This is a genomic window from Hymenobacter siberiensis (genome assembly GCF_018967865.2).
Taxonomy (GTDB): Bacteria; Bacteroidota; Bacteroidia; order Cytophagales; family Hymenobacteraceae; genus Hymenobacter; species Hymenobacter siberiensis.
This window is the reverse complement of the sequence record NZ_JAHLZY020000003.1, coordinates 1-57,671: the sequence shown is the minus strand read 5'-3', so window position 1 is coordinate 57,671 and position 57,671 is coordinate 1. Positions and strand designations below refer to the sequence as shown.

The 57,671-nt window shown below is 61.5% G+C and carries 51 protein-coding genes and 3 pseudogenes (1 of these 54 running past the window's edge); 29 read left to right on the top strand and 25 right to left on the bottom strand.

Annotated elements, in window-relative coordinates; all coding sequences use genetic code 11:
* Together KQ659_RS20915 and KQ659_RS20910 are read right to left on the bottom strand one after the other, a co-directional pair.
* Positions 1-282, bottom strand: the start of a protein-coding gene (locus KQ659_RS20915) for an MBL fold metallo-hydrolase RNA specificity domain-containing protein (RefSeq protein ID WP_216690899.1). Its footprint begins 1,122 nt before the window's first position; the window shows 282 of its 1,404 coding nt (coding positions 1-282); its start codon is at positions 280-282; the stop codon falls past the left edge of the window.
* A 289-nt stretch (positions 283-571) separates the two neighbouring features.
* A complete protein-coding gene (locus KQ659_RS20910; protein WP_216690898.1) occupies positions 572-913 on the bottom strand; it encodes a thioredoxin family protein in 342 nt (113 codons plus the stop codon).
* Between the two features lie 399 nt (positions 914-1,312).
* Between KQ659_RS20910 and KQ659_RS20905 the strand changes: the two genes are divergently transcribed.
* The 4 genes from KQ659_RS20905 (at position 1,313) to KQ659_RS20890 (ending at position 4,944) form a co-directional block, all read left to right on the top strand.
* A complete protein-coding gene (locus tag KQ659_RS20905) occupies positions 1,313-2,932 on the top strand; it encodes a sensor histidine kinase (RefSeq protein ID WP_226930179.1) in 1,620 nt (539 codons plus the stop codon).
* Between the two features lie 56 nt (positions 2,933-2,988).
* Positions 2,989-4,047 (top strand): response regulator, encoded by a 1,059-nt coding sequence (locus KQ659_RS20900; RefSeq protein WP_216690897.1) that lies wholly within the window; start codon positions 2,989-2,991, stop codon positions 4,045-4,047.
* Between the two features lie 179 nt (positions 4,048-4,226).
* Positions 4,227-4,490, top strand: a complete 264-nt coding sequence (locus KQ659_RS20895; protein WP_216690896.1) for a hypothetical protein — start codon at positions 4,227-4,229, stop codon at positions 4,488-4,490.
* A 55-nt stretch (positions 4,491-4,545) separates the two neighbouring features.
* Positions 4,546-4,944 carry a hypothetical protein gene (locus KQ659_RS20890; protein WP_216690895.1) on the top strand — a complete coding sequence of 133 codons (399 nt, stop codon included), beginning with the start codon at positions 4,546-4,548 and terminating at the stop codon, positions 4,942-4,944.
* Positions 4,945-5,387: 443 nt separating this feature from the next.
* On the opposite strand, the gene KQ659_RS20885 is transcribed toward KQ659_RS20890, so the two are convergent.
* The 4 genes from KQ659_RS20885 to KQ659_RS20870 all read right to left on the bottom strand — a co-directional run bounded on the left by KQ659_RS20885 (position 5,388) and on the right by KQ659_RS20870 (position 12,128).
* Positions 5,388-6,458, bottom strand: a complete 1,071-nt coding sequence (locus KQ659_RS20885) for a chemotaxis protein CheB (RefSeq protein WP_216690894.1) — start codon at positions 6,456-6,458, stop codon at positions 5,388-5,390.
* A gap of 596 nt (positions 6,459-7,054) precedes the next feature.
* Positions 7,055-8,368, bottom strand: coding sequence for a Na+/H+ antiporter NhaA (nhaA, locus tag KQ659_RS20880; protein WP_216690893.1), 1,314 nt, complete (start codon positions 8,366-8,368; stop codon positions 7,055-7,057).
* Positions 8,369-8,431: 63 nt separating this feature from the next.
* Positions 8,432-11,062: a cation-translocating P-type ATPase gene (locus tag KQ659_RS20875; protein WP_216690892.1), complete on the bottom strand. Its 2,631-nt coding sequence runs from the start codon at positions 11,060-11,062 to the stop codon at positions 8,432-8,434.
* A 241-nt stretch (positions 11,063-11,303) separates the two neighbouring features.
* Positions 11,304-12,128 carry a universal stress protein gene (locus KQ659_RS20870; RefSeq protein ID WP_216690891.1) on the bottom strand — a complete coding sequence of 275 codons (825 nt, stop codon included), beginning with the start codon at positions 12,126-12,128 and terminating at the stop codon, positions 11,304-11,306.
* A gap of 230 nt (positions 12,129-12,358) precedes the next feature.
* Here KQ659_RS20870 and KQ659_RS20865 point away from each other — a divergent pair, with 230 nt between their 5' ends.
* Positions 12,359-13,375 carry a 2-hydroxyacid dehydrogenase gene (locus KQ659_RS20865; RefSeq protein ID WP_216690890.1) on the top strand — a complete coding sequence of 339 codons (1,017 nt, stop codon included), beginning with the start codon at positions 12,359-12,361 and terminating at the stop codon, positions 13,373-13,375.
* A gap of 137 nt (positions 13,376-13,512) precedes the next feature.
* On the opposite strand, the gene KQ659_RS20860 is transcribed toward KQ659_RS20865, so the two are convergent.
* Positions 13,513-14,118 carry a TlpA family protein disulfide reductase gene (locus KQ659_RS20860; RefSeq protein WP_216690889.1) on the bottom strand — a complete coding sequence of 202 codons (606 nt, stop codon included), beginning with the start codon at positions 14,116-14,118 and terminating at the stop codon, positions 13,513-13,515.
* Positions 14,119-14,250: 132 nt separating this feature from the next.
* Between KQ659_RS20860 and KQ659_RS20855 the strand changes: the two genes are divergently transcribed.
* The 17 genes from KQ659_RS20855 (at position 14,251) to KQ659_RS20775 (ending at position 27,611) form a co-directional block, all read left to right on the top strand.
* Positions 14,251-14,574 carry an ArsR/SmtB family transcription factor gene (locus KQ659_RS20855; protein ID WP_226915991.1) on the top strand — a complete coding sequence of 108 codons (324 nt, stop codon included), beginning with the start codon at positions 14,251-14,253 and terminating at the stop codon, positions 14,572-14,574.
* A gap of 65 nt (positions 14,575-14,639) precedes the next feature.
* The gene (locus tag KQ659_RS20850) at positions 14,640-15,458 is read left to right on the top strand and encodes a sulfite exporter TauE/SafE family protein (protein WP_216690888.1); all 819 of its coding nucleotides are present in this window, start codon (positions 14,640-14,642) and stop codon (positions 15,456-15,458) included.
* Positions 15,459-15,503: 45 nt separating this feature from the next.
* Positions 15,504-16,859, top strand: a complete 1,356-nt coding sequence (locus KQ659_RS20845) for an MBL fold metallo-hydrolase (protein ID WP_216690887.1) — start codon at positions 15,504-15,506, stop codon at positions 16,857-16,859.
* Between the two features lie 135 nt (positions 16,860-16,994).
* A complete protein-coding gene (locus KQ659_RS20840; RefSeq protein ID WP_216690886.1) occupies positions 16,995-17,336 on the top strand; it encodes a rhodanese-like domain-containing protein in 342 nt (113 codons plus the stop codon).
* A 70-nt stretch (positions 17,337-17,406) separates the two neighbouring features.
* Complete coding sequence (locus KQ659_RS20835; protein ID WP_216690885.1) at positions 17,407-17,967, top strand: YeeE/YedE family protein; 561 nt, start codon at positions 17,407-17,409, stop codon at positions 17,965-17,967.
* A 9-nt stretch (positions 17,968-17,976) separates the two neighbouring features.
* On the top strand, positions 17,977-18,624 hold the full coding sequence (locus tag KQ659_RS20830) for a class I SAM-dependent methyltransferase (protein ID WP_216690884.1): 648 nt from the start codon (positions 17,977-17,979) through the stop codon (positions 18,622-18,624).
* Positions 18,621-19,031 (top strand): DUF6691 family protein, encoded by a 411-nt coding sequence (locus KQ659_RS20825; protein ID WP_216690883.1) that lies wholly within the window; start codon positions 18,621-18,623, stop codon positions 19,029-19,031. Before KQ659_RS20830 ends, KQ659_RS20825 begins: the two co-directional genes overlap by 4 nt.
* A 24-nt stretch (positions 19,032-19,055) precedes the next feature.
* Positions 19,056-20,105, top strand: coding sequence for a c-type cytochrome (locus tag KQ659_RS20820; protein ID WP_216690882.1), 1,050 nt, complete (start codon positions 19,056-19,058; stop codon positions 20,103-20,105).
* Between the two features lie 9 nt (positions 20,106-20,114).
* The gene (locus KQ659_RS20815; protein WP_216690881.1) at positions 20,115-21,578 is read left to right on the top strand and encodes an OprD family outer membrane porin; all 1,464 of its coding nucleotides are present in this window, start codon (positions 20,115-20,117) and stop codon (positions 21,576-21,578) included.
* A gap of 19 nt (positions 21,579-21,597) precedes the next feature.
* The gene (locus KQ659_RS20810) at positions 21,598-22,146 is read left to right on the top strand and encodes a DsrE family protein (protein ID WP_216690880.1); all 549 of its coding nucleotides are present in this window, start codon (positions 21,598-21,600) and stop codon (positions 22,144-22,146) included.
* A gap of 104 nt (positions 22,147-22,250) precedes the next feature.
* Complete coding sequence (locus KQ659_RS20805; protein WP_216690879.1) at positions 22,251-23,552, top strand: MFS transporter; 1,302 nt, start codon at positions 22,251-22,253, stop codon at positions 23,550-23,552.
* A gap of 152 nt (positions 23,553-23,704) precedes the next feature.
* Entirely contained in the window at positions 23,705-24,169 is a 465-nt protein-coding gene (locus tag KQ659_RS20800; RefSeq protein ID WP_216690878.1) for a helix-turn-helix domain-containing protein, read from the top strand.
* Positions 24,157-24,465 (top strand): hypothetical protein, encoded by a 309-nt coding sequence (locus KQ659_RS20795; RefSeq protein ID WP_216690877.1) that lies wholly within the window; start codon positions 24,157-24,159, stop codon positions 24,463-24,465. Before KQ659_RS20800 ends, KQ659_RS20795 begins: the two co-directional genes overlap by 13 nt.
* Positions 24,465-24,818, top strand: a complete 354-nt coding sequence (locus tag KQ659_RS20790) for a transposase (protein ID WP_216690876.1) — start codon at positions 24,465-24,467, stop codon at positions 24,816-24,818. Before KQ659_RS20795 ends, KQ659_RS20790 begins: the two co-directional genes overlap by 1 nt.
* Before the next feature lie 468 nt (positions 24,819-25,286).
* Complete coding sequence (locus KQ659_RS20785) at positions 25,287-26,051, top strand: ParA family protein (RefSeq protein ID WP_216690875.1); 765 nt, start codon at positions 25,287-25,289, stop codon at positions 26,049-26,051.
* On the top strand, positions 26,048-26,476 hold the full coding sequence (locus tag KQ659_RS20780) for a hypothetical protein (protein WP_216690874.1): 429 nt from the start codon (positions 26,048-26,050) through the stop codon (positions 26,474-26,476). Before KQ659_RS20785 ends, KQ659_RS20780 begins: the two co-directional genes overlap by 4 nt.
* 628 nt (positions 26,477-27,104) lie before the next feature.
* A complete protein-coding gene (locus tag KQ659_RS20775; protein ID WP_226930176.1) occupies positions 27,105-27,611 on the top strand; it encodes a GNAT family N-acetyltransferase in 507 nt (168 codons plus the stop codon).
* A 251-nt stretch (positions 27,612-27,862) separates the two neighbouring features.
* Here the strand turns inward: KQ659_RS20775 and KQ659_RS20770 are convergent, their stop codons facing one another.
* From KQ659_RS20770 to KQ659_RS20755, 4 genes are all read right to left on the bottom strand, one after another.
* Entirely contained in the window at positions 27,863-29,575 is a 1,713-nt protein-coding gene (locus tag KQ659_RS20770) for an FG-GAP-like repeat-containing protein (RefSeq protein WP_216690872.1), read from the bottom strand.
* Positions 29,576-29,848: 273 nt separating this feature from the next.
* Positions 29,849-30,628, bottom strand: coding sequence for an MBL fold metallo-hydrolase (locus KQ659_RS20765; RefSeq protein ID WP_216690871.1), 780 nt, complete (start codon positions 30,626-30,628; stop codon positions 29,849-29,851).
* Between the two features lie 398 nt (positions 30,629-31,026).
* A complete protein-coding gene (locus KQ659_RS20760; protein ID WP_262905480.1) occupies positions 31,027-31,584 on the bottom strand; it encodes an IS630 family transposase in 558 nt (185 codons plus the stop codon).
* 2 nt (positions 31,585-31,586) lie between these two features.
* Positions 31,587-31,976 carry a COG3415 family protein gene (locus KQ659_RS20755; RefSeq protein WP_216688105.1) on the bottom strand — a complete coding sequence of 130 codons (390 nt, stop codon included), beginning with the start codon at positions 31,974-31,976 and terminating at the stop codon, positions 31,587-31,589.
* A 174-nt stretch (positions 31,977-32,150) separates the two neighbouring features.
* On the opposite strand from KQ659_RS20755, the gene KQ659_RS20750 reads away from it, so the two are divergent.
* Complete coding sequence (locus KQ659_RS20750; protein ID WP_216690870.1) at positions 32,151-33,329, top strand: MFS transporter; 1,179 nt, start codon at positions 32,151-32,153, stop codon at positions 33,327-33,329.
* Between the two features lie 235 nt (positions 33,330-33,564).
* Here KQ659_RS20750 and KQ659_RS21645 read toward each other — a convergent pair whose 3' ends face one another.
* The 11 genes and pseudogenes from KQ659_RS21645 to KQ659_RS20705 all read right to left on the bottom strand — a co-directional run bounded on the left by KQ659_RS21645 (position 33,565) and on the right by KQ659_RS20705 (position 46,012).
* Positions 33,565-34,020 (bottom strand): IS5 family transposase, encoded by a 456-nt coding sequence (locus KQ659_RS21645; protein ID WP_262905642.1) that lies wholly within the window; start codon positions 34,018-34,020, stop codon positions 33,565-33,567.
* Positions 34,021-34,051: 31 nt separating this feature from the next.
* A pseudogene (locus KQ659_RS22185) lies at positions 34,052-34,306 on the bottom strand (transposase); the annotation flags it as partial.
* 79 nt (positions 34,307-34,385) lie between these two features.
* Positions 34,386-34,589 (bottom strand): hypothetical protein, encoded by a 204-nt coding sequence (locus KQ659_RS20740; RefSeq protein WP_216690868.1) that lies wholly within the window; start codon positions 34,587-34,589, stop codon positions 34,386-34,388.
* A gap of 261 nt (positions 34,590-34,850) precedes the next feature.
* Positions 34,851-34,979, bottom strand: a complete 129-nt coding sequence (locus KQ659_RS21640; protein ID WP_262905641.1) for a hypothetical protein — start codon at positions 34,977-34,979, stop codon at positions 34,851-34,853.
* A gap of 60 nt (positions 34,980-35,039) precedes the next feature.
* Positions 35,040-35,669 carry a hypothetical protein gene (locus KQ659_RS20735; protein WP_216690867.1) on the bottom strand — a complete coding sequence of 210 codons (630 nt, stop codon included), beginning with the start codon at positions 35,667-35,669 and terminating at the stop codon, positions 35,040-35,042.
* Positions 35,609-35,956, bottom strand: a complete 348-nt coding sequence (locus KQ659_RS20730; protein ID WP_216690866.1) for a peptidase associated/transthyretin-like domain-containing protein — start codon at positions 35,954-35,956, stop codon at positions 35,609-35,611. The genes KQ659_RS20735 and KQ659_RS20730 overlap by 61 nt, the downstream gene beginning before the upstream one ends.
* Positions 35,957-36,388: 432 nt before the next feature.
* On the bottom strand, positions 36,389-38,899 hold the full coding sequence (locus tag KQ659_RS20725; protein WP_216690865.1) for a zinc-dependent metalloprotease: 2,511 nt from the start codon (positions 38,897-38,899) through the stop codon (positions 36,389-36,391).
* 932 nt (positions 38,900-39,831) lie between these two features.
* Entirely contained in the window at positions 39,832-42,309 is a 2,478-nt protein-coding gene (locus KQ659_RS20720; protein WP_216690864.1) for a TonB-dependent receptor domain-containing protein, read from the bottom strand.
* Entirely contained in the window at positions 42,290-43,642 is a 1,353-nt protein-coding gene (locus KQ659_RS20715) for an HTTM domain-containing protein (protein ID WP_216690863.1), read from the bottom strand. The genes KQ659_RS20720 and KQ659_RS20715 overlap by 20 nt, the downstream gene beginning before the upstream one ends.
* A gap of 11 nt (positions 43,643-43,653) precedes the next feature.
* Positions 43,654-44,766 carry an imelysin family protein gene (locus tag KQ659_RS20710; RefSeq protein WP_216690862.1) on the bottom strand — a complete coding sequence of 371 codons (1,113 nt, stop codon included), beginning with the start codon at positions 44,764-44,766 and terminating at the stop codon, positions 43,654-43,656.
* Between the two features lie 94 nt (positions 44,767-44,860).
* Positions 44,861-46,012, bottom strand: a complete 1,152-nt coding sequence (locus KQ659_RS20705; protein WP_216690861.1) for a DUF4856 domain-containing protein — start codon at positions 46,010-46,012, stop codon at positions 44,861-44,863.
* A gap of 737 nt (positions 46,013-46,749) precedes the next feature.
* Between KQ659_RS20705 and KQ659_RS22180 the strand changes: the two are divergent.
* Positions 46,750-47,082: pseudogene (locus tag KQ659_RS22180) on the top strand (MCP four helix bundle domain-containing protein); the annotation flags it as partial.
* 9 nt (positions 47,083-47,091) lie between these two features.
* Here KQ659_RS22180 and KQ659_RS20695 read toward each other — a convergent pair.
* From KQ659_RS20695 to KQ659_RS20685, 3 genes and pseudogenes are all read right to left on the bottom strand, one after another.
* Positions 47,092-47,496: pseudogene (locus tag KQ659_RS20695) on the bottom strand (TerC family protein); the annotation flags it as partial.
* 376 nt (positions 47,497-47,872) lie between these two features.
* Entirely contained in the window at positions 47,873-49,213 is a 1,341-nt protein-coding gene (locus KQ659_RS20690; RefSeq protein WP_226930174.1) for a replication initiation protein, read from the bottom strand.
* A 559-nt stretch (positions 49,214-49,772) separates the two neighbouring features.
* Positions 49,773-50,039: a hypothetical protein gene (locus KQ659_RS20685; protein ID WP_216690859.1), complete on the bottom strand. Its 267-nt coding sequence runs from the start codon at positions 50,037-50,039 to the stop codon at positions 49,773-49,775.
* 474 nt (positions 50,040-50,513) lie between these two features.
* Between KQ659_RS20685 and KQ659_RS20680 the strand changes: the two genes are divergently transcribed.
* From KQ659_RS20680 to KQ659_RS20660, 5 genes are all read left to right on the top strand, one after another.
* Complete coding sequence (locus tag KQ659_RS20680) at positions 50,514-50,903, top strand: hypothetical protein (RefSeq protein WP_216690858.1); 390 nt, start codon at positions 50,514-50,516, stop codon at positions 50,901-50,903.
* Between the two features lie 127 nt (positions 50,904-51,030).
* Positions 51,031-51,708 (top strand): response regulator transcription factor, encoded by a 678-nt coding sequence (locus tag KQ659_RS20675; protein WP_216690857.1) that lies wholly within the window; start codon positions 51,031-51,033, stop codon positions 51,706-51,708.
* Between the two features lie 120 nt (positions 51,709-51,828).
* On the top strand, positions 51,829-53,400 hold the full coding sequence (locus KQ659_RS20670; RefSeq protein ID WP_216690856.1) for a TolC family protein: 1,572 nt from the start codon (positions 51,829-51,831) through the stop codon (positions 53,398-53,400).
* 61 nt (positions 53,401-53,461) lie between these two features.
* Positions 53,462-54,601 carry an efflux RND transporter periplasmic adaptor subunit gene (locus KQ659_RS20665; protein WP_216690855.1) on the top strand — a complete coding sequence of 380 codons (1,140 nt, stop codon included), beginning with the start codon at positions 53,462-53,464 and terminating at the stop codon, positions 54,599-54,601.
* Between the two features lie 178 nt (positions 54,602-54,779).
* Positions 54,780-57,671 (top strand): efflux RND transporter permease subunit (locus tag KQ659_RS20660; RefSeq protein WP_226930172.1); only part of this gene is annotated, 2,892 nt, incomplete at its 3' end.

Here is a 57,671-nt window from a genome sequence, read left to right as displayed (position 1 = left end):
GGCCTCGGTGCACAGAATACGGCCCCGAAAGCCGTCGCGCACCAGCTTGGGCAGGTAGCCGCTGTGGTCGATGTGGGCGTGCGTGAGGATGACCAGCTCCACGTCGGCCGGCGTCAGTGGCAGGGGCTCGCGGTTGCGCAGGCGCAGCTCTTTAAGCCCCTGAAACAGGCCGCAGTCCACCATCAGCTGGTGCGGCCGGGTGGCGCGGTCGTCGAGCGTGACCAGGTATTTGGAGCCGGTGACGCAGTGCGCGGCCCCCAGAAATTGTAGGGTAACATCCATAAAATTAACAGAAGAGCCGGCCCGAATAAAGCCCGACACAAGAGTACCGAAATCCCCGCCCCGCCGCCTTGACGAAAGTCACCCCGAGGGCCTGACCTTGGACAGGAAAGTGGCGGCCGCCTAGCCTTGTACTCCGCGAACCGGACTAACCGAGCGGGGTGTAGCTGCTGGTTTCTCGGTACGGGTTGGTTCTCGTTTTATAAAAGCAGCTCACAGGCGTTAAACCAGAAGCCAGCAACGAGAAACCGTAACCAAAGCCCCAGCCGCACCAGTCACTGCGCGACATCAGCTACCCCCCGGCCTCGGCCAGCTTACTTAGCAGCAAGGCGGCCATGGGGGCACCTTCGGGCAGACCCTGCTGCCGCCACAGCTCCGCGCCGTCGCGCAGCAGTACGAAGGCGGGCACGCCCCGGCCATCGAAGGCGTGTACCACGGCGGGATGGCTGCCCTCATCCACTTTCAGCACGTGAATAGCGGTACCGAGCTGGAGTTGCAAGCCTTTCAGCAGCTGATTGGTGGTGGTGCGGGCGAGGGGACTTTCCTGCCGGTTGCCGGGGCCCACGGTGGGCAGCAGCACGAGCAACATGGCCGCGTGGGCGGGCAACAACGGAACAATAGCAGAAGAAAACATGGGCCGAGGAAAAGTAAGCTGCACCTTAGTGCTACAGGATAACTGATGTTACGCAGCCGGGTCGTTCTACTGTTCGCCTCACCCCCTAGCCCCCTCTCCGAAAAAGAGAGGGGGACTACTACTAGTCCTATAATCTGATATAAATCACTGATTTTTAGATTTATAAATCAGAAATAGTTCCCCCTCTCCTTTTCGGAGAGGGGGCTAGGGGGTGATGCGAACGTGAGGAGCGAAGCTTGCTGCATAAAATCAGAGGGTAAGTAGCCGCAAAATTACCCGAGGATTCCGCTGGGCCGTATGATGGATATCAGGGAGCTGGGGTGACGTTTGTCAAGCCCGGTAGCATAAGCCCGCGCGTACCTGCCGCCCCCGGGCCTCCGCGCGGCTCATTTTGTAATTATGCCCATGCTTCCAGGTGCCTACACGGACGTGGTGGCCGAGTTACTATATACCCATTCTGAGGAGATGGCCGGCATTTACGACCTGGACCTGCGCTGGTTCACGCACGTAAACCCGGCCGGCGTACACCTGCTCGGCTATCCTTCGGAGGAAGCCCTGCTCGCCGACCCCAACCACTCGCTGCGCACGCCGCCCTGGACGCCAGAGCAGTGGCTGCGCCTGTGCGAAATTACCCGCCGCGAGGGCCACCACGAGCTCGAAGCCGACATTCGCCGCCATATCGGCGAGCCATTTCGGGCCTATGTCAAGCTGACGTATTTTGAGCTCAACGGCCGGGCCCTGTTTCTGGTCAACCTCACCGAGCACAGCCGGCTGCAACAGGCCGAGCGCGCCCTGGCCCACAGCGTGCGCCGCTTCGAGGCCGTGTTTACCAACGCCACGCTGGGCATCATCGTCTGCGACCAGCCGGGTCGCATGGTGTCGGTGAATGCGCGGGCCGGGCAGCTGTTCGGCTACTGCCCGACCGAGCTGCTGGGCCAGCAAATTGAAGTGCTGGTGCCCGATGCCGCCGGCCAGCACCACGCGCAGCTGCGCGCCTCCTACAACGCCGACCCGCAGGTGCGTAACATGGGCCACAACCGCCCGCTGGCCGGCCAGCGCCGCGACGGCTCCACTTTTCCCGTCGAGGCTAGCCTGAGCTACTTTTACCTCGACGAGGAGCTTTACGTGGTCGCCTACATCCTGGACCTCACCGCCAAGCAGGCCACCGAGCAGGAGCTGCACACCCAGCACCAGCGCGTGGCCCGCCTCAACGCCGAGCTGGAGCAAAAGGTCATCAACCGCACCAACGCCCTGATGCTCACGCTGGAGCAGCTAGAGAAGCGCGGCGACGAGCTGGCCCTGGCCCTGCAGGCCGAGCAGGAGCTAGGCGAGCTGAAATCGCGCTTCGTGAGCATGGCCTCGCACGAGTTCCGCACGCCCCTCACCGCCGTGCTCACCTCCGCCGATTTGATTGCCGAGTTTCCCGGCGGCCACCAGCAGGCCCAGCGCCTAAAGTACGTGGCCCACATCCGCACCTCGGTGCAGCACCTGAACACCATTCTGGAGGAATTCCTGTCGGTGGGCCGCATCGAGGAAGGCAAAATTGAGGCCCACCCCGGCAACCTGAACCTGACCAGCCTGGTGCACGACACGGTGGCCGACGTGCAAAGCCTGCTCAAAGCCGGCCAGGTCATCGACTGGCAGGTCGTGTGCCCCGTCCCGGTGTGGCTGGATGCGTCGCTGTTGCGCAAAATCCTGATGAATCTGCTCTCCAATTCCCTCAAGTACTCGGGCCAAAACTCGGTTATTACGGTGCGGGCCGGCTGCCAGCCCAAGCAGCTCACGATAACCGTGCAGGACCAGGGCGTGGGCATTTCGCAGGAAGACCAGGCGCACCTGTTCGAGCAGTTTTTTCGGGCTCCCAGCGTCGTCAGCGAGCCCGGCACCGGCCTGGGCCTCTACATCATCGCCAAATACGTGGAGCTGATGGGTGGCACCATCGACCTGCACAGCATCCTCGGCGAGGGCACGTTGGTCACCATCAGGCTGCCCCTCTCCACGCCCGATTATGGGCGGTGAGGCCACCCGTTGAACAAGCCCCAAAACCGTCCCTTCCACCCTTCACCTCCCCTTTCATGCTCACCATTCTACTCATTGAAGACCATCAAATCATCCGGGAAAACACGGCGCAGCTACTGGAGCTGGCCGGCTACACCATGCAAACGGCCGAAAACGGTGAGGTGGGCGTGCAGCTGGCCCTGCGCGACCGGCCCGACCTGGTTATCTGCGACATCATGATGCCTGTGCTCGACGGCTACGGGGTACTCCAGATTTTCAACCAGCACCCACAGCTCACCGGCATCCCGTTCATCTTCCTCACCGCCAAAACCGACCGGGCCGACCGCCGGCGCGGCATGGCCCTGGGGGCCGACGACTACCTGAGCAAACCCTTCGAAAAAGCAGATTTGCTCAGCGCCGTGAGCGGGCGGCTCAGCCGCTTTCAGCACCTGAAGCCGGAACCGAACCCCAACGACGAGCGCCTGCACCAGTTTCTGGACGAAGCACAGCAGACCGGCGACCTGGCCAGCCTCTCGCTGGACCGCAAGCCCCACCTGATTCGCAAAAAACAGGATATTTACCTCGAAGGCGACGAATCGACCCGGCTCTACTACGTGCAGAGCGGCCGGGTGAAAACCGTGAAAACTACCGATGCCGGCAAGGAGCTGATTGTGGGCCTCTACGGCCCCGGCGAATTTTTCGGCTACCTGCCGCTGTTGCAGCACACACCCCACTGCGACTCGGCTATTGCCGTGGACGAGGCCGAGCTGCTCTACATTCCGAAGGATGATTTCATGGCGCTGCTGCTGCGCAACCCCGACGTGGGCCAGCAGTTTGTGCGCCTGCTGGCCGGCCAGGTGAGCGGGCAGGCCGAGCAGCTGCTGGCCCTGGCCTACAGCTCCATCCGCCGGCGGGTGGCCGATACGCTGGTGCAGCTGCACGAGCAGCAGGCCGGCACCGAAGCCGCCGACGCGGGCATTCAGCTCACCCGCGACGACATGGCCGCCATGGTGGGCACCGCCCCCGAGTCGCTGAGCCGCACGCTGAACGAGTTCAAGCAAGCCGGCCTGATTGCGTTGAGCCCGAACACCATCCGGGTGCTGGAACCCGAAAAGCTGCGCCGGGCCCATTGGTAGGCCACGGCACCGCGCGGCGCGGGCGGCAGTTCCCACTTTCGTTGACAAAGCTCATCCTTTGGGGATGAGCTTTTGCATTTCCGGGGCCTGGTGGGGCCGGTACTTTTGATACAGCCAGCCCCGGAGCAGTCCGGGCGGTGTCAACTGAATTTTATTCGTTTTACCCCCCCCCCTCCACCATGTCAAAGCCCCCCATCAATCCCGATAGCAAACAACCCGTGCTGCCCCGCCAGTCAACGCGCAGCGCCAAAGGCATTCCGGCCGGCGAGGGCCTCTCGAAAGCCAGCGTGAAAACCATTCCCGACCTGGAGGCGCTGGCCGATACGCTGGACCTGAGCCAGGAGTACACCGACGGCCCCGACGAGCCCGGCGCCAACGCCCCCCTAACCCACCCCAACCGCAACCTCGACAAGCCCGACAACGACCACCAGCCCTACGCCTAGGCCCGTTTCGGGCGGGGTCCCGCAATTCCCATTCTCACCTTTTCCTTTTTTAATCATGGCTACTAAAGCGAAGAACGAACACCACCAGACGCAGGCCCAGGTGGCCAACGACGGCAGCGATGCCCCCACCGATGCCAACGTGCACGGCGCGGGCGTGCAGCAGCAAGGCGCGCAAAAGCTAACCAAAGCCGCAAGCAGCGAAGGCCACCACGGCGGCAACCACGGCAACGACGTGAACGACGATGGCCAGCCGGCCTACACCGCCAAAGGCAGCAGCAACAAAGGCACACAGCTCAGCGCCGAGCAGCGCAACAGCGGCGGCGGCTCCGACCAGGAGCGGAAGAATCAACCCAAGAACACCACGGCCTACAACACCGATAACACCGGGGGCAATGCTTCCCCCAGCTCCGCCAACGACGGCGGCAAAATCGGCGATGCCGACAACCCAATATAACCGGCCGCCCCGCAGCGTAGCAAAAGGCTTCTCAGCAACCGCCGGGGAGCCTTTTTTTGCGTATTGTCGTAGCTGGGTTGGTTCATTAGGCCGGACAGGGTTCGAAAGGGAGGATTAGGGAAGCAGCACGTAATCAGGCAGTAAGTAGTCGGTCATAAGTAATCGGTAGTCAGACAGAAGTCAATTGACTGATATTTAAATAGCTGAAATCTGACTACTTATTACTAACTACCTACTTAACCAACGAAAAGGTTGGTAAGGTGCGAAGCAGGACTGCGGAAACCCACGGGCCGCACCTGGCGGGCAGCCAGGCAATGCAAGACGCGGTGGGCCCCGGCCAAAACGCGGGGGCGGGCCGGCTGCCATGGCCCCCGGCCTGGCACAGCCAACGTGCATTTACCGGTATTCCCGACCCTCTGGGTGCGGGCGTGATGCCGGTCTGGTCAGGAAATGGGCCGCTTGTTTTGCCGGAACTGCAGGTCCCCGCTCAGGGCTTCCTGTGTGAGGATGGATTGGTGCACAATGCGGGCCTGCAGGCCGGTTTCATCGGCTTTGCGAAAAAATAGCTCGGCTACTTCCGTTTGCTGATTTTCGGTGAAGTGCATGCCCAGGTTGTGGAGCAGCATCTTGGTTTCTTCGAGCCCGCGCATGGCCTGGTAGAGCAGGCTTTCGACCGAGGCGGTGACTTCGCTGAGCAGAGAGCTGACCGTGTAGGCGTGGCCCGTGTGGCAGCGGTAGCGAATCAGATTTCCCTCAATTAGTTGGGTGAGGGCGCCGTGGCAGTCCGGGCAGGTGAAGGGCGTGAGCAGGCCCTTCTCAATGATGCCCAGCTCGAAGCCCCCGCCCTGCTTGGCAATGGTGAGCTCGATTTTGAGCAGGTCGAGCTGCTCGGCGGGCAGGTGCGGCCGGGGCGGGGCGGGTTCCCGCGTCAGCCGCACCAGCAAGGCCCCGAGTTCGGCCAGGGGAGTCACGTAATCGGCTTCGACGAACTGGAGCGCATTGGTCGGCATGGCCGGCTGCTCGGCGTCGTTCGGGTCCTGCACAATGGCTACCCCGCCCATGCGCTGCACGCTCCACAGGCCGGAGGTGCCGTCGTCGAGGTAGCCCGTGAGCACCACGCCCAGCACGCGGGGCCCAAACGTGTAGGCCGCCGAGCGAAACAACGCGTCGATGGACGGCCGGAAGCGGTTTTCCTTCGGTCCCCGCGTCACCAGCACCTTGTCGTCTTCGAGCAGCAGGTGGTGGTCGGGCGGAGCCACGTAGATGACGCCAAGCTCCACGGTTTCGCCATTCCGGGGGTGCCGGGCCTCCAGGGCCGACACGGAGCTGAGCAGCTGGGGCAGAATACTCGGCGAATCCGGGGCTACGTGCTGCACGATGAAAATGGGGGCCGGAAAGTCGGCCGGCAGGATTTTGGCCAGCGCCAGCAAGGCCGTGACGCCGCCAGCTGAGGCACCAATGACCACGATATCCCGGAAATGTGGCCGGGGTTTGCGGCGAATAGCAGTGTCCATGGGCTTCATTGTGTGGTGAGGGTGCCCGGCAGATTCAGTACAAGGGCTACGCGCACTGCCGCCGGGCCCGTTTTATCTGGCAATAATCATGTCTTTTAACGACCAGCCAATGGCTAGAACATCATTTCTGGACTGGTCATCAATCTTGTGCTTACACAACGCCGTCAACAATCGACTTGATACCAGCTGTGCCTCCGAGGCGTTCAAAAAGGATATTAGTCATGGCTAATAAGTCTAAAAGTGACGTCGGGCAGCCTGGAAATCGCTAAAACCGAATGAATATCAAACAACTGCCTTGCCTGGCTCAATTATTCAAACTTACGGGCGGTGGTTCCGGCATTGGTTGACAAAGCTCATGCCCCGGGGATAAGCTTTGTCAACCAATGCCGTTCGCGCCGGGGCGCTGCCGCCGCGTAGCGCGGGCGGCCATCGACAAAGCCCATGCCCCGGGGATGAGCTTTGGGAACTAACCAGTTGCTGGGCGCTCATTGCCGGCTGCTATTTATGCGCTGATAATCAGCTAAAAAATAGCAGCCGGCAACAAAAAAGCCGCCTCAACAGCAGTTGCGCAGCAACAGGTAAAGAGCAACTCCGGATTACGCTGGCGCGGTTAGCGTACGCCGCAGCAGCGCGTAGCCCAGCCCACTGGCGCAGACGGAGGCCACCAGCACCGCCAGCTTGGCCGTGTCGATATCGGGCGAGCGGGGGTCCAGGGCCAGCAAGGTGATGAAAATGGACATGGTGAAGCCAATGCCGGCCAGCACGCCCACGGCCCATATCTGCGACCAGCCCACGCCGGCCGGCAGCTTGGCCCACCCCAAACGCACCGTGAGCCAGCACACGGCCCCAACGCCCAGGGGCTTGCCCACCAGCAGCCCCACCACAATGCCCAGGCCCAGCGGCGAGAGCAGCCCGCGCACGGCCGCCGGTGCAATTACCAGGCTGCTATTGGCGAAGGCAAACAGGGGGATGACCACGAAGGCGACCACAACGTAGAGCTGGTCCTCCAGGCGTTGGGCCGGCGAGCTGCTGCTGCGGCCCAGCGCCTCCAGCTCCGCCCCGATGCCGTGCGGGTCGGCGCTTTTGTGTTGCGTTCGGTCCTGCAGCCGGCCTAGCTGCCGGTGCAGCCGCTCCAGCATTTCGGGGCGCGGGCAGGCGTCGCGGAAGGGAATGGCCACCGCCAGCAGCACCCCGGCCAGCGTGGTATGAATGCCCGATTCGAGCATGAAGTACGTGAGCAGCAGCCCCAGCGGCAGGTAGGCCCACAAACTACTTACGCGCAGGTAGTTGAAAGCCAGCAGCAAAGCCCAGGTACCGATGGCAAGGTACAGGTAGTTCAGGTACAGGGTTTTGGTGTAGAAACCGGCAATAATGGCCATGGCCCCCATATCATCGACCACAGCCAGGGCTGTGAGAAACACCTTGAGGCCCAGCGGTACGCGCGGCCCCAATAGCTGCAGCACGGCCAGCGCAAAGGCAATGTCGGTGGCCATGGGAATGCCCCAGCCGCTGGCCGTAGGCGTGCCGTGGTTGAAGAGTGTGAAGAGCAGCGCCGGCACCACCATGCCCCCCAGCGCCCCGGCCAGCGGCAGGGCCGCCTGGTGCAGCGTGGCGAGCCCGCCCCCCAGCACTTCACGCTTGATTTCCAGGCCGACCATCAGAAAAAACAGGGTCATCAGCCCATCGTTTATCCAGTCCAGCAGCGAGTGGTCGAGCACAAGATGGTGCACCGTAATGCGCAGGTGCTGGTGCCACACCGCCGGGAAGTGCTGGCCCAGCCCCCAGCTGATGTTGGCCAGCACCAGGGCCAGCACCGCGCTGGCCAGCAGCAACAGGCAGCTGGCCGCCTTGAGATGGAAGAACTGGGCGAAAGGCCGCACCAGGGGGCGCATGAATCGGACAATGGCCATGGCGGTAGGGTGAAGGAGTACGAGCCGTCGGCCTGTTGGCCGGGCAGGCGAAACAGGCCGTGCTCAGGTAGCACGACGAGATAATAACGCGACACTTTTATCCTTAAGTTGCAGCATCACATCACTCCCACGCCGCCGAATGATGAGCTTCTGGATTTCCACCACCCAGAACACCACGCTGGCCACGGCCACCGTGATGCCCAGCTCGGCCACGGTGAGCGGCTGGGTGCTGAACAGCTCGTTGCAGAAGGGTACGTACAAGATAGTGAGGTGCAGGCCCACGGTGAGCACCACCGACCCCAGCATGGCCTTGTTGGAAAACAGACCGAGGGTGAAAATGGACTCGCGCCGCGAGCGAATGACCAGCGCCATGCCCAGCTGGCTGAAGCAGAGCACGGTGAAGGCCATCGTTTGCCAGTGCGGCAGGCCCCGGTGAATGGACCAGGCCTGCATGCCGATGGTGAGGCCGCCCACCAGCAGCCCGATACCCAGAATAAACCAGCCCAGGCCATCGGAGAAAATAGTCTGGCGCGGGTCGATGGGCGGGCGCTGCATGCTGTTCTTTTCCGACGGCTCGTAGGCCAGGGCCAGGCCGGGCAGGCCGTCGGTTATCAGGTTAATCCACAGAATGTGAATGGCCAGCAACGGCACGGGCAAGCCGAAAAACGGCGCGCAGAACAGGGCAATGATTTCCCCCGCGCTGCCGGCCAGAATGTAGCGGATGAACTTGAGGATGTTGGCGTAGATGCGCCGCCCGTGCCGCACCGCCTCCACGATGGTCGCAAAGTCGTCGTCGAGCAGAATCATGGCTGCCGCCTCCTTGGCCACCTCCGTGCCGTGCAGGCCCATGGCAATGCCGATATCGGCGTTTTTGAGGGCCGGGGCGTCGTTCACGCCGTCGCCGGTCATGGCCACGAACTGGTGCCGGGCCTGCAGCGCACCGATGATGCGGAGCTTCTGCGCCGGGTCGACACGGGCGTACACCCGCACTTTTTCCACCAGGGCGGCAAAGGCGGGCTCATCCAGCGCCGCCAGCTCGGGGCCGGTGAGCACCAGCTCTTCATCGGAAGAAATGATGCCCAGCTGCTCGGCAATGGCCTTGGCCGTGAGCTTGTGGTCGCCGGTAATCATGACGGCAATAATGCCGGCCGTTTTGCACTCGGCCACGGCCTGGCGGGCTTCCTCGCGGGGCGGGTCCATCAGGCTGGCGAAGCCGAGGAAGGTGAGGCCGGTTTCCACGGCGGCCGGGGCGAGGTCGACGGGCATTACGGGTAGTACTTTGGCCCCGTAGGCCAGCACCCGGTAGCCCTGGGCGGCCATTTCGTCCACGCGCCGGGTGAGGTCGATAATACTGGCCTGCTGGCTGCCGGCTAGCTGCTTGTACAGCGCCCCCGCCGCGCCTTTGGTAAGCACCAGCACGCCCGCCGGGGTTTGGTGCAGCGTGGTCATGCACCGGCGCTCCGAGTCGAAGGGCAGCTCGGCCAGGCGCGGAAACTGCTGCTCCAGCGCCGGGCGGGTATAGTCATGGGCGGCGGCATACCGGGCCAGGGCGACTTCGGTCGAGTCACCCAGCCATTGGTTTTCGGGGTCGCAGGTAGCATCGGTGTTCAGGGCCAGGGCCGTGAGCAGGGCGTTGCGGTCGGCCAGGCCGGGCAGGGTCACGGCGGGCACTTCGTAGAGGTGCTGCACCGTCATCTGGTTCAGGGTGAGGGTGCCGGTTTTATCGGTGCAGATGTAGGTGACCGAGCCCAGCGTTTCCACGGCCGGCAGCTTGCGGATGAGGGCGTGGCTCTGCATGAGCCGGCCCGCGCCCAGCGCCAGCGACACGGTAACCAGCGCCGGCAACGCCTCGGGCAGGGCCGCGATGGCCAGCGAGATGGACACCAGCAGCAGGTTTTCCCAAGGCTCGCCCCGCAGCCAGCCCACGCCAAAAAACAGCCCGCCCACCACCAGCGCCGCCACCGACAGGCGCTTGCCCAGCGTGCCCAGCCGCTTTTGCAGCGGCGTCACCACTTCGGCGGTCTGAATGAGGGCGGCAATCTTGCCCAGCTCGGTGCCCATGCCGGTGCCCACCACGTAGGCCGTGGCCCGGCCGTTGGTCACAGCCGTGCCCTTGTAGCCCAGGTTCAACCGGTCGCCGAGGGGGTAGTCGCCGGGCGGCAGCGCATCGGGCGTTTTCTCCACGTCACCGGATTCGCCGGTCAGCGACGACTCGTCCACTTTCAGGGCGTGGGTTTCCAGGAAGCGCACATCGGCCGGAATCACGTTGCCGGCTTCGAGCAGCACCACATCGCCGGGCACCAGGTCGGCGGTGAGCACTTGCTGCGGCTGGCCGTCGCGCAGCACCTGGGCGTGGCTGGCGGCCATCTTTTGCAGGGCCTCCATGGCCTTATCGGCCCGGTATTCCTGCACAAACCCGATGACGGCGTTCAGCACCACAATGGCCAGAATGACGTAGGCCGACTTGGCTTCGCCGATGAGCACCGACACCCCGGCGGCGGCCAGCAGCACCAGAATCATCACGTCGGCCAGCTGGTGCAGCACCAGCTGCCAAAGCGTTTTCTGCTTGGTGTCGGCCAGCCGGTTGGGACCGTACTCGGCCAGGCGCTGCCCGGCCGTGGTCGCGTCGAGGCCGGCCGGCGAGGTAGTCAGCGCGGCAGCCACGTCGGTCACGGGGGTCAGGCAGTAGTCCATAGGAAGATGTTAAGTTGAATTTGCCCGAATGCCCGCCGGGGCGCGAAGCGGAAGCCGCGCGAGGCAAAAAGGAAGCCGTGCCCGGCACCCGTATGCTCCGGTCCGACTGCCCCAGGCGGTCGGACCGGAGCATACGGGTGCCGGGCACAAGAATTTAATTAACAAGACTGTGCCTCATTATCACCCAGGCTTCGTTGCCGGGCCCTGGCGGCCTGGCGGGTTAGTTCTTCTACGTGCAGCGTCAGGCAATGGTGGGGAGCACCAGCACCGGCACCGGGCTGTGCAGCAGTACTTCAGCCGTCACGCTTTGGTGAAACAGCTGCCCCCAGAAGCTGCGGGGCCGCGCCAGCAGCACCACCAGGTCTGTGTCGCCGGCCTGGGCAGCGTGCAGAATGCCGTCGGCCGGGCGGGCCGCCGCCACGCGCCGGAAGCGCATCGGCACCGGCAAATCAACGCCCAGCCCGGTGCGCCGCACCGACGCCATTACCTCGTCCTCCGAAATATCGGCGGCGGCATCAGGTGCTACGTGCAGCACCGTCAGCTCCACGCCCAAGGTGCGCGACAGGTAGCGCATAACCCCGGCGTGCGGGCCGATGGTGAAGTCCTCCCCATCGACGGCCAGCAGCACACGCCGGGGCAAGGTGCTGCTGGCCAGTGTGTGCGGCACAATGAGCATGGGGTACAGTGCCGTGCGCAGCAGGTCGAGCGCGGTGGTTTGCACCAGCTCGTCGGGCGTGGCCGAATAGTCGGGCCGGCCCAGCACCACCAGCAGCGGATGGTGCCGGCTCACGGCATCGGCTACGGCAAAGGCCACGCGGCCGTGCCCAATTTCGGTCACTACCGGCACGGCCAGGTCATCGGTTACCCGGCTCAGGGCCATTGCCGTAGCCTGCTTGCTCAGGTCGGACAGCTCGCCGGTGAACATCTCCGGGTCGAGAATGGAGTCGCGGCGCACGTGCAGCAGCACCAGCCGGGCCCCAAGCGGCCGGGCCAGGTTGGTGGCGTAGTCGAACGCCTTGTTGGCGGCCCGAAAAAAGTCGGTGAGAATCAACAGGGAAGGCGTCATGGGGCGGTGCTTGGGGCGGAGGTAACAGCACTGGCAAAGAACCGGGCAGCGGGCGGCAAACGGCATGCGCAAGGTCAGGCCCCGGGAATGACTTTTATCAAGGAGCCGGCTGCGCGCGCGGCGTATTCTTGTATTTCCACCGCTTTGCGAAATTCCCTGAGCACGGCTGCCGGCGCGCCACTCCTCACCCGACAATTTGTACCCAACATCCTTTTCTTCAACACAATCCCATGACCATCACCGTTTTCAGCGCCTACCCCTTCGAGCGCCCCTACCTCACCACCGCCGCGCAGGGCCATCACACCTTCCATTTCCTGGACGCGGCCCTGACCCTGGAAACCGCTGCCCAGGCCGCCGGCAGCACCGCCGTGGCCATATTCGTAAACGACGATGCCTCCGCGCCAGTGCTCGAAAAACTCCGGGCGCTGGGCGTGCGCTACCTGCTGGTGCGCGCCGCCGGCCACGACAACGTGGACCTGCCCGCCGCCCACCGGCTGGGCCTGCGCGTGGCCAACGTGCCGCACTACTCCCCTTTCGCCATTGCCGAGCACACCCTGGCCCTCATGCTGGCCCTGAACCGCCACCTGCGCCAGGCCGATGCCCAGGTGCGCCGCGCCGACTTCCGGCTCGACAACCTCGTGGGCTTCGATTTGCACGGCAAAACGGTGGGTATCATCGGCTGCGGCACCATCGGCGGCACGTTGGCGGGCCTGCTGCACGGCTTCGGCTGCCGATTGCTGGGCTACGACATCCAGCCCGATGCGGAGCTGACCCGGCGCTACGGCCTGGAATACGTGTCGCTGAACGAGCTGTGCGCGCAGGCCGATGTCATCACCCTACACGCCCCGCTCACGCCCGTCACCCGGCACCTAATGAACGCGGCGCAGCTGGCCCGCACCAAGCGCGGCGTTATGCTCATCAACACGGGTCGGGGCGCGCTGCTGGACACGGAGGCCGCCCTTAAGGTGCTGGAATCGGGCCAGCTGGGCTACCTGGGGCTCGATGTGTACGAGCACGAAAAAGGCCTGTTTTTCAACGACCATTCCCGGCAGCCCCTCCAGGATGCGCTGCTGGTGCGGCTGCTGGCCCACCCCAACGTGCTGATAACCGGCCACCAGGGCTTCCTGACCCACGACGCGCTGACTAACATCGCCACCACCTCCATCGAAAGCCTGGACTGCTGGCTAGCCGGGCAGCCCACACCCAACGAGCTGGTCCCGCCCCCACCAATGGCAATACCGGCCTGATAACAAGCAGGGAAAGCCCCTGTAATTATCCTTGTGCCTGAACAGCAAAACGTCATGCAGAATGCGCTGCATGATGTTTTTTTTTGCGCGGCTCACCAACTGGGGGCCCCGCTTTTGCTTTCAGAGTCAGTTTATATTCAGCGAGTTGCTCCTTTCGCCAGCTTATCCAGCGCGGCCAGGAACTCGGGCGTGTCGTACTCGGCCATGCCGTCGTGGCGAGCCGCTACCTGCCCATCGGGGCCAAGGATGACGGTGGAGGGGATGGAGTTGGAATCGAACGGCGCGGGCAGGTCGCCGGTGCGCATGTACACGGGAAAGGTGTAGCCCTGGGCCTTCACGAACTTCTGGGCCTTGGCCACGTCATCATCGAGCGAGAGCATCACGAAGGCCACTTTGGAGTGGTCCACCTTCTTATAGAGGGCCTCGATGCCGGGCATTTCGGCACGGCAAGGCGGGCACCAGCTGGCCCAGAGGTTCACGAACACCACTTTGCCTTTCAGGTCGCTCAGATTCAAGGCTTTGCCGTCGAGGGTGGTCATGGGCAGGTTGTGGGGGTAGGCGCTGCCGCCGGTGAGCACCACCGGCATTTCGTTGGCGGGCGCGACGGGCACGTCGGCTTTCATAAGGCCGGTAGCCAGCAGGCCGCGCTGCAGGCCACCAAGCACGATGGGCCGCAGGGGCGAAAGCATGACGAGGGCAAACAGGGCCAACGGGAGCCAGGAGGTGAGGGTTTTTCGATTCATGGTTGGAAAATTGAAATAGTTCGAAAGCTCCTCGAGGGCGTAGGTTCCGGGAAGGAAATTATTGAACATGGTGAACTTATTGGGGGCTTACGATTGTACGCATGATAAGTTGTTCATATATTTGCAATCCAAATGACACTTCTCGCTTCCCCTGCTGCCATTGATATGGGCCTCTCCATCGAGAAGATGGAGAAAGTGGCCTTCATTCTCAAAACCACGGCCCACCCTACGCGCATCGCCATCGTGCAGCTGCTGGCCGCGCAGGAAAGCCTGTCGGTCACAGAAATCAGCGACAAGCTGAGCGTGGAGCAGAGCCTGCTCTCGCACCACCTCTCGGGCATGAAGCTCAAGGGCATTCTGAGCAGCACCCGCGAGGGCAAGAACATTTACTACTCGCTGAAAATGCGGGAGGTGATTGACGTGATTCAGTGCCTGGCCGGCTGCACCTTTTTGTAAGGAACCGGCGCTTTTTTTGCCGCAACACATGAACAACCTTTCATAAATTCATACGTAAAACACGCATGCTTCACTACCTCGGTTATTTCGCCGCCATCTTTATCGGCCTCTCGCTCGGCATCATGGGCGGCGGGGGCTCCATTCTCACGGTGCCCGTGCTGGTGTACCTGATGGGCGTGAGCCCGGTGCTGAGTACGGCGTATTCGCTGTTTGTAGTAGGCAGCACCTCGGTGGTGGGCGCCTGGGGCTATTTCCGCAAGGGGCTGGTGTCGCTGAAAACGGCCGTGGTGTTTCTGATTCCCTCGCTGGCCTCGGTGTTCTTGGTGCGCAAGGTGCTGATGCCGGCCATCCCGCACGAGCTGTTCACGGTGGGCAACATCCTCTTTACCAAGGATTTGCTAGTACTGGTGGCCTTTGCGGTACTCATGGTCGGCGCGGCCGTTTCCATGATTCGCAGCAAGCAGGCCGAAGTGGTGCTGGGCGAGGAGCTGCACCAGAAGCACGCGTTCAACTACCTGCTCATTCTGGGCATTGGCCTGGTGGTGGGTCTGCTCACGGGTTTTGTGGGCGCGGGGGGCGGCTTCCTCATCATTCCGGCCCTGGTGCTGGGCGCACGCCTGCCCATGAAGCTGGCCGTGGGCACCTCCCTGGCCATTATTGCCCTCAACTCGCTCATCGGCTTCAGCGGCGATTTGAGCGCGGGCACGCCCATTGCGTGGCCCTTTATCCTTGGTTTTCTGGCCTTTGCCCTCGGCGGCATCGTGCTGGGCACCTACCTGGCCCGCTTCATTCCAGGGGCCAAGCTCAAGCCCGCTTTCGGCTGGTTCACGCTGGCCATGGGCACGTTTATTCTCACCAAGGAGCTACTGTTTCATCACGCTTAACAAACTGTTTTTCAACATTCTCTCACCCGTTTCTCATCGAATACCATGAAAATCGAGCAATTTGAAGACAAGGGCCTCGCCCATTATTCCTACGCCATCCTCAGTGATTGCGCCCGCGAAATCGTGTTGGTGGACCCCGCCCGCGACCCGCAGCAATACTACGATTTCGCGAAGCAGCACGACGCCAAAATCGTGTGCGTGCTCGAAACCCACCCCCACGCCGACTTCGTGTCATCGCACTTGGAAATCGCGCAGCAAACCGGCGCCGTTATTCGCGTCAGCAAGCTACTGGGAGCCGAATACGCCCACGAGGCGTTTGACGAGGGCGACTCGTTCATGGTGGGCAAGCTCACCTTCCGAGCCCTGAATACGCCCGGCCACTCACCCGATTCGGTGAGCACCGTGCTCAGCCGCGAGGGCAAAGACGTGGCCGTGTTCACGGGCGACACGCTGCTCATCGGCGACGTGGGGCGGCCCGACCTGCGCGAAAAGGCCGGCAACATGACCGCCAAGCGCGAGGAGCTGGCCAAGCAGATGTACCACAGCACCCGCGAGAAGCTAATGACACTGGCCGACGACGTGCTGGTGTACCCCGCCCACGGCGCGGGCTCGCTCTGCAGCAAGGCCACCAACTCGGCCAACAGCAGCACCATCGGGGCCGAAAAGACCGGCAACTACGCCCTGCGTCCTCAGTCGGAGGAGGACTTCGTGAAGGAGCTGCTGGCCGACCAGCCCTTCATTCCCAAATACTTCGGCTACGACGTGGACCTGAACAAGGCCGGCGCGCCCGACTTCGCCCCGAGCATCGCCAAGGTACCCCGCCTGGATGCCGATGCGCCGCTGGCAGCCGGGGTAGTGGTAGTGGATACCCGGCCCGAAGCCGAGTTCAAAAAAGGCCACGCGGCCGGGGCCATCAACATTCAGCAGGGCGGCAAGTTCGAAACCTGGCTGGGCTCCATTGTGGGGCCGCAGGAGTCGTTCTACCTGCTAGCAGCCGACGAGGCCACGCTGACGGACCTGATTCAGAAAACGGCCAAAATCGGCTACGAGCCGCTGATTAAAGGCGCGCTGGTGGGCACGTCTTCTACCCAGGAGACCATGCCCGAAATCGACGTAGAGGCCTTCCGCCAGCACCCCGAGAACTACACCATTGTGGACATCCGCAATGCCTCGGAGGTGAAAGCGGAGCCGCTGTTTGCCGGGGCCCTCAACCTGCCCCTGCCCGAGCTGCGCGAGCGGGTGGGCGAGATTCCGGCCGGCAAGCCCGTGGTGGTGCATTGCGCCGGCGGCTACCGCTCGGCAGCCGGCAGCAGCATTGTGGCCCCGGCCCTGCCCGGCACCACGGTGCTCGACCTAGGCGAGGCCGTGGAGTCCTTCCAGACGGCTGGTGCCGCCCACTAACGAGTCGGTAGACCGTCATGCTGAGCATGTGGCGCATCAAGCCAGGGTGCGCCGCGGTAGAGATGCTTCGACTGCGCTCCGCTTCGCTCAGCATGACGGTCAATTTTCTTTCATTTCACTCACCCCTCGCCTGCTATGTTTGGTTTCAATAAATCTGCGGACTCCGCTTTCCAAAACCTCACCCCCGCAAAGTTTGCCGAGGGCCTGCGCCAGCCCGACGCGGTGCTCGTGGATGTGCGCCGCCCCGAAGAGTTTGCCCAGGGCCATTTGCCCGGGGCGGTGAACATCGAAGTCACCGCGCCCGACTTTGCCCAGCGCGTGGCCAGCCTCGACAAAGAAGCGCCCACCTACGTGTATTGCCGCAGCGGTGCCCGCTCCGCCAGCGCGGCCGGGCAGCTCACCCAGGCCGGTTTTGCCAATGTGAGCAACCTGCTCGGCGGCGTGCTCGACTGGACCGAGCCGCTGACGACTAAATAGTCGCTCCCCTTTGTTTTTCTCAGCGTCCGGCTCCAAACCGGGCCGGACGCGCTATTTCAATTCGAATTTTATGCTTGAACTTTTGCAAAAGCCCTGGCCCTGGTACGTGGCCGGGCCCCTGATTGGCCTGACTGTGCCGGCCCTGCTGCTCATCGGCAACAAGGCCCTGGGCATCAGCTCCTCGCTGCGCCATGTGTGCGCAGCCTGCGTGCCGGCCGGCATTCCCTTTCTCACCTACAACTGGCGGGCCGAAATCTGGAACCTGGTGTTCGTGTTGGGCGTGGCCCTGGGCGGCTTTATCGGCTACCGGGTGATGGGGCACCCCGACGTGGTGGGCATCTCGCCCGAAACCGTGCACGACCTCAAGACCCAGCTGCACCTCACCGATTTTTCGGGCCTGCTCCCCCGCGAGCTGTTTTCGCTTGATAACCTAGCCAACTGGAAAGGCTGGTTCTTTCTGGTATTCGGGGGCTTTCTGGTGGGCTTCGGCACGCGCTACGCCGGGGGCTGCACCTCGGGCCATGCCATTTCGGGCCTCTCGAATTTGCAGTGGGTGTCGCTGGTGGCCGTTATCGGCTTTTTCGCCGGCGGCTTGCTGATGACCTGGGTGGTTTACCCGAAGCTGTTTTAATTGCCGACCATGACGCACGCCGCCGATTTCTGGGATGCCCGCTACGAGGCCGAGGCCTATGCCTACGGCACCGAACCCAACGCCTACTTCCGCCGACAGCTCGACACGCTGCCACCCGGCCGCCTGCTACTACTGGCCGAGGGCGAAGGCCGCAACGCCGTGTACGCCGCCCGCAAGGGCTGGCAGGTCACGGCCGTGGACTTTAGCGACGAGGCCCGCGCCAAGGCCCAGCGCCTGGCCGCCAGCCATGGCGTGCGCCTCGACTACCGCGTGGAGGACCTGATGGACCTGGCCTGGCAGCAGCCAGCCGGCTACGATGCCATCGGGCTGATTTACGCCCATTTTCCGCCCACTGGGCGGCAAGCAGTGCACACCGCCGCCGTGGCCAGCCTGGCCCCCGGCGGGCACCTACTGCTGGAGGCCTTCAATCCCCGGCAGCTCGGCCTCTCGTCGGGCGGCCCGCGCGAGGCCGAGCTGCTCTACGAGCCGGCCCAGCTGGCCGCCGATTTCGCCGGCCTGACGCTGCTGGAAAACTACGAAGCCACGGTGGTGCTGCGCGAAGGCAGCTTCCACGCCGGCCCGGCCCAGGTGGTGCGCCTGCTGGCCCAGCGCCCCACCCTTGCTACCTCATCCACTGAACTCACTTACTCGATATGAAATACTTTAAATACCTGGTGCTGGGCACCTTGTTCGGCATCATCCTCACCAAAAGCGAAGTCATCAGCTGGTTCCGGATTCAGGAGATGTTCCGCTTTCAGGCCTTCCATATGTACGGCGTCATCGGCTCGGCCGTCGTGGTGGGCATGATTTCGATTCAGCTCATCAAGCGCAACCGACTGAAAAGCATCGACGGCGAGCCCATTGTGCTCGCCGACAAGAAATTCAACCACGGCATCTGGATTGGCGGCTTCATCTTCGGCTTGGGCTGGGCCATTACCGGCGCCTGCCCCGGCCCCCTGTTTGCCCAGCTGGGCAGCGGCGTGGGCGCGGCGGCCGTGATGATTGTGGCGGCCCTGGCCGGCACCTGGACCTATAGCGCCCTGCGCGAAAAGCTGCCTTACTAACGTATCCTCCTCACTAAACTGACCATGAAACCCTCGGAAGAACGGGTGCAACAGCTGCCCCACCTGGTGCGCCTGCTGATGCTGCTGACGGCGGCCGTGGTGCTGGTTCTAGTGGTGGTGCTCACCAAGCTCTATGGGCCGCCGGCCGCGTCCACGCCCGTGGTGGTAGAGGACGAGGCCACGCAGGGCCCGCCGCCGGCCGGCAGCTACCACCGCCCCGCTACCGCGGCCCCCGATACGGCCCTGATTCCGCGCACGGCCGCCGGCCGCCAGATTCGCTACGGCCGCGAGCTGATTGCTAATACGGCGCAGTACCTGGGGCCGCAGGGCACAGTAGTTCATCTCACCAACGGCATGAACTGCCAGAACTGCCACCTGCAGGCGGGTACCCAGGGCTTCGCTAACAACTACCTGGCCGTGGCGGCCACCTACCCCAAGCTCCGCGCCCGCTCGGGCCAAGTGGAGAGCATCGATAAGCGCGTGAACGACTGCCTGGAGCGCAGCCTCAACGGGCGGGCGCTGGCCGACAGCAGCCGCGAGATGCGCGCCATTGTGGCCTACGTTAAGTGGCTGGGTCAGGACATTCCTAAAGGAAAAAAGGTGTACGGCACGGGCTTCCTCAAGCTGGCCTACCTCGACCGAGCTACCGACCCGGTGATTGGCAAAGCCGTGTTCGCCAGCAAGTGCCAGAGCTGCCACGGAACCACTGGCCAGGGCCAGCCGCTGGCCGACGGCTGCGGCTACCAGTACCCGCCGCTGTGGGGGCCGCACAGCTACAACGACGGCGCGGGCCTGTTCCGGGTCACCAACCTAGCCAAGTATGTGAAAGCGGTCATGCCCTACGGCGCCACCTTCGACCACCCGCAGCTCACCAACAAGCAGGCCTGGGACGTGGCGGCTTTCGTGAACTCGCAGCCCCGCCCGCACCTGAAAACCATGCACGACTGGCCCGACATCAGCAAGAAGCCGGTGGACCATCCCTTCGGGCCCTACGCCGATGCGTTTTCGGTACAGCAGCACAAATTCGGACCGTGGCAGCCCATTGAGGCCGCCCACCCCGGCAAAAGCAACTAATTCCCGCTAATGAATTTTCTCTTACGTCTCCGCGTGGCCGCTCTGTTGCTGGCTCCCCTCGCCGCGCGGGCGCAGCAGGCCGAGCCCGCCCCTACCCTGCCCACCACCGGCCGGCCGGTACTGGCGCCCTACGCCAACCCTGCCAAAACCGCTAAGGCCGACACTCTGCCGGCCCGCACGCTGGCCGAAGCCTTCGGGCGGGGGCAGTGGCACGGCCGGGTGCGCAACTACTTCATGGCCACGCGCAACCAAGGCGGCCTGCCCGACTACTACGCCAACGGCCTGGGTGCCGGGGCACGATTCGAAACGGCCCCGCTGCACGGGTTTTCGGTGGGAGCCAGCGGCTTTTTCTGGGTGAACCTGGCCGCCAATGACCTGGCCACGCCCGACGCGGCTACCGGGGCGGTGAGCCGCTATGAAGTAGGCCTGTTTGATGTGAGCGACCCCACCCGTCGCCAGCTCACGGGCCGGCCCGAGGAGCTGTTTGTGCGCTACCGCTGGCGGAAGTCGGTGGCCACCTTTGGCCGACAGCTGCTGGTCACGCCCCTGCTCAACCCACAGGATGGCCGCCTGAGCCCCAACTACGAGCAGGGTCTGTGGCTGGAAGTGAACGAGCTGGCCCGCACCCGCATCACGGCAGGCTGGCTCACGCACATGGCCGTGCGCTCCACCTCGGAATGGGCCTCGGTGGCGGGCTCCATCGGCCTCTACCCGACCGGTGTAGATGAAACCGGCAAGCGCGCCCTCTATACCGGCAACCTGAGCAGCCGCGGCCTGGGCGTGCTGGGCCTCAGCCGGCAGCTGGGTACCCGCACCCGCATGCAGGCCTGGAACTACTACGCCGACAACCTCTTCAACAGCTTATTCACGGAGCTGACAACCAGCCGGGCCGTGGGTGCGGGCCAGCTCACGCTGGGCGCGCAGTACCACTACCAGCGCACGGTAGGCACCGGCGGCAACGCCGACCCGCGCCTGGCCTACAGCGCCCCTGGCCGCCAGGCCCACGCCCTGAGCGCCCGCCTGGGCGCGCAGCACGGCCCCTGGAGCCTGAGCGCCAACTACACGCGCATCACCCGCACGGGGCGCTTTCTGTTTCCGCGCGAGTGGGGCCGCGAGCCGTTCTACACCTTTCTGCCCCGCGAGCGGGAAGAGGGTTTCGGCGGCCTCGACGCGGCCGCGCTGCTGGCCAGCTACGCGGTGCCGGCCGTGCCGGGACTGAAGGCGGAGGCCGGCTATGGCCACTACTACCTGCCCGACATGAAGGATTTTCGCCTCAACAAGTATGGTGTGCCTTCATATAGCCAGCTCAATGCCTCCCTCAGCTACCCGCTTCGCGGCTGGGCCAAGGGCCTGCGGGGCCAGCTGCTCTACCTTTACAAGGCCTCCCTGGGCGACACTTACGGCGAAACCCGCTACGTGGTAAATAAAGTGGACATGCACCAGCTGAGTCTGATACTGAACTATGATTTCTAACCCCAATAACCGCCTGCCGATGAACTCCTTTTCCCGCCTGCTCGCCACCGCCGCCCTCTTGGCCACCATGGGCACCGCGCAGGCCCAGACTACGCCTCCGGCACCCGCTGTTACGCCAGTTGCGGGCGCTACCGCCCCAACCCAGGCTCCGGTCCTGACGCCACCCAATGCGGCCGTAGCGGCCAAGGCGGCGGCATTTGAGGGCGCGCCAGCTACCAAAAAGCATTATCGCGCCGTTTATCAGCTCGATAGCAACGAACCCAAGCTCATCAACCAGACGCTGCACAACATGCAAAATGCCCTGAAAGACCCGCGCCTAAAGGATAAGCTAGAGTTGGAGCTAGTGGTGTTCAGCGGTGGCACGGTGGTGTTCAAAAAAGACCAGCCCTACGAGGCCGACGTGCTGGCCCTGCAACAGGCCGGCGTTATCCTGTCCCAGTGCGCGAACTCGATGAAAGCCTATAAGCTGACCAAGGATGACATGCTGCCCTACATTTCCGTGGTGCCCACCGGCAACGGCGAGCTGATTATCCGCCAGACTGAGGGCTGGGTGCTGGTGCATCCGTAGCCGGCTTCCGATATCAAGCAAAAAAAGCCCGTCATGCCGAGCATGGATCAGAGAACTCAGCATAAGGTTTTCTTCCCCTATTTCAATCCTCCTCAACCACCCTAATGCCCATCCAGCTTGGCCTACGCGAAAATGCCCGGCAGTTCACCCTGCTGGTTATTATCAATGCCTTTGTGGGCGGCATGGTGGGGCTGGAGCGCACGATTCTGCCCCGGCTGGCCGAGCAGGAGTTTCACCTGGTGGCGCGCACGGCCATTCTGGCGTTCATTGTGGTATTCGGCCTCACCAAGGCCGGGGCCAACTACTACGCGGGGGCCTGGGCCAATAAGGTGGGGCGTAAAAACCTGCTGCTCATCGGCTGGCTTTTCGGGCTGCCCGTGCCGCTGCTGCTACTTTGGGCGCCGAGCTGGGGCTGGGTGATTTTTGCCAACGTGCTGCTGGGCCTGAACCAGGGCCTGGCCTGGTCGAGCACGGTGGTGATGAAAATGGACCTGGTGGGCCCCAAGCAGCGCGGGCTGGCCATGGGCCTGAACGAGTCGGCCGGCTACCTGGCCGTGGCGGCCACGGCCTTCGCCTCGGGCTGGCTGGCCACCGAATACGGCCTGCGCCCCTACCCCTTCTACCTGGGCATCGCGCTGGCAGTGCTGGGCCTACTGGGCAGCCTGCTGGTGCGCGACACCCGCGCCCACGTAGCCCTGGAAGCGGCGCAGGCCCCGGCCGGGCCGGCGGAGCCCCACCTCTCGTTCTGGGATGTCACCTGGCGCCACCCCAACCTGGGCTCCGTGACCCAGGCCGGGCTGGTAAATAACCTGAACGATGGCATGGTGTGGGGCCTGCTGCCGCTGCTCCTGGCCACCAAAGGCTTCACTCTGATGCAGATTGGCACCGTGGCCGCCGTGTACCCGGCCGTGTGGGGCCTAGGCCAGCTTCTGACTGGCCCGCTGGCTGACCGACTCTGCAAGAAGGACCTGCTGTTCTGGGGCATGCTGCTGCAGGGCGCCGTGTTGCTGGCCCTGCTGTTTGCCTCCTCCTACCCGGTATTTCTGCTGCTGGCGGCCCTGCTCGGCGCGGGCACGGCGCTGGTCTACCCCACGTTTCTGGCGGCGGTGGCCGAGTATGCGCCGGCTTCGCAGCGGGCGCGCAGCGTGGGCATCTTCCGCCTCTGGCGCGACGCGGGCTACGCCATCGGGGCGCTGCTCACCGGCCTGCTGGCCGATGCTTTCGGGCTGCCATCGGCCCTGGCGGCCATTGGCGGGCTTACGGTGCTTTCAGCGCTTGTTATTCAGCGGCGCATGTACTGCCCGCCCGTGGCGGACGGCAACGCCGCGCCGGCCATTAGCTGCGGCCAGTCCGCCCGGCCACAGCGGCCGGCCATTGCCCGGTCGCTGTGGCCGGGCGCCGGCTAACGCGGCACCCTCATCACCACTTTCCTTGTATGCTATGACGACCACGCTCACCCTGTTTCAGCTCAATGACGTGCACGGCTACCTGAACCTGCACTAGTGGTTCAAAAACTTTAATTGGTCGTATCGGATTAAGGATGACTAAGTCCTTCGTTATGACCCTTTATCGCCTTTACCTGACCGCCGACGAACGCCAGACCCTAGAGGGGTGGCAGAAGAAGTATAAAGCCCATTCGGCTAAACTTCGGGACATTCAAATTTTGTTGAACAGCGACGAGCAGACCGGGCGCCGCCCGGCCCTGGAACTGGCTGCCGTGCTGGGCATCTGCACGCGCACGGTGGAACGGGTACGCCGTCAGTTCTGCGAGGAAGGCCTGAAGATGTTCGAGCCGAAAGTACGTAAAATGCGCTCTGACAAGAAGATAGACGGTCGGGTAGAAGCCCATCTGACGGTCTTGCTCTGCCAACCCCCCCCCGACGACCACCCGCGCTGGCAGTTGGGGATGCTGGCCAACCGGCTGGTGGAGTTGCAGGTGGTCGAGCATATTTCGACCACAATGGTGGCGCGGCTGCTAAAAAAAACGAACTTAAGCCTTTTCAGGGCCCCATGCAATGGGTGATTCCGGCCGAAGAGAACGCAGCCTTTGTGTGCCAGATGGAGCAGGTGCTCGACGTGTACGAGCAGCCCTACGACGCGGATTTTCCCGTTGTGTGCCTGGACGAATCGCCTAAACAACTACTCGATTACCAAGAATTTACTGCTTCCAACGGGCAGCCACACCGCGATTCGGAATACGTGCGCCGGGGCGTGGTGGAGTTGTTCGTCGCCACCGAACCGTTGCGCGGTTGGCGCGAGTTGACCGTGGAGAACGACACCACAAAGCCGCCACGTGGGTGCAGTTTGTGGCCCGGCTAATGGACACGACCTCCCGGGAAGCGAAAAAAGTGCGCTGGGTGATGGACAACCTGAGTACGCACCGAATCAGCAACTTCTACGCCCACTTCCCACCGGAAGTCGCCCGGGCCTATGTGCAGCGGATGGAAATCATTTACACCCCCGTCCACGGGTCGTGGCTGAATATGGCCGAAATTGAATTCTCCGTCCTCACGCGCCAAGTGCTTGACCGCTCCTTTTCGAGCAAAGAAGCCGTGCAGGCGGTCGTCGAACGGTGGAAAAACAAGCAAAATGCCAACCTAAAACCGCGCAACTGGCAATTCAAAACCGCTGATGCCCGCATTAAATTAAACCGATTATACCCGACTATTTAATGTTTTTTGACCACTAGCCGGCCTGGCACTGGCTCGCCTTCGTTGTCATCCTTTTGCGAAAAATCAACCAAAAACCGACTTTCTAAACAGCTTCGATGCAGGAAAGAGAAGGACCTATATGCTGTCCACCTTTAGCCGACCACCTCACCTCGCCGGTGGTACCAGTTAATGGAAGGAACTTACTATGCGGGCGCGGTATAAACATCACAATCCGGCGCATTCATCTTCTCTGCTCATCATCGGGAATTAATAAAGATATAAGTTAAATAAAGTTATAAAGACATCTTTATAAACAGTCAATAAAGACTACTTTACGGGCTAATTCTATAGCAAATAGCTTATTTTTAACAAAGTATGCTGTATTTTATAAAGACCAGACAGACGGAAAGATGATAAATATCTCTTTTTAATACAGATTGTCTTTACCATCTTTGTGTCAAGATAATCTGTATATCAATTCCAGTTAAGATGAAAGTTATTGCAATTGCCCAGCACAAGGGAGGGGTGGGGAAAACGACTTCGGCGCTCGGCATAGGTCATTCCCTGGTGCTGCTCGGTCACCGGGTGCTGCTCATCGATTGTGACCCTCAGAGTAACCTTACCTCAACCTTTGCTAATGTGCAAGCCCCCAACCTGTGCATGGTCCTGCGGGGGGAGGCAACGCTAGCCGAGGTGGTGCAGCCCATGGGGGACAACCTGAGCCTGATTGCTTCCCGGCCCGAACTAAGCCCCCTCGAACGCATGATTGGGGCCGATGCCACGCATCCCAATCTCCTCCGCCGGCAGCTGGCAGGCTTGGAGAAGCAGTACGATTACGTCGTTATCGATACGCCGCCTTCCATGGGCCCCATGACGGTGATGAGCCTGACCGCGGCCCATTACGTGCTGGCCCCCATGCGCCCCGACCCGTTTGCTTTTGCCGGCTTTTACAAGCTGCTTGACATGCTGGAAGCGGTGCGGGACAATTTTAACCCGGCCCTTGAATTGAAGGGCGTCTTTCTGACGCAATACCACCCCAGCTACCGCGGGCAGGTGTACCACGATTTTGCGGCGGAGCTGGCCCAGCAAGCACGCGTACGGGGCCTGTTGACGGAAACGTCCATCCGCATCAACGCCAAACTGGTGGAAGCCGTGGCCTTGAAAAAAAGCATTCACGCCCATGCGCCGGAATCCAACAGCGCGCACGACTACCTGGCCCTTACCCAAGAACTTTTAACCCGCATTGCGCAATGAGCAAGCAGCCTCGTCCTAATTTCGCCGCCACCGCCGTGGCCGATATTACCGGTGTTCCTCCCCAAGCCATCAATCCCGACCAGGCCCTGTGGCCCAATGCCGGCACTATTCGCCCAACTCACCAGGCGGGTACTGCCGAATTCATACAGGGCTCGGTAACGCCAGCAGCCAGCATAAAAGGAAATATTTATGGTAAAGATAGTCTTGACAATAAAGACGTAAAGCCAGAAAAGATAATCTTTTCAAACAAGCTGGAAGCTGCCACTTACCTAAAGCTGCAGCAACTGGCGACGTACGGCGGCGAGAATATTCAGGAGATTCTTGAAGCGGCGCTAACGGCTTATTTTGTGGGGAAAGAGGAAGCCTACCGGCCTTTGCCGCCCAAAGTATTGACTGTATTGCAAAAGAAATACCCGTTTCTGTAACCGCATTGAAAGGGTAGGGGAGCAGGACAGCAATTGAGCGATTGAACAAGTCGACGCGATTGTAGCGCTGGCGCAAGAAGCAGTTGCTGGCTTCCGCGATGCTCGTCTGGCCTTCGCCGTTGGGGCAGGGCCGCCAGCGGGGCAGTACCTTGGCGTAGGCCTTCCTCTGGTTGGTGAAGTACCGGCAGTGGCGGTGATAACGGCGGGGCAAGGCCTGCCAGAGCTGCCGCAATGAGGCGTTTAGCAATCGTCATCCGCGCGACACCAGTTGGGCGCACAATGCTGCGCGGGGAGTTGCGCTCGCCCAGCAACCTAGTCCACTTGTCCGTATTGTATGGCCTTGGCAACCGCTGCCGGTTCGAATCGTGCCTGGTAACGGCAGACTTTGCATTGATAACGAGCATGGCCTTGACTATGCCCATTGCGCCGAATTTAGTCGCTGCCACATTTAGCGCAAAAGTGTTCCGTATAACCTACAAAGCCTCTGACGGATTTTATCTGAATTTAGCCCACCGCCCAGTAAACGAGCTGTCCTCTGATAAATAACCGGCCATTTTCTTACTTATGCGTTGGAAAACTATCCAACACCGAAATTCCTGCCCTTATGCCATTCAACACACAACCCACGTTGGAAAACCAACAAGTCTGGCTGCTGCCGTTGGAAGCAACTGACTTTGCCGACTTGTATGCCGCCGCCTCCGACCCAAAAGTCTGGGAGCAGCACCCCAATAAAGACCGATGGAAGCCTGAGGCATTTGGGACCTATTTTGAAGGGGCCATGGCGCAAAAGGCCCTCAAGATTGTGGATAAGGCCACGAACAGCATTCTGGGCAGCACTCGTTTCTACGACTATGACGCGCAGGATGACAGCATCCTGATTGGCTACACGTTCTATGCCACCCGGTATTGGGGCAAAGGCTTCAATTTAGGGGTGAAAGCGCTGATGCTGGATTACGTGTTCCAATTCGTATCCAGAGTCTACTTTCATATTGGTGCGGATAATATGCGGTCGCAAATAGCCATTGGCCGCCTAGGGGCGGAAAAAATTGCGGAGGAAGAAATAGCCTATTTTGGCGAAGCTCCGAAGTTGAATTTTGTGTATCGGCTGGAGAAGAAAGCCTGGCTAAACCGCTAACTGGAGCCACTTGTAAAGCGGTGCTCGCAGCAGAAGCCCTGCTCAACCGGACAGCGAGTAGCAGCCCTTTTGTATCCATCGCTTTTTTTTAGGCAGACCAAAGGGTCTGGCAGCCCTCCTATTAAATCCTGAACCCTACACCACGCCGGGTTGATGATACCATGAGGCACATTAACCGCCTGGTGGCAAGCCAAGCAAACCGATTCTGTCTCCGTAAATGAGAGGAATCCCCCTCACATTACTCAAACCCCTTAATCCACCAGCAGACGGCGCGTAACCGTTGTGGCCCCGGCCTGCACTTGCAGCACGTACAGGCCCGGAACGAGGTGCCGCAGGTCCAGTTCCTGGTGCAGGCCTGTAGCGGGCACCATCGCCTCCACCGTGGATACCAGCCGACCCAAGGCGTCGCACAGGCGCAGGCGCATGGTACCCATGCCCGGGCCGGGCGGTACCCGCACTGTGGCCCGCGCATGAGCTGGGCTCGGAAACACATCCACCTGTTCAGCCAGCAGCCCGGGCACCGTTGCCAGGAGCGCGCTGACCCCGAAACCGGTGGCCGGGCTGGTGCCATGCGGCGTCACGACTGCCAGTAGATAGGGGCCCACGACCAGGCCAGCCGGCACCACCAGCCCGATGGTGTTGGGCGTGGCCGTGTAATTGGTACTGGTGAAGCTGGTAGCGGGCACGGTGGTCACAACCTGGGTATTACTGCTGAACGTAACCGCCGTGGCACCAACCAGTCGGGTACCGGTGAGGGTAATGGGCGTGCCCGCGCCGCCGCTCGCGGGGCCGGTCAGGTTTAGCACGGGAGCCTGGCTGAGGAATACACCGGCGGTGCCAGCGTTGAAATTTGACGACACCAAATCGGGGGCACCATCACCGTTTATGTCGCCGATGGCTACGCTGATGGGGCTGCTACCGGGGCCGATGGCGTAGTTGGTGACCGGCCCAAACAAGCCCGCCCCAGTCCCCAGCAGCACCGACAGCTGGTCGCTGCCGAACCCGGCGGTCACCACGTCGGGAAGGCCGTCGTTGTTCACATCGCCCACGGCCATACCCACCGGCGCCGCACCGACGGGGTAAATCGTGACCGGCCCGAACTGCCCCCCGGAATTCAGGCGCACCCCCACGCTTCCGGCGTGGTTGGCCGTGAGCAGGTCGGGCTGGCCATCGCCATTCACGTCGGCCACGGCTATTCCCAGCGGCCCGGTCCCGACGCCCATACTATAGCTCGTGGCGCTCCCAAACAGGCCATTGCCCAGGTTCAGGAGTACCTGTACGGCATCGGTGCCAAGGCTGGCCACGGCCAGGTCGGGTCGGCCATCGCCGTTCACGTCGCCCAGCGCTACGGCTTCGGGCTGGCTGCCGGCGGCGAGAGAATAGGTGAGGGCAGGCGCAAACGAGCCGTTTACGCGGCCCAGCAGCACGGCGGCCTGCTCGTCGTGGCTGTTGCCCGTGCTGGCCCCTGCCACGGCCACCGCATCGGGCTGGCCGTCGCCGTTCACGTCGCCCAGTGCTAGCGCACCCGGGTTGCTGGTCATGCGCAGCGAAAACTGATACCCGGGCGGGATGAGTACCCCGGCAGCGGTACCAATCAGCACGCCGCCCGAGCCGGCACCGGCTACCACCACATCGGGGCGCCCGTCGCGGTTGAGGTCGCCCACTTTCAGGGCCACCGCACCGGCACCGGCTGCTGGCAGCAGCTGAAGCTGGCCTAGGGTGCCATTGCTCTGCCCGTAGAGCAGGCTCAGCGATTGGCTGGGGTCGTTGGCCGTGAGGAGGTCGAGGCGGCCGTCGCCGTTGAAATCAGCCAGAGTCACCCCGAGAGGCGCGACGTTGCTGCCGACGCTATACGGAATCATGGCCCCAAAATTCTGTGCCCGCGCAGACAGTGCGGCCCCGAAAAGCCCAGCTGCTGCCACCAGCCGCGCGGCCGGCACCCAAAAATGTAGTGGTAGCTTCATCAGCAGCAAGATAAGCCGCTGCCTCGCCCCAACCCGCACAACGACTTCCGGGGACAAATCATCTGGCAGACTCGTTAGCTGCCTTTCAGCGCTGCGGGCTGAAGTACGCACCCTATCAAATCTAACTAAACAAACTCACTTCTACTAACTATTATTCAGTTAGTTATACTTTAATTCGGTTTGAGCGAGCAAAGCCGTATTGGGCGCTGAAACCACGAGGCACGTCCTACCAAGCCAGCGGCTCGACAGGACGTGCCTCGTGGTTTCGTTACTTTATTGGGCCGCCGGATACCAGTTGCGCAGCCGGACGTCAATCTTCTTATTGGACGTGTTCACGGTTTTCTTAAAGCTGGCCACATCGCTCAGGCCGCTTTGCCCACGGTAGTGGTACGGGTAAACAATACCCGGTTTAAAGGCCAATACCCCCTGCGCGGCCTGGTTCACGTCCATGGTATAAGGCAGGTTCATGCACACGAAGGCCACGTCGATGCCCTTGAGGGCGCGCATTTCGGCAATATCTTCGGTGTCGCCGGAGAGGTAGACGTTTTTGCCGCCCAGGGTCAGCACGTAGCCATTGCCCCGGCCTTTGGGGTGCATGGCGTCGGCCGCTTCGGGCAGGTTGTACATCGGAACGGCCGCAACCTTCAGGCCCAGCGTATCGAGTTGCTGACCGTTGCTCAGAATGCGTACCTGTGCCTTGTACTGCGCCGGCAGCATATCGGCCACCGCCTGGGGCACCACCATCAGGGCCTTGCCTATGGAGAGCCCCGCCAGGGTTTTCGGGTCCAAGTGGTCGCCGTGAATGTCGGTGATGAGGATAACATCGGGTGCGGCCAGGCCAGCATAGGCCGCGGCCCCGCCGTAGGGGTCTACGTAAATGGTCTTGCCGCCCCACGTAAACACCACGCTGCCGTGCGTGATGGGCTGCACCGTGAGGGGACCTTTTTTAGTGGCAATCTGGTCGGCGGCCACGCGCGGCGTGCTGACGGCTTGGGCCTGCGCCTGAACCGCAAATGAAGCCAGGGCAGCAGCAAGGATTAGGGTGGATTTCATTGTTTTGTTGTGTTTTGAGTGAGATGAATTGCCGTTTGTTTCCAGTAAACTGGCCCCGTGGGAGCTGGCGCTACCGAAAACCGGCAGCATAACCTAGTCACCCCGCACAAGTTCAGTACCTGCCAAAAATGCCTGCGCTTGCCCGCAGAAGCATATGCCAGCCCTATTTTTTGCTAACGCCGCTTGGTGCGGGCAGCTGCCAAAGCCATCCGTGATAACCTACTCATCAATAGTGGTGCAGATACCAATGCAAGCTTTATTCTTTGTCGCAGCTGATTCGCCCGCGAAAGCGCTTACCACCGTTGACTGCCCGTTGAGCATGACAAGGGCGTGAGCGAAGACAGGTGCCCCGCAAATCCATTAGCCCGCCGTCGGGTCAGCCTACAGCGGTTTCCAAATCACTGTACATGATATCCGCAATGGTCAAACCAGTTCTTGGCATCCTGTTCGGTTATCCAGTCGGCGGCGGTCCGGATGGCTTCCTCCAGCAAGTCGCGGGTGCGGGCTTTCGCGGTGCGCAACCAGGTCTTGAGTTTGCTAAAAGCGAGTTCAATGGGATTGAAATCCGGCGAATAGGGCGGCAGGTAGCGCAGCCGAGCCCCGTACTTTTTCACGATTTCGTCCAAGCCTTCCACCTTGTGTACCGACAGATTATCGAGCACTACTACGTCGCCCGGCCGCAGGTTGGGGCCGAGCACCTGGTCGAGGTAGGCGGCAAACACGTCGCCATTAACGGCCCCGTTAACGCTCAACAAGGCTCCGAGCCCGTCCGGGGTCAGGGCGGCGATGAGCGTCACGTTCGGGCCGCCGTGCAACGGCACGGCCTGGTCCAGGCGCTGGCCGGCCGGGGCCCGGCCGTAACGGCGGCAGTAGGTGAGGTTGGTGCTCGTCTCGTCCACGAACACGAAACGGCGCACATCTTCTTCCTGAATGGCTTCCAAAAATAAGCGGCGCATGGCTACGACGCGTTCGGTGTCACGCTCGGCGGCGTGGACGCTTTTTTTTTGCGCCCCCATCCCAGGCGCTCCACCGCCCGCCACGTACTCGTGCGGCTCAGGGCCGGACCGTCGGCGGCGAGCAGGGCCGTGGCCAGTTCGGCCAGGGTCGCGTCGGGCTGCGCCACCAGACAGGCCCGCAATAGGTCCTGGCCAGCCGGGTCCAGGCGCGGCAGTGGGCCGCCGTTCGCGGGCAGGGCCGCCAGCGAACCGCTCGTGCGCTGCCGGCGCAAAAGCTTGTCCACGAAGGAGATGGAGACGCTAAATTGCGCCGCCACCTGATAAATCCGGGCCTGCGGTGCGGCACATGCCGCCGCTACCCGTTCCCGCAAATCAATCGAATATGCTTTCATAACGCAAGGTGCATCAGATTCTGTACACTAAATTGGAAACCGCTCTAGCTTCAGCGCTTCGTCGCCGAAGGCGCGTATTTCCTGCCCGGCAAGCGCAGAAACGCCGTAGAGGAAGTGTAGCTGGCTGCTTTGCTGCTGCTCAAGCATGAATCACGGATTCCTAACCGCTACCCTATGCCTCGTTTCGCTTACCTGACCCGCGCGGTATGGCTGCTGTCGCTCATTAGCCTGTTCACCGATTTGGCGAGCGAGATGCTTTACCCGGTGATGCCGCTGTACTTGCAAAGCATTGGGTTTTCGGTGCTATTCATTGGTCTGCTCGAAGGGCTGGCCGAAGCTACGGCCGGTCTGAGCAAAGGCTACTTTGGCCAGTGGTCTGACCGGATGGGCCGGCGGGTACCGTTTGTGCAGTGGGGCTACGGGCTCAGCGCGCTCACCAAGCCCATGCTGGCGGTGCTGGCCGCGCCGTGGTGGGTATTTCTGGCCCGCACCCTCGACCGCCTGGGCAAAGGCCTGCGCACCGGGCCCCGCGATGCGCTGCTCTCCAACGAAACCACGCCGGCCAACAAGGGCAAGGTGTTTGGGTTCCACCGGTCAATGGATACGCTCGGGGCCGTGTTGGGCCCCACGGCGGCCTTGCTCTGGCTGGCGGCCCGCCCCGGCCAGTTCCGGCTGCTGTTCCTGCTGGCCTTTATACCGGGGGTGGTGGCCATTGGCTTCACGTTTTTCCTGCGGGAGCGGCGCGCGGTGCCGTCTAGCCGCCCGGTGCAGCCGTTCTGGGCCGTGTTCAGTTACTGGCGGGTGGCCCCGCCAGCCTACCGACGGGTCGTAGGCGCATTGGTGGCCTTTGCCCTTTTCAACAGCTCCGACGCTTTCCTGCTGCTGCTGGCCCGCCAGCGGGGCCTATCCGAAGCGGGCGTTATTGGCCTCTATATCCTCTACAATGCCGTGTACGTAGCCGCGGCCTGGCCCCTGGGCTACCTGGCCGACCGCTTGGGCCCGCGCCGGCTGCTGGTAGCCGGCCTGGTGCTGTTTGCCGCCGTGTACAGCGGCGCGGCCCAGGCCCGCGAGTGGTGGACATTTGCCGCCATTTTTGGCCTCTACGGCGTGTATGCGGCCAGTACCGAAGGGGTGGCCAAAGCCTGGGTCAGCAACCTCTGCGAACCGGCCGATACCGGCGCGGCCCTGGGCACCTTCGGCGGCCTGGGCAGCCTGGCCGCGCTGGTGGCCAGCTTAGGAACCGGTGCGGTGTGGCAGTTGGCCGGGCCGGGCTGGGCCTTCGGGCTGGCGGCCGGTGTAGCATTAGTCGTAGCCTTTTACCTGAGCCGCCTGCCGGCCAAGCATGGCTCCTGATAGCCTGATATAAAGCTAGTTATATCTTTTACCAAGAATCTAATCTCGTTACTGACCCAAGAATATAGAGACGCGACATTTCGCGTCCAAATACCCCGTACTCACTAGATACCATCTCACCAGCCTTCAGCCAGCAATAAAATCTCAGCTACAGCAGGCACAACGTAGCAACGGTAACAACTCCCCTGGCCGTCTAGAGCGTGAGGACAATTTAGTAATAATATATTTATCTAAGTCAATATATCATTGCTCCAATATACCAGAAGGCCAGGAAGGAGACGACGGTTTTCTCGTAGCGGGTGGCCAGGCGGCGGTACTGCTTGAGGCGGCCAAAAAAGCGCTCGACTTTGTTGCGGTCGCGGTAGGTTTCCTCGTCCATCGGAAGGGGTTGAGTCCGGCCGGGGTGGCTGGGAATGACGGCTTCGATGCCCTTTTCGGCGCAATAGGCGCGGGTTTCATCGCTGTCGTAGGCCGTGTCGGCCAGCACCTTGCCCGGCTCCAGGTCCGCCAGCAGCGGCAGGGCCTGCGGGCTGTCGCCGGCTTGCCCGCCGGTGGCAATCAGGCGCACGGCATTGCCCAGCGACTCGACGCAGGCGTGGATTTTGGTGCCGATACCGCCACGGCTGCGGCCCAAGCGCTCGGCGTCGGCGGTGCTTTTTTTGGCCGGCCGAATGCTGGTGCGCCCGCACAACGGTCGAATCGAGCATCACCCCGTCCAACCCGGGGGCTTGCAGGGCCTCGAACGCCCGTTCCCACACGCCTTTTTGGGCCAGGCGGCAGAGGCGCTTGCAGACAGAATTGTGCTTGCCGAAACGTTCGGGCAGGTCCGCCCACGGGCAGCCGGTGCGCATTATCCACACGATAGCGTTGAAGAAAAGGCGATTATCCTTGGCGGTTACGCCGCAATCGGTGACTTTGCCCGAGAGCAGAGGGGCAATAGCCACCCATTGGGGGTCCGTGATTTCATGACGACGCATATACTTAAATCCTTAATTTGTTCTAGGCAATAAGCAGATAACCAAAAGCAATTGTCCTCACGCTCTAGCTTTCCTCGTTTTAAATTTTGAATTTTAGGCCTGACCCCATTTCACCAGACAAGCCATTGAACACGGCTAAACAAGCGGAACCCGCCACCGTTGGGGCTATTAGCCGCATCCAGCTGCCCCCCACCGCCGTTACCTTGCCCTGAACGGCGATGCTCGGTTTTTCGGTGCTACCGTTGATTTCGCCTTCGAAGCCGCAGCATTGGTGTTCCTGCATAATTGGATCAATAAACCTTCTTACAATAGCTTGAATATCAACAAATTACTCAATATTCCGGGGCCTTCACCTGCGGGGCACCCACTACGCCGTCGGGCCGCTGGTGGGTACGCCAGAACTCCTCGTGGAAGGGTTGGCCTTTGAGCAGCATGGTGGCAATGGGCGGCCGCTCCGGCAGCACTTCTACGCCACTGGGCGGATGTTGGCAAACTGCAGGCTCTGCACCGAGAGCTTTTCCATGCGCTGACCGGTAGCCAGGTCTCAGTGTTTTTCAATCCAGGTCTGCACGCTGCGGTCGAGAAAATACGGACCACCGGGCTGCTGCTGCTGGTACGTCACGGTTTGCCGGATGCGATAGTCGCTGTGCAGCTGGTGCCAGCCCCGAGCCACGGTGCCGCCACGGGCAAAGTACTTACGGGCAAAACTGTTCAGCAGCAGCGTGTCGCGTTGTCACTCCACGTCGCAGCGGGTCACGGCGTAGTCGGCGCGGTTGATGTACAGCTTGCCGGTGTAGCCCTGGTCAAAGTAGTCGCCCGTGGTGCGGTGGTTATTCTTTTTAGCCACAAAATCAATCACCAGCGTTTCGCGGCCCTGGTCCTGGATGACAGAAGCCAGCGAGTACGTATATTTTTTCAGGGTACGCGCCTGAAACATCGGGTTTTCATCCACCAAATCGAAGAAGTTGGTGAAGGAACCAGTGTATGCGAAGTGATAATCTCCCCAGAACTTACTCGGGCCCGTGGCCTTGTTCCATTTCACTTCCTCCAGCCGCGAGGCTCCGCCGCCTGCCGAGCGGTAGCCCTGGGCATCGTAAAACGTGCTAAAACACTCCACATCGTAGAGCAGCGAGTCGAAATTGGTGGACGAGCCGCAAGCGTACACGTCGGCATCGTAGTCCTGCTGCTTGTAGTTCCGGGGCAGCCGCTGGATGACGCGCGCCATGATTTTGCGCGGGTCCAGACTTTCGGCTTTTACCGTCACTTCGGCCAGCGCGTAAGCTTGCGGCGGCAGTAGCACCGTCAGGTAGGGCTGGGCACCCACGGCCAGGGCCTGCCGGCCAAACCCCAGGCAGGTAGCCACCAGCGGGCACGGCCGGGCGGGGCAGTGCAAACTCGCCCTTGATGTTGGTGGTAAGGCCCCACGCCTAGCTGCTTAAGGTACACGCTGGCGAAGGGCACCGCCGCCCGGGTTTTCTGGTCGAGCACTACGCCGCGCAGCTGGCCGGCGGCCGGGCTGGGTCCGGCGGTGCGTACCGTTACCCGACTACGCTCATCGGCCGCCAGGGTGCCGCGGCTGGTTTTGGCCAGCCGCACGGAGTCGCGCATGGTGAGGGGCAGCGCCTGGTCAATAAATACGGGAGGGTGCACGGTTTTTAGGAACAGCACGCCGTCGAGCACCTGGGTCCAGTTGCCGGTATTTGGCTCGTAGCCGAGCAGGTAGGAGGTGGCTTTCTCCAGGGCCGGTCCAGAAACACCACCCGCGCCGGGCCAATCGCCTGTTTCAAAAATGCTAAATCGGCCAGGTCCGGGTCGGCCGGGTTAATGGTCCTGATGGGGTGATAGGTGAGACCACTGGCCGTTTGCAGCGGTTGCGCGGTAGCAACCACAAGGCGCAGCAAGAAAAAGAAGAGGATTAACAGACGATGGTAGGGCAGAAAGGCCATCTGTGGAAAGGGAGAAAGGCTTGCTGCCTAACATCAGAGGGTAACAGAACCACACAAATCTATAAGCAGCTCCCCCCCTCCTGAACGAGAGGCGCAGCGAGCAGAATCAACTGCAAGAAAATCGACCACCCCGGGCTTAGTCCAGGAAATTGAGCCCGGGCATGCCGATGGGGCCGCCGGGCGGCATGGTGGCCGTGGGCGGGGCGATGAACTTGCCCGGCTCGGACCAGAACTGGTCAATCTGGGCGAGGCCGAACAGCAGGTTGGCTTTTTGTGTGGGGGAGGCGTTTTTGGTCTGGCTGCGCATCCAGCGCTGCAGGTCGTCGATTTGCAGCAGGGCTTCGCCGCGTACGCTGGCGGCGGCGCGGGGGCTGGCGGCCAGCTGCAGCAGGTATTTCAGCGTCAGGTTGTTCACCACGGTTTGCAGGGCGCCGGCGTAGCCGGGGGCCGGGGCGGCCTGCCAGGTTCGGGCCAGCAGCTGCTTCACCACCGGTCCGAAGCCGGGCTGCCGGCCATCGCGGGCCCGGTACTCCATCAGCCGGGCGGCGCGCTCGGCGTTCAGCAGCGCGGCAATGGGCGGGCCGGCGGCAGCTTCGGCGGCGGCCAGTGGGTCGAACGTGGGGCCGGTATAGCCCGCAAAGGTTTCAACGGAGCCGGGGTAGCCCGTGGGCCGGGGCGGAATCATAGCAATCAGCGCCTCGGGCAACTGCAGTGCAGCCGGGCTGATGGTGGCCAGCAGGGCGTCCAGCGCCCGCTGCTGCACGGCCGGGTCCACGAGCCGGGTAGGCACCTGGCCGTCGCCTTTCAGGGCGGGGGTGAAATACATGCCGCCCAGCGATTTGGCCACGGCTTCTACCTGGTAGCGGTGCAGCAGGTACACGGGTACCAGCACCTCCTCAAGCGTGGCCAGCGGTGCACCGGCCCGAATGGCCTTCTCCGAAAAACCATCCAGCACGTGCCGCCGCAGGGCCATCAGGTTGGTTAGCTGGGCGATGGGGTCGGGGCCGTCGTCCCACTGGTTGGCGTTGGGGTGGGCGTAGCCGCCAATGTCGGGAATGAAGCGGTGGCCCTGGCGCAAGGTTTCCTGCATAATGGCACTCAGCGCCGAGGTTTCGTCGGTGCCGGGGGCAAAATCGGAGTAGCCCCACATGATGGCGCGCTTGTCCCAGGCCCCAATACCGGTGGCGTAGGCATCGGCCACGTCCATGCGGCCATCGGGCAGCAGGCGAAAACGCGGAAACGGGTAATCCATCACCGAGGCCCGCTCCATGATGCTGGCCGTGAAGTTGTGCTCGAGGCCCAGCGTATGGCCAATTTCGTGCGCCGACAGCTGGCGGATGCGCGCCAGCGCCAGCTGCTGCATCTGCTCGGGCACGGGTTGGCCGTCGGTGTAGGGCTGCAGCATGCCTTCGGCGATGAGGTAGTCCTGCCGGTGCCGGTCGGCTCCGAGCGACACCACGCCCTTGATGATTTCACCCGTACGCGGGTCGGTGTACGCGATGCCGTATGAAAACGCGCGTGGGGAGCCCGAGCGGTTTATCCAGTTCACCACGTTGTAGCGAATATCCATTGGGTCGGCGCCCTCGGGCAGCTCCCGCACCTGGAAGGCATTGGTGTAGCCAGCGGCCTCAAACGCCTGGTTCCACCAAGAGCCGCCTTCAATGAGGGCTTTTTTGATGTCGGCCGGCGCGCCGCGGTCCACATAATACACAATGGGTTTCACCGGCTCGCTCAGGGCGGCGGTAGGGTCCTTTTTTTGCAGTCGGTGGCGTTTAATGAAACGTTGGGCCAGCGGCTGGCTCATGGGCACCGAAAAATCGAGGTAGCTGAATGGATAGAAGCCGGAGCGCGGGTCAAACGGCCGCCGCCGGAACCCGTTGTCGGGCAGCTCCACGAACGCCTGATGAAAATGCACTGTCACCGCGCCCGGGTCGGGGGCCAGGTTTGCGCCGCCATCCTCGCCCCCTCCGGTGCTGCCTGTTGTGGTGAAGGTCGCCATCGCCTCAAATTCGGTGTTTTTGGGAAAGTTGCGCGTATTTTCCAGGTATACCGCTGAGCGCGACTCATCGAGCTTGTAGGTAGCCGGCGGGCGCGCCCCGGCTCCGGGAGTCAGCAGGCTAGCGCCGGGCCCCGAGAACACCCCGCTGCTTAGCCGCTCGCCAATTTTCTGGCTGTCGCGCACCAGAAACGGCGTCAGGTCAATGAGGACCTTGTTGCCCTCGCTGGCCAGCGGCACGAATCCCCAGATAACCGACTTCGCAAAGGCATTGTCGACGGCGCGCCGCTCGTCGGCACTGCCAGTGGTGGCGCGGTAGTCGTAGTTGGGTTCCAGCAGCAGCACCTTACCTCCCACCCGCACAAACTTGGCGATGGCCGAGGTGCTTTGGCCGCGCTCGATGCCATTGCCCACACCATTGGCCAGCGAGCCGAAATAAAGAAACTCTTCCTCCAGCCGGCCAATTTCCAGCAGGATTTTGCCGGTTTTCGCGTCGTAATAAAAGGGGAAGTAACCGTCAAATTTTTGCAGGCCTTTGGTGATGGCAGCCATCGAAGTGGACGGGGCTGCCGCGGGCTGTTTACCGGCCTGGGCTTGGCTTAGCGCCGGAGCCGCCAGCAGGGCCGCCAGCAACAGGTGTGAAATCTTCATGGTTGCGGGGTTAACTGTAAAATTTAATCCCGTAATGTTACAATGAATTCAACCAATTAACTGCGCGTTACACAGCCCGCCTCCACCGGCTGGGTAATATCGGTTACTGTATCGGGCCTTACCGGGATAAGATATGGAAACGGGCCGGCACTTTGCGGTGGTGCGTGGCCCACTCGCAGGCGTAGCGATATTTTATGAGCGTGTACTCACCAAACGAATGGCCCAGCAGCTGTAGCGCGGGGGGGCAGCAGGTCGGCCCACAGCATGCCGGTTCGCACGAGCCGGGACAGCGGTGGGAAACTGTCGGCCCAGCTCGCGAAGCGTGTTTAAATACTAGTGCACAAGGAAGCGTATGCTTCGGTCCGACCGCCTAAGGTTAGGCCGCTACTCAATTCTTGAATCAATGTCCTCGTGAGCCAATACGTACCTGAGAGCGGAATCGTGGAAGCACTTTGTTTAGCAGCTGCTTGAGTTGGCAAGATTTGAGAATCCGTTTCATATTGACCAAATGCACCAGGAAATCGGCTTTCCCATTGCAGAAGTGCCGCTTCAGCGTGGCTCTGTCAGACGGCAGGTTGGCCACCACGCTAACTGCCGTGGTTTCGGCCAATGGGGGCGTTGTGGCACCCACGGGTTGAGAACCGTGCAGGCGTTGCGGCGGGCCGCTACATCGCACCACAATACGCTAGACAAAGCCTTACTCTGGATTCGTATTCAGGTGCAGCAACGCGGCCCAGCCGGACTGCCGGCCAGGAGGCGGCCGTTACTTCGGGTACTACCGCCTGGACAAAGGCGAGTAGCTCCGCTTCCGGAAACTGGGGCCGGCTGCGGAAGTAGCCACGCAGCTGGGACCATGCCCGCAGCATCCGGTCCATCGACATAGTTGCTGGTATCATGGGCGTTAGGGCTGATTACCCCCGCGAAGACACCGGTTACCACTTCACGGCGGCCGTCAGAAAGAAGCTGCGGCCGTCCGAGGGCAGGATGCCCGGGCCGGGGTAGCCGGTGGCGCGGCGGGTGAAGTAGATGGCGTTGGCCAGGTTGTTGACGCTGCCTTCGAGCTTGAGCCAGCGACGCTCCCAGGATACAGAAGTATCCAGAATATGGTAGGCCGGAATCACGCCCACCACGGCCGAGTTACGCTCCGGATTGGCCACGTACGGGCTATTGGGGGAGTTGGTGGCTTCGGAAAACTGGTTGGCTAAATATGTAAATTGCACCGATGCCTTGAAGGGACCGTAGCCCGCCTGCATGCCGGTTTTCAGGTTCACTACGGGCACAAATTCCACCTGGTTGCCAACGATGGCCTGGTCGTCGCTGGCAGTGTAGCGGCTACGAATCAGGGCCAGGTTGCCAAAGGTGGACCAGCGCCAGCGGCTGGGCCCGGCTTCGGGGGCCAGCAGGCGCAGCATATCTACTTCAGCGTACGACTCAAGGCCCAGAATCAGGGCCCGGCCAATGTTGCTGCGGTAGCGGAAGGGTACATTGTTGGCATCGTAGGTCTGCACCTCGCCAATGCGGTTGTTGTAGAGCAGGGCAAACAAGCTCACATCGTAGGTCAGCCACTGCCCCTGCTCGCCGCGCAGGCCCAGGTCGGCCGAATAGCCGCGCTCGTCCTGCAGGTTGGGGTCGATGACCAGCGAGTTGTTGACAATCTGCATGTCGGAGAACGTGATGGAGCGGTAGTTCTGCGACACGTTGGCGTACAGCTCCCGCTGCTCCGTCGGCTTGTAGCTCACGCCGAGGCCCCCAATCACAAAGCCGCGCGGGCTAGTGCGCACCTGGCTGTACTGCCGGATGGTGTCAATGTTGTTGGCCAAATCCCGGTCGATGACTTTATAAGAGCCTTCGGCGCGGGTGCGGATGTACTCCACGCGCAGGCCCGGCGTGACCGAGAACTTCTCACCGAAGTAGAAGATATTTTCGAGAAAAGCGGCCGCGTTGTAGTTGGGAAACCGGTAATCAGAAGATGAATTTTGAGTACTCAGGGCGGCCACGGGCTCCACGAAGCGAAAGTCGGCCCCGCGGCCCGCGGGGCCGAAGCCCTGCAGGCTATGGTTGTAGCCCCGGTAGAGGCGCGTGCCCACCAGCAGCACCCCACTTTTCGAGGGACCCAGCTCGTAGCGGGTCAGGTAGCGGGCTTCGGCCCCAAGGTTGCGGAAGTCCCCGCTGATGAGCTCACGCTGCTGCGCGTCGTTGTCGGTGCGCTCCACGAAGTTGGGCCGGTAGCCCAGGGACTTGCGCGAGGCCACCAGCCCGAAGGTGGTCAGGTTGAGGTTGGAGCGGGGCGTGAGCTTCCAGTCGGCCGAGGCATTGAACAGGTTCCAGTCCACGGCAAACCAGTTGCGCTCCCGGTTCGACTGCCGGGCATTGCGGGCAAACTGCGCATCGGAGAGGCCGCCCGGCTGCTGGGCCAGGTAGTCCATGTGCGTCACCTGCAGGCCCACTTTCACGTTTTCCGTGAGCTGGTAGCGCAGGTCGGCATAAGCGGTTTTCGAGTCGAAGTGGGCGTTGGGGCGCCAGCCATCGCCGCGCTTGTACTGCACGAAGGTGTAGTAGCTGAGCTTCTTCACCGTGCCGCTCACGCTATTGAAGGAATTGAAAAAGCCGTAGGAGCCCACCGTCTGGCGCGACACCACCGCCACGGTTTTGTCCGGTTCCGGGGCACGCAGCTCAAAGTTGAGCAGGCCCCCGAACTGGGTGCCGTACTGCAGCGAAGCCGCCCCGCGCACCAACTGAATGCGCTTGATGGCCTCCACCGGCGGCGTGTAGTAGCTTTCGGGGTAGCCCAGGGCATCAGCCGAGATGTCGTAGTTGTTCTGACGCACGTTGAAGTTGCTGGTCCGGTTGGGGTCCAGCCCCCGGCCGCCGATGCTGAGCTGCAGGCCACCCTGGTCGCTCTCCCAGATGTTGAGGCCGGCCACGCGGGCATACACCTGCCGGGCGTTGTTGGTGGCCAGGTTAGCCACCAGGTTGTCGGGCACGATGACGTCGGACTTTTTGGCCGCGAAGATGGCCGTGCCCTCTACCTCCCGCAGGCGCTGCGGTCCGAAGCGGCCCTGCGGCACCCGCACCGTCACTTCCTGCAGCTGCTGGTCGCGCCGCGTCAGCGTAAAATCCAGCACGCTGCCGACGGCGGGCAGCGCTACTTCAGTTTTCAGCGGCTCGTGGCCGATGGAGGAAAACTGCAATTGCTGGCGGCCGGGCGCGAGGCGGGCCAGCGTAAACAGGCCCGCCGAGTCGGTGCGGGCAATCTGCCGGGAGCCGCGCACGTACACCTCGCAGCCCACCACGGGCTGGCCGGTAGTGGCTTCGCGTACCCGGCCCTGCAGGCTGGCCTGCTGGGCCACGGCCGCAAATGAAGACAGCACACTCGCCACCAGAGCGACGCTATAAACCGGAAATCTCATCGTCAAAGGGTAAAATCCAGGCCTTGGGCCGCAGGTCGTCAGCCGCCTGCGCCAGGTCCACGGTGGGGTCAATGAAGCTTTTGCCCAGGCGGCCGTTCAGGCTCACGTAGGCATCGGCGTATACTTTGGGGTTGGTCATGCCGCGCCGGGCGTAGTAGGCGCGCAGGTAGTGGGCAAACTGCACCAGCATGTCGGGCTGGGTGCTCATCATCTTTTCCTGCAGCACGCTCAGGTGCTCGTCGTTATTCACCAGCCGGGTCTGGCCGGTCTGACCATCCACTACCTTGAACTGCACCTGGCCCATCTTCTCCATGAGCATCACCCGCCACGAAAAGCGGTAGCCTTCCTCCGTCCAGAACAGCTCGTGCGGGTAAAGCAGGTAGCGAAACGGCAGGAGCAGCTGCACCGCAAAAAACACGCCCAGCACCAGCAGCAACCCCTGCCGGGTGCGCGGGGCATACACCAGCGGCCGCTCGGCAGGGGCTGCCACGGGGCTCTGGCCCCACCAGCTGCGCAGCCGGGCCAGCACCTGCTCGTGGGCGCTGGCCGGGAAATACACCAGGGCGGCCACTATCATCACGTAGGGAAACATGCCGATGGGAAACAGCACAGCCGTGAGCCCGTGGAACACTACCACCGTGGCGTAAGCCCATGGCCGGGTGGGGCGGTAGAGCAGGAAAAACACCACCGTCAAATCGTAAAACGCCCCAAACCAGCTGAACACGTAGGCCACCCAGGGGTAATTGAACAGGGGGCCGATGAGCCACAAGTCGTTTTTGGCCGGCAGCCAGATGCGCAGCGGCATGGCCTGCAGCAGCCAATCGGAGTTGAGCTTGGCCAGGCCGGCGTAGCAGTACACAATGCCCACGAGCAGACGCAGGGCATCCACCGTCCAGCGGGGCACCTGGTGGCGGTGGCGGGCCGGGTCGCGGTACGCATCCACCGAAAAATATCGGCCGGCCGGCAGCAGCATGAGCAGAAAAGCCGCCAGACTAACGAAGTAGTAGTGGTTGAGGTAGGTGCTCTTGTCCATGAGCTCGATGTAGGTGAAGCTCAGAAACAAGCCCACGGCCGCCGTGCGGTACCACCAGCCCAGCGCCACCAGCAGCGCGCACAGCGCACACAGTCCAAACAGGCCGTAAGTAGCCGGCCCCAAGGGCTTTATCCACTCAAACCCGTAGTAGGAAAAGAAAAGCCGGGGCTTTAGGTAAAGCTCCGCAATCCAGCCCCTGGCCCAGAAGCGCCCCACACTGGCCAGCACCAAAAGGCCAAAGGCCACGCGGAACGTAGCCAGTGGAGCAGCAGAGGTGTAGCCCTGAAAGTAGTGCCGCATCCCCGCCCGCATTAGTCGCCGTCGTTGTCGACGTAGGTCACCGTGATGCCCAGCGCCGAGGTCATATCCACCTTAATCAGGCGCACGGCCTTTTGCATCTCGTTGTAGGAAGCCACGGCATCGACGTTGCGGGCCGTGATAGTCGTGTGCAGGTCGGGGCCCAGGGAGCTGAGCTGCTGCGCCGACACACCAAACTGCGTGTTGATGATGCTGGCCAGGCCCTGGCCCGTGCGGCTGTCCTTGGCGCCCAGGGCATCGAGGTAGCTTTTGAGTGAGGGCCGGCCCGTGCGGCCATTGAAAAACTGCTGCACCGTGGCGTGGGCCGTAGTGGCCAGCTGCAACGGCAGGGCTCCCTTCAGGTAATACGCCTCAATTTTCTCGGGCCGGGGCGTGCCGCTCATGGTGCCGGCCGGAATGCCCACTTTGCCGGCGCGCAGGTAGCGCTCAAAGTAAAGCGAGTAGGCATTGATAACCCGCGAGAGCGAGGAGCTGGCATCGGTGCCGGCATTATTGATGAACGTGTCGCGGTAGGAGCCAGTCCACTGGCCGTACACCGTGCCAAAGGTCTGGTCCATCTTGGCCATCACATCGGTGAGGTAGCGGCGGTGGTTGGCTGAGGCCACGTACTGCTGCACAATGGCCGCGTCGCTGGTCGCCACGCCGTTCAGCAGGTAGTCCAGCGTGGGAAAACCCTGCTGGGCAATAGCGGTGGCCACCTCAAAGTCGTAGGTGCCAGTCGAAATATTGCGATTGATGCCGGTCACATCGGTCGGGTAGATGTTGAAGTGGTTGCGCAGACTCACCGATTCAGCGGGGCCGAACTCAAACAGCTCCACTTTCTGCCACTCCAGGTAGGCCGCCTGCCAGGCCTGGCGTGCATCCAGTAAGCTGGCCGTAGTAGGGGCCGCCGTGAAGGCTGTGGTTTTGGTTTTGAGGGCGCTCAGCTTGTCGTTGAAGCGCTGGTAGCCGGGCTTCACCAGGCTGTCGGCCCACTGCGTGAGCAGGGCCTTACGGTCCAGGGACGTGTCCGGGGCCGGCGTATCGGAACCGGTGCTTTTCTGGCAGCTGAAGACACCCAACGTATTGATTAGCAGCGCTAATGCGAATAAAACAGTCTTTTTCATCGGAAGCAGTTTTTGGTGGCAAAGACCCACGAACCACGCCGCCAAAGCGGCCCGATGCGTGGGCCCTGGGTCTGCGGCTGGCGCGGGCCAAAAGCTATTGAATGCTGAACTTCGACTTGATGGCGGTGATGGCCACGTCGGCCTGGGCATTGGTCAGGCTCCAGGTGCCATTGGTGCCGGAAGTGAGGCCCGCGAGCAGGTTGTCGGAGAAAGCCGCATCGGCTCCGTACTTGGTGCTGAAGCGCAGCGAGTAGATAAAGCCCAGCCCTTCGCCCAGCGCGTGGGCTTTCACGTCCAGCGTGGAGGCCGATTTCCAGCTGCTCAGGTAGGACACCGCCGACAGGGCAATGGTCTTTTCCAGCTCCGTGCGGATAACATCAGCCTGAGTTTTCACGCCAGCCGCGTCGTTGTTAACAATGGCCGCGCGGCCCTTCAAGAAGGCCAGGTACACGCCGGGCGAAGCCAGACCGTTTTTCTCGTTCAGGTAGCCGGCCAGAAACCGCTCGCGGGGCGTCAGGTTGATGTCCGTGGTCATGATGGCGTTGGACGTGAGGTAGCCGTAGGCCAAATCCCAGTTATGCTCCAGCTCGGAGTAGGCTTTGCCGGCTACCACCTGGCGGTTATCGGCCTTCAGGGCATTGTCGGTGAGCAGCACGTTGTCAATCTGGTCGAGCAGCAGGGCCCCAATCAGAGCCTTCTGAATCACCTGGTTCACTTCAATACCTTGCTCGTCCACAAGGTAGCGGCCCAGCCGGCCGGCGCTGCCGGGCGTAGCCACGTTGTTCACCGACTGGCTGGTGGTGGCCAGCTTGGTCAGCTGCTGGTCGAGGTAGACGCGCACCGTTTCGGCGTTAGTGGCCGGGAACGAGGCCGCAGTGGTAGCGCGCAGCGACAGGCCCGAGCCGTTCAGGCCGGTGCCGGTGAAGTAGCTGCCGGTATTGTTGTAGTAGCCGCGCAGCTTGGCCGCATCCAGGGTAGCGGGTGTGGCCGGGGCCGCCGCGGCCACCAGGGCCATGTAGGCATTCAGCTCCGAGAACATGTCCAGGCGCTGGTTCGCGGTCGTCAAATCCACCGTGGACTGCCCGCCGGCATCTTTGAACGATTCCGTGTACTTCGAGTTGGCCGTCAGCGTACTGGCATCCAGCTTGGCGCGCAGGGCCGGGGCCGACTCGGTGTCATTCTTGTCGCAGGAAGTAAAACCAAAAGCCAGGGCAACCAGCGCGCCGGGAACGAACTTAAACGTCATAAGAAACAGGTTTAGCAGAAGGAGCAGTAAACGATGCCTCAAAGGTATTACCCTTATTTGGAATTATTCCAAATAAGGGTAAAGTTTTTTATAAAATGTCTAAATAGTATAATAGTATATATTATATATTTACCCTTCGATACCCAAACTATCCTCGTGAATGCTCCCGGCGGGCGCTTCGGCCTGCTGCCCGGCCTGCCGCCGCAAGCCACGCCGTAAGGCGATTAGGGCCATTGCACCAAATGCGTAGTTAGCGTTGCTATAGTTGAGCTAATATTCACAACGCATTGACCACTAACATACTTTGAACAAGGCAAGTTGTGAGGAGGCTGTTGTAACTATTTGAGCAGCCAGTAAAACATTTCACTGAATCCTGGCGCTGGAAAGGGCCTTCCGATTCAGCAATCGACACATGTTTTTTTTAAGCTCAACCTGAAAACGCTAACTACGCATTTGGTACAATGACCCTAATCTACAAGCCGTGCTGCGGGAAATTGAGGCTGCGCGGCACTGCGAGCAGCAGGTGGGGTGCGGCGTGGAATTCGTATCTGGGGAATTGAATTTTCGGCTCCGCACCTGGCTGCCGCCCGGCAGTGGCTGGCTGATAGCGGGCCTCTCTAGAACAGCGTGCCGGAGCTGACGATGAGAAAAGCAGTCCAGCGCTTGAATCTCTTTTTTTATTCTTATTTGCAGGTAGTTGAGCCTGCCCGGAGTTGTAGCCACTTTGTACCTGCGCCATGAATATGCTGTCCCGCATTCACGATAAGGCCAGGCCCATTGGGCTATTTCTGCTGGTAATGCTCGTCATTTTGGGCAGTAGCATGGTAGAAAGGCGGCTGATGAATAAAGTCACCACCTCGCTTTCATCGCTGTACCAGGACCGGCTCCTGCCCGCCACGGGCTTGTTCGAGCTCAATAACCTGCTCTACGCCAAGCAGCAGCTGTTGACAGCGTATGAGGCCGCGTCGGCGATGGAGCGCCGCCGGACACTCCAGCTGTTAGCCGGCTACAATCAGCAGCTGGCCGCCATCATCAAGCAGCACCAGGCCACCTATTTGGTAAGGCAGGAAAAGGTGGTGCTACGGGCATTCCAGGCGCGGCTGAACCGCTACAACGCCCTCGAAGCGCAGCTGCACGGGCGGGGCCTTTTTGCGCAGGCGCATATTGAGCAGTTCGACCAGCAGCGAGAAGGCCATAGCGAAGTAGAGGTAGCCCTTTTCGATTTCCTGGTGGGCGGCCTCCATCACCAGCAGCAGGCCAATCATGATGAGGAAGGAGAGGGCCAGCATCTTGATGGTGGGATTCTTGTTCACGAAGTCGACCACCACGCCGCTGAAGGGCAGCATGAGACCCATGGCCCCTATCACGGCCAGTATCATCACCAGCACGTTATCGACCATGCCCACGGCCGTGAGCACGAAATCGAAGCTGAACACGAGGTCGATGACGCCGATTTGCAGCACCACGCGCAGCAGTGTGGCCCGGCCCGTGGTACTGGCGCTGGCTTCTTCCTAGCCCTGCAGCCTGGTGTGGATTTCGGTGGTGCTCTTGTACATCAGAAACAGGCCGCCGCCCAGCAGAATCAGGTCGCGCCCGCTACCCAGGTTGCCGATTACCAATATGCCGCACTCTACCCGAAAAGCCTGGCAAGGCGCATGGAATCGATTCAGAAAGTGGGTCTGACTGGACGATGCCCATCGATTTCGCCCACGCCTGAACCAGAACCAGAAAAGCGCCTTAATCGCGCTGATAACCGTCTTTACCAGTAATTACGGGCGCACGTTGCCTGCCACAACCACCGCCCACACCACCAAAACGCGGCCAAGCACCCGCCCGGTTTTGCATTCAAACATAACCGCGCTAGTGCCGCAAAATCAGCACCTGCTGTCCTTCCCTGAAGTCAAGCACGAAACCCTGACTGAGGTATATGCGCTCAATGTGTTGTTCAAAAGTCGGGGCTCGGTTCGCATGCTTGGCAAAGGGCCCAGGCGTTTCATACATTTCCCGTACTTCCTCCAACTGATATATTGTTTCGGCCGGAGCCACAGCAACCGGTTTGACAACAGATTTGCGAACGGGCTTCACGGCAGGAGCTGGTAGCACCTCCTGACTACGACGGAATTCTTCCAGCAGTAGTTTGCCCGTAATGCACTTATAAGCGTAATCAGCGGGCTTACGAATCTTGGCTTTACGTGGGCGTTGAAGCACTTCTATCACATAATCCAGGTAATCAACCGGGTACTGGCCCTCCACCAGATGCCGGCGAATGACCTCGCAGCCAGCTTCTGCAACCCCCATTGCCAGCAAGCTCATCGCCCAGAGCTCCATTGCAGTGGCAGGCTTGGCGACTGCAAACGGCAATTTGGTAGCAGATGGCTCCAATACCAACGGTCCCGCATTGAAGGTAAAGCGAATTTGCTTGACTGCCTTGCCTACTCGCAGCAGTTCCATTTCGAACCGCAAGTCCGTGTCAGCCAACTCTTCCTGCGCTTTGTCCAGAACCTTCGCTTTAAAGTTATTGAACCGGTCCGTGTACTCTTCAGACCGGATTCCCAGTCGAAAACGCAAGTCTTCTACCGTGAACGTGCGCGCACCAAACGTGCGGTATTCAGAAAGCAACCAGTAAATCTTAAACGAATGACTGCTATTCAAGCTCTTGAGCTCGGCAGTCAGGCTTTTTGTGAAGTTTCCACGTTGCGTGAGTTGCAGCAGGTAGGGGACAAAATCAGGGTTGACTTTGACAAAGAGCCCCCCACGCTGCCGCATGTAGCGCGCTTTGGTAATAAAGGAGATGTATTCGTAGTCCGGTTTGCTGACGCGCTCACCCTTCGGGCCCAGTAACTCCACATACAACGTGCGGTTCAGCAAGCGCTTAGCTAAGCTCTTAATCTGCGAGTAAGCACTTCCCCCCGTTTCATCGCCTACCAGCTCGGGAGCAGGGATGAAGTATTCCTTGAATTCCTCGTCGTCCGGATGAATACGGGACAAAATCGCGGTAAAAGCCCGCCATTCGAGCGTATTTAACACGAACGAGCTATTAATCAACGCATTATGCTGGCGAACTTCCGGACGCGGAGCAATGACGGTTAGCTGGTTATCCACAAAACGGCAATTTGGTAGCAGATGAGGCTTCAAGTTACGCACTCCCCCAATAGCAGTCGGCAATTTGGTAGCAGATAACGGCAGTTGGGTAGTTGGCAAACGGCAATTTGGTAGCAGATAACGGCAATCTGGTAGCAGATGACACCTACCCAAAACGGCAATCTGGTAGTCGGGAAACGGCAATTTGGTAGCAGATAACGGCAATCTGGTAGCAGATAACGGCAATCTGGTAGCAGATGAAGGGTGTAAAATATTATGATTCAATTAGTTGTGGAGCCTGTAAGACTTATAAGACTTATAAGTAAATAAAGACTAGCTAGGTGTTTTTTTGATTTATTAAAATCTGCGGTGAACTGCTTAGTGCAAGCCAGCGACGAGTTTGGCTTCGCACACCCGGGGGGGGGGGGCCAACTGCTGCTGAAGGCAGGCAGTGGTGCAGGGTAAGATATAGCGCAAGGGCAAAGCGGAAATGCCAGTTGGAACCAATGCGCCGGATTTTTGCAAGTTCGGGATGTCCCGATAACGGCCGCTTTAGCGGCCCACCCGCGCTGGCGGCTTCATACTGCGTAAAGCTGTAGCGTGAATATAACTTTCTGATTATAGACAATAAGCAGCTCGACACCTATAGCCCTTAATGACTTCTTGAGAAAGACCACCATCATTTGCGGCTGTATCCGTGTGAGTGCTTCCTGCTAGCAGTTACGCTGGCAACGGCGGGTTCGCCGTTCGTGGCGGCGTGGTCGCGCAGCTGCTCCAGCGTGAGCTGGCCCTGCTCGAAGGCCTGGCCGGCCCTACTGTCGAAGGAATCGTAGCGCTGCTGCCGAATCGGCTGGTAATCGGACTTTGGGCGCACGTTGTCGGCTGCGATGAGGGCGCGGGCAAACAGGTCCATGCCGACGACGTGGGCGTGGAACAGGTCCTGCAATGGTTCACTAAAGTACTCAAGGAGCCAAGACTGGCTTTTAAGTAAGGGGCCTCTCAGAATACAGAAAAATAACACGCTAAAGGACGGATGTAGCGCGCGACCCCGGAGATGCGCTGGCACCGGGAAACCTCGTTCACCCCACGCTGGCCCGCACCCGGGGGCTGCTCGGCGGCAGCAGACATGAAGGTGGCTAAAAAGCAAAATCAGTACCGCAAACTTCGACGTGCAAAGTGTAGGACAAATGAATAAATAAATCATTGTATCCCTCATAAGACATTCATTTCATGGGCATTAATCTTGTATCCTCATACGGTTGGCATCGCCAGCCGGTGCCCATCGCCTCCGGGTGAAACTGGCCTTCCGGGAGCAGTATTTTAAGTAGTAGATACTTCGATGTCCGGCATGCTTTTTTGCGGAATTTCCTTATTGTACCTCGTGCCTCCGAACCTGAGAATAGCACGTGCTCAGACTCTCATGCGGACTAATTCGTGGCGCCCCAGTCCACCTGCAGGCGCGCCCCAGCCCACCAACTATACCCACTGGGGTCTGGACGAGGGCACCTGTATCCCCCATTCCTACGGCCCCGCCCAAGCCGTTTTCAACGAAGCCGAAGCCACCCCGGGTTACGCCCCCACCGGCGATACGGAGTGGAACCTGCGATACACGCCCCTTTTCGGGGTCGGTAGCCGCCAGCGGCGGCGCGCCACCATCGCCCAAAACCGGGAAGGTAGCAGTGCCGCCGGCACGCGGGCACAAAGCCCAGGTGCCTTCCGGGTAGGCGCGGCCCGCGAGCTACCGGCCAGCCTGGCCACGAAGCGCCCGGCCCGTTCGATGCGCCGTTCGTGGCCGCGCGCCTGGACGTGACCAGGCGGGTCATCTGCATTCCGATGGTATTGATTTTCCTCAAAGGCACACTGCTGTAGCCAGCAAGTAACCGGGTGCCGTCCAACGGGCACCCTTACCTGCTCCACTCATTTCCCAATCAACCTTTATGCGCGTTCTGGTCATTCATTCTGAAGAAGCTTTTTGCCAGCAGCTGTACCACTTTTTGCAGCAGGCCCACTACCTGGTCGACTGTGCCGCCACTCACGCCGCCGCCGTTGAGCGGCTGGCCCGGCACGAATACGATTTTGTGCTGCTCGCCGCCGAACTGCCCGATGGCGACGGCCTGGCACTGTTGCGCGCGGCCGTGCTTGACCCAATGCAGCCGGCTTCGTTCATCGTCCTCACCGCCTCCGCCGGGGGCGTTCACCTCAAAGCCTTCGACCTGGGTGCCGACGATTGCCTGCCCAACACTGTGCTGCTGCCCGAGCTGGAACGCCGGATGCAGGCCATCGTGCGCCGCCGGTTTCGGTTGCAAGACCCTAAAATCCGGTTTGGCAACGGGTTCGTGATGGACCTGGCCGCCCACACCCTGCGCCATAATGCGTGCCCCGTGCCGCTCAGCAGCAAACAGTTTGATTTGTTGCACTACCTGTTGCTGCACCGCGGCTATCCCCTCACGCGCCAGCAACTGGGTGCCCACGTCTGGGGCGATGATGTGGCCAGCCAACGTGCTTCCAACTACATCGACGTGCACATCAAGAACCTGCGCAGGGCACTGGCCAGCTTTGCTTCGCCCGACTTTCTCGAAACCGTGCACAGCATCGGCTACCGCGTGGCCGCCTGAGGTCTGCGTGGTATAGCAAGGCCTGAAATTGGTTTATGATTCTGATAATCAGTAATTAAAATATACAACGCACACCCCGGATGCAAGCCCGGCTCTTCTTAACACCGCCTTCTTACTGTCATGAAATCCTTCGGAACCGCCGCACTGCTGCTCGCCGTAGCCGTACTGGCCGGCCCTGCCGCGGCCCAGCGCCCGGCTACTACCACGCCCTCCTCCAGCATGAGCCGGCCCCCGGGTGGTACGCCCAATAACACCCCGGCCCAAATGCCTGGGCAACCTACTCCCGGCTACGGGCCGGCCGGCCGGCCATCAACACAACCGAAGCAGCCCAGTCAAACCAACAATGGGACTGCTGCAAACTCCGCTTCGCCATCGCCCTACGGGCAGTATCCGGCAATGCCTGGGGTACTACCTACCGAGGTGCCCATGAGTGCGACGCCTGGCCCCACCGATACGCTGCACGTCGACCTGGACCAGGCCCTGGCCCTGTTTATTCAGCGCAACTACAATTTGATTGCCCAACGCTTCAACGTGAACCTGGCTCAGGCAGCGGTGATTCAATCCGGGCTGCGGGATAATCCCAATATTTCGGTGGGGGCCAACGCCTACAACCCCGCCATCAAAACCCTGTTTCCGTTTGGTGCCAAACACGGTGCCGACGTGCCCGAAAACAATGGCAACGCCACGGGCAACACGGTGAACATTCAGGTGCAGCAGCTCATAAATCTGTCGCACTCACGCGCCAAGCTCGTGCAGCTGAGCAGCACCAACGCCGAGGTGCAGCAGGCCGCTTTTGAGGATTTGATGCGCACGGGGCGCTACCAGCTGCTGCAGACGTTTTACAACGTTATTGCGGAACGGCGGCGGCTCCTGTTGCTGCAGCAGCAGCGCGACCAGCTCGACCGCCTGCTCGTCGGCTTTCAGGAGCAGCTGCGACTGGGCACCGTGGCCGGCTTTGAGGTGACGCGCCTGGAGCTGGAGCGCGAAAGCCTGGAAAAAGACCACTCGGACCAGCTGGTGCAGCTGGGCGGCGATGAGGCGGCGCTACGGGTTTTTCTGGCCACGCCGGGCACCACGTTTGTAGCGCCCGAGGGGCAACCGCTGCTGCCCGACCCGCCGGCCACGCTGCCCACGCGGGCCGACCTCACCACGCTGGCGTACCAGGCCCGTCCCGACCTGCGCGCCGCCACCCGCCAGACCACTTATGCGCAGCAAAACCTCCGGCTCCAGAAGGCGCTGGCAGTGCCCAAGGTAGCGGTGGGAGCCTCCTACGCTTCGTACGGCAGTACTTACGCCAATTTTTACATGCTGCAGGCCGCTATGGATGTGCCCGTGTTCAATCGCAACCAGGGCAACGTGCAGGCGGCGCAGGTGGGCATTCAGCAGAGTGGCAATGTGCTGAGCCAGGTGAACCTACAGGTGGAGCAGGACGTGGCCGCCGCCGTGGAGCAGCTGCAGCACGCCACGGATTTGCGCCGCCGCGTGACCCCGCGCTTCGTGGCCAGCATTCAGGATGTGAGCCGCAACGCCACCCGCGACTACCAGCTGCGCCTGATTGATTTGGTGAGCTTTATCGACAAAATCCGTGCTTACAAAGATGCCCAGATGCACCTCATCGACGTGGGCAACCGCCTGGAGCTAGCCAAGCAGCAAGTCAACTACGTCACGAATACCCCGGTTTTTACCAATTAATCCGCGTTGGCGGCGGCTGGTTAGTAGGCGCCTCGGCACATCTTTTTTTTCTCCAATTACTATGTTTTTGTCCTCCCGTTTGCTTTCGGGGCTGCTTTGTGCGGCCGTAGGAGCCGGTAGCCTCAGCGGCTGCGGTTCCAAATCGGAAGAGCTGCCCGTCAATACGAAAGACCTGAGCAGCGGCTATCGCACCGATACGGTGCATCTGCGCTCCCCCGAGCAGGATTTGCGGTTCACCGGCAAGGTGAGCTACGACCAGAGCCGGGTGGACCGGATTTTTCCGGTCGTGAGTGGAAACGTGCTGGACGTGAACGCCGCCCTGGGCGCGCAGGTAACCCAGGGGCAGCTCCTGGCCCGCGTGCAGAGTGCCGACGTGAGCGGCTACCTCAATACTTACAACGCGGCCAAAGCCGACCTCGCCGTGGCCGCCCGCAACGCCTCCAATACGGAGCAGCTCTACAAGTCCAGCTTCGCGTCGCAGAGCGACCTGGTGGCGGCCCGGGCGCAGCTCGAAAAGGCCCGCTCTGCCTTCCGGGGTGCCGAACAGGTGCTTAAAGTATACGGCGCTACCGGTGGCGGAGCCGCTAGCGGCAAGCCCGTGTACACGGTGAAGGCGCCCGTGAACGGCTTCGTGGTGGAGCGCAACATCAACCCCGGCATGCAGCTGCGGGCCGACAACGCGACTCCGCTCTTCACCATTTCCAACCTGACGCGGGTATGGGTGCTGATTAACGTGTACGAGTCGGATGTCGCCGTGGTGAAAGTCGGGCTGCCGGTTGTCATCACCGCGCTGGCCTATCCGGACCGCACGTTTCAGGGCAAAATCACGAACATTTCCAGCGTGGTCGACGCCGATACGCGGGTGCTGCAGGCCCGCGTGGAGCTGGATAACCCTGGCGGCCTGCTCAAGCCCGACATGTTCTGCACCATCACCCTGAGCCAGCCCCAGGCCGGGCAGGCCCTGGCCGTAAACCCCACGGCCGTCATCTTTTCCAACGACCAGTACTTCGTCATCCGCCGCAAGGCCGGCACGCCCGCGCCTAGCCCCGAGCAAAATGCCAGCGTGGCCTACGAAGTGGTGCCGGTGAAGGTGTTGCGCTCCAGTGCGCGCTACCGCTTCGTGACCGGCGGCCTGCACGACGGGGATTTGGTGGTGACGCAGGGCAGCCTGCTGCTATACAACGACTTAAAAGGTAATTAATCTACTGATTCGAGATTGTCAAACGGTCATGCTGAGCGCAGCCGAAGCATCTCTACCGCAGTAGTAATCCATTGCCGAGGTAACGAAGCGGGCGAGATGCTTCGGCTCCGCTGCGCTGCGCTCAGCATGACCGGCCGCTGTCTAAAGTATCCGGCCACTTACTTGACCAAAAACATCCATGAATAAAATTATCAAGGGACTCATCGGCTTTTCGCTGCGGCATCCCTACGTCATCTTTTTCATCACCGCGCTGGTGGTGGTGGCCGGGTCTGTGTCGTTCTACTACACGCCCGTGGAGGCCTATCCCGACGTGACCAATACCGAGGTGGTCATTATCACGCAGTGGCCGGGCCGCTCGGCCGAGGAAGTGGAGCGCTTCATTTCCGTCCCGATTGAGACGGAAATGAACTCCATCACCCACAAAACGGTGATTCGCTCGATTAACCTGTTCGGGCTTTCGTTCATCAAAATTGTGTTCGAGGACGGCACCGACAACTTCAATGCCCGCATGGAAGCGGCCCAGAAGCTGGCCAACGTGAACCTGCCCGACGGCGTGGCCGCCAACGTGCAGCCCCCCACTGGCCCCACCGGCGAGATTTATCGCTACACGCTCGTCTCCAAAACGCGCTCCGTGGCGGACCTGAAGACGCTGGAAGACTGGACCATTGAGAAAAACCTGCGCGCCGTGCCCGGCGTGGCCGACGTGGTGAGCTTCGGCGGCCGGGTCCGCACCTTCGAGGTAGCTGCCAACCCCGGCTTGCTGAGCAAATACGGCCTGACGGCGCTTGACGTGTACTCGGCGCTGCAAAAATCGAACGTGAACGTGGGTGGCGATGTGCTGCGCGAGGGCCAGCAGGCCTTCGTGGTGCGCGGCATCGGCATTGTGACCAGCGTGCCCGACATCGAGAAAATCATGATTAAAAACGTCAACGGCGTGCCCGTGCTCGTGCGGAGCATTGGCACGGTACAGGCCAGCTACCTGCCGCCGCTGGGCGTGGTGGGCCGCGACGCCAACGACGACGTGGTGGAAGGCATTGTGCTCATGCGCAAGGGCGAAAACCCCGGGGCCGTGCTGCCCGTGCTCGAAGCCAAGGTGAAAGACCTGAACGAGACCATCTTGCCCAAGGACACCAAAATCAAGGTGTTCTACGACCGCACCGAGCTCAACCAGCACACCCTGCGCACCGTGGGCGAAAACGTGGCCATGGGTATTCTGCTAGTGACCATCGTGCTGCTGCTGTTTCTGGCCGACTGGCGCACGACGGTGACCGTGGCGCTGGTTATTCCGCTGGCCCTGCTGTTTGCCTTCATTCTGATGCGCATCAAGGGCATGAGCGCCAACTTGTTGAGCATCGGGGCCATCGACTTCGGTATTATTATCGACGGAGCCGTGGTGATGGTTGAGGGCTTGTTTGTGATGCTGGCGCTCTGGGCCGCACAAGACGGCATGGAACGCTTCAACAAGCGGGCGAAGATGGGCCGCATCCTGAGCACGGGCCTGGAGATGGGCAAGTCCATCTTCACGTCCAAGCTCATCATTATCACGGCCTTCATCCCAATATTTTCCTTCCAGAAAGTTGAGGGCAAGCTTTTCTCACCGCTGGCCTACACCATCAGCTTCGCGCTGCTCGGGGCCCTGCTGCTGGCCCTCACGCTGGTGCCGGTGCTATCCAGCATCCTGCTAAACAAGAACGTGCGCGAGCGCCACAACCCGCTCATTGAGTTCCTGAACCGGACTTACGCTCCCCTGCTCGACAAGGTGATGGCCTACCCGCGCCGGGCCATGGGCACGGCCCTGGTGGCGCTGGTGCTGGGCGTGGGGGCCTTCCACTTCGTGGGTACCGAGTTTCTTCCTCACCTCAACGAAGGCTCGATTTACGTGCGGGCCTCCATGCCGCTAAGCATCAGCCTGGAAGATTCGTACCACTACACCAAGCAGTTCCGGCAGGTGTTTGAGAAATATCCCGAGGTGCGGGGCGTGATTTCGCAGACCGGCCGCCCCAACGACGGCACCGACGCCACGGGCTTCTTCAACCAGGAATTCTTCGTGGACCTGTTCCCGGCCGATGACTGGAAGCGCAAAATCTCCAAGGACGAGCTGATTGCCGAGATGCAGCACGACTTGAACCGCTTCCGCGGGGTGGACTTCAACTTCTCGCAGCCCATCAGCGACAACGTGGAGGAAGCCGTGTCGGGCGTGAAGGGCTCGCTGGCCATCAAAATCACCGGTCCTGACCTTGACTTGCTCGACAAAAAGGCCACGGCGGTGTACAACGTGATGCACAAAATCAAGGGCGTGGAAGACCTGGGCGTGTTCCGCAACCTGGGCCAACCCGAGCTGCGCATCACCCTCGACCCCGACAAAATGGCCCAGTACGGCGTGGCTGCCGCCGATGCCAACGCCGTCATCGAAATGGCCATCGGCGGCAAGGCGGTCAGCTCGGTGTTTGAAGGCGAGAAGAAGTTCGACCTGCGCCTGCGCTACGACCAGCCCTTCCGCTCGTCGGTGGAGGCCATCGGCGACCTGCTGGTGCCCACCCTGAACGGTGGCAAAATCAAGCTGGGCGAGTTGGCCGTCATTAAAAACGTGTCCGGCCCGGCCTTTATTTACCGCGAAGACAATGCCCGCTTCATCGCCGTGAAATTTTCCGTCCGGGGTCGCGACCTGGGCTCGACGGTGGCCGAGGCCCAGCAAAAAGTGGCCAAGGCCGTGCCGCTACCCGAAGGCTACCGCACCCAGTGGAACGGCGAGTTTGAAAACCAGCAGCGGGCCCAGCGCCAGCTCAGCATCGTGGTGCCGATTTCGATTCTGGCCATTTTCTTCATCCTCTTCGTGTCGTTCGGCAACGCCCTGGATTCGACGCTGGTGCTGCTCAACGTGCCCTTTGCCCTCATTGGCGGCATTGCGGCGCTGCTCATCACGGGGGTCAACTTCAGCATCTCGGCCGGCGTGGGCTTCATCGCCCTGTTCGGCGTGGCCACCCAGGACGGCGTGATTCTGGTGAACAAGTTCCGCCACAACCTGCGCGACGGCATGGACCTGGTGCCCGCCATCAAGGAGGGGGCTAAG

Coding starts and splice junctions, on each gene's coding strand:
- KQ659_RS20840 (WP_216690886.1), top strand. CDS start 16,995: ATGTTTGGTTTCAATAAATCTGCGGACTCCGCTTTCCAAAACCTCACC.
- KQ659_RS20865 (WP_216690890.1), top strand. CDS start 12,359: ATGACCATCACCGTTTTCAGCGCCTACCCCTTCGAGCGCCCCTACCTC.
- KQ659_RS20780 (WP_216690874.1), top strand. CDS start 26,048: ATGAGCAAGCAGCCTCGTCCTAATTTCGCCGCCACCGCCGTGGCCGAT.
- KQ659_RS20665 (WP_216690855.1), top strand. CDS start 53,462: ATGTTTTTGTCCTCCCGTTTGCTTTCGGGGCTGCTTTGTGCGGCCGTA.
- KQ659_RS20720 (WP_216690864.1), bottom strand. CDS start 42,309: ATGAGATTTCCGGTTTATAGCGTCGCTCTGGTGGCGAGTGTGCTGTCT.
- KQ659_RS20850 (WP_216690888.1), top strand. CDS start 14,640: ATGCTTCACTACCTCGGTTATTTCGCCGCCATCTTTATCGGCCTCTCG.
- KQ659_RS20905 (WP_226930179.1), top strand. CDS start 1,313: ATGCCCATGCTTCCAGGTGCCTACACGGACGTGGTGGCCGAGTTACTA.
- KQ659_RS20755 (WP_216688105.1), bottom strand. CDS start 31,976: ATGAAAGCATATTCGATTGATTTGCGGGAACGGGTAGCGGCGGCATGT.
- KQ659_RS20825 (WP_216690883.1), top strand. CDS start 18,621: ATGAAATACTTTAAATACCTGGTGCTGGGCACCTTGTTCGGCATCATC.
- KQ659_RS20860 (WP_216690889.1), bottom strand. CDS start 14,118: ATGAATCGAAAAACCCTCACCTCCTGGCTCCCGTTGGCCCTGTTTGCC.
- KQ659_RS20670 (WP_216690856.1), top strand. CDS start 51,829: ATGAAATCCTTCGGAACCGCCGCACTGCTGCTCGCCGTAGCCGTACTG.
- KQ659_RS20910 (WP_216690898.1), bottom strand. CDS start 913: ATGTTTTCTTCTGCTATTGTTCCGTTGTTGCCCGCCCACGCGGCCATG.
- KQ659_RS20855 (WP_226915991.1), top strand. CDS start 14,251: ATGACACTTCTCGCTTCCCCTGCTGCCATTGATATGGGCCTCTCCATC.
- KQ659_RS20715 (WP_216690863.1), bottom strand. CDS start 43,642: ATGCGGCACTACTTTCAGGGCTACACCTCTGCTGCTCCACTGGCTACG.
- KQ659_RS20805 (WP_216690879.1), top strand. CDS start 22,251: ATGCCCATCCAGCTTGGCCTACGCGAAAATGCCCGGCAGTTCACCCTG.
- KQ659_RS20820 (WP_216690882.1), top strand. CDS start 19,056: ATGAAACCCTCGGAAGAACGGGTGCAACAGCTGCCCCACCTGGTGCGC.
- KQ659_RS20770 (WP_216690872.1), bottom strand. CDS start 29,575: ATGAAGCTACCACTACATTTTTGGGTGCCGGCCGCGCGGCTGGTGGCA.
- KQ659_RS20800 (WP_216690878.1), top strand. CDS start 23,705: ATGACCCTTTATCGCCTTTACCTGACCGCCGACGAACGCCAGACCCTA.
- KQ659_RS20795 (WP_216690877.1), top strand. CDS start 24,157: ATGCAATGGGTGATTCCGGCCGAAGAGAACGCAGCCTTTGTGTGCCAG.
- KQ659_RS20830 (WP_216690884.1), top strand. CDS start 17,977: ATGACGCACGCCGCCGATTTCTGGGATGCCCGCTACGAGGCCGAGGCC.
- KQ659_RS20875 (WP_216690892.1), bottom strand. CDS start 11,062: ATGGACTACTGCCTGACCCCCGTGACCGACGTGGCTGCCGCGCTGACT.
- KQ659_RS20710 (WP_216690862.1), bottom strand. CDS start 44,766: ATGAAAAAGACTGTTTTATTCGCATTAGCGCTGCTAATCAATACGTTG.
- KQ659_RS20890 (WP_216690895.1), top strand. CDS start 4,546: ATGGCTACTAAAGCGAAGAACGAACACCACCAGACGCAGGCCCAGGTG.
- KQ659_RS20790 (WP_216690876.1), top strand. CDS start 24,465: ATGGACACGACCTCCCGGGAAGCGAAAAAAGTGCGCTGGGTGATGGAC.
- KQ659_RS20885 (WP_216690894.1), bottom strand. CDS start 6,458: ATGGACACTGCTATTCGCCGCAAACCCCGGCCACATTTCCGGGATATC.
- KQ659_RS20765 (WP_216690871.1), bottom strand. CDS start 30,628: ATGAAATCCACCCTAATCCTTGCTGCTGCCCTGGCTTCATTTGCGGTT.
- KQ659_RS20810 (WP_216690880.1), top strand. CDS start 21,598: ATGAACTCCTTTTCCCGCCTGCTCGCCACCGCCGCCCTCTTGGCCACC.
- KQ659_RS20815 (WP_216690881.1), top strand. CDS start 20,115: ATGAATTTTCTCTTACGTCTCCGCGTGGCCGCTCTGTTGCTGGCTCCC.
- KQ659_RS20870 (WP_216690891.1), bottom strand. CDS start 12,128: ATGACGCCTTCCCTGTTGATTCTCACCGACTTTTTTCGGGCCGCCAAC.
- KQ659_RS20740 (WP_216690868.1), bottom strand. CDS start 34,589: ATGCAGGAACACCAATGCTGCGGCTTCGAAGGCGAAATCAACGGTAGC.
- KQ659_RS20675 (WP_216690857.1), top strand. CDS start 51,031: ATGCGCGTTCTGGTCATTCATTCTGAAGAAGCTTTTTGCCAGCAGCTG.
- KQ659_RS20895 (WP_216690896.1), top strand. CDS start 4,227: ATGTCAAAGCCCCCCATCAATCCCGATAGCAAACAACCCGTGCTGCCC.
- KQ659_RS20900 (WP_216690897.1), top strand. CDS start 2,989: ATGCTCACCATTCTACTCATTGAAGACCATCAAATCATCCGGGAAAAC.
- KQ659_RS20725 (WP_216690865.1), bottom strand. CDS start 38,899: ATGAAGATTTCACACCTGTTGCTGGCGGCCCTGCTGGCGGCTCCGGCG.
- KQ659_RS20705 (WP_216690861.1), bottom strand. CDS start 46,012: ATGACGTTTAAGTTCGTTCCCGGCGCGCTGGTTGCCCTGGCTTTTGGT.
- KQ659_RS20680 (WP_216690858.1), top strand. CDS start 50,514: ATGCGGACTAATTCGTGGCGCCCCAGTCCACCTGCAGGCGCGCCCCAG.
- KQ659_RS20835 (WP_216690885.1), top strand. CDS start 17,407: ATGCTTGAACTTTTGCAAAAGCCCTGGCCCTGGTACGTGGCCGGGCCC.
- KQ659_RS20845 (WP_216690887.1), top strand. CDS start 15,504: ATGAAAATCGAGCAATTTGAAGACAAGGGCCTCGCCCATTATTCCTAC.
- KQ659_RS20750 (WP_216690870.1), top strand. CDS start 32,151: ATGCCTCGTTTCGCTTACCTGACCCGCGCGGTATGGCTGCTGTCGCTC.
- KQ659_RS20785 (WP_216690875.1), top strand. CDS start 25,287: ATGAAAGTTATTGCAATTGCCCAGCACAAGGGAGGGGTGGGGAAAACG.
- KQ659_RS20760 (WP_262905480.1), bottom strand. CDS start 31,584: ATGCGCCGCTTATTTTTGGAAGCCATTCAGGAAGAAGATGTGCGCCGT.
- nhaA (WP_216690893.1), bottom strand. CDS start 8,368: ATGGCCATTGTCCGATTCATGCGCCCCCTGGTGCGGCCTTTCGCCCAG.